The following is a 54,475-nucleotide window of genomic DNA, read 5'->3' as shown; positions in this document are numbered from 1 at the left end:
GGCATTTGGCGCTGCGGCCTGAAGGATGGCCGGGGCCAGGTCTGCGTTGCTGGTGGTTTTCGCCCCCACCAGCAACCAATCACAGGGCGGCATGTCTTCAGCCGCCGCATAGGCCTGCACCGGGTTCAGCGTCAGCGCGCCGTGCACGGCGCTGTTAAGTTGCAGCCCGCGCTCGGCCACCGCGGAAAACTCGCTACGCAACAGAAAATGCACATCGAAGCCGGCCCGCGCCAGCATCACTCCATAGAAACCGCCGATTGCACCGGTCCCGATAATACCGACTGTCGGTTTGGCAACTGCCCCCATCATGGCAACTCCTCTGCTGTTCGACTCAACGCCTGACGTATCGCCCGATTGAGTTCGGTACCGGTCAGGCGCGAATGCAATGCCCCAAAGAATTCACCGTCGCGCACCACAAACAGCGCCGGCAAATGAAAGACCTGATAACGCTCGACCACCCCGCCATTGTTCCCGGCATCGATCCAGCACAGCCGATCGACGGCCAGATCGATTGTCGGTAATTGCTCACGGGCAAAACGGCAACTGGAGCAGCCGACACTGGTAAAAATAACCAGCGAAACGCCGTTCATCGTCAGCAGCCGTTGGTCGGCGTCGAAATCGGTCAGCTGCAATTCGACCACTATACTGGGGGAAACAATGTCAGATGGCCGACACATGGAGTCCGTGTTCATGGGACGTTTTATTCCTCATCCTGACGATGTGCCCGTCGAATTAACGTTATTCACACCCGAGTGTATTTCGCGGCATCAGATGCACACTAGCAGCCTTGGCGGCATGGCTTGCAACTATCACCGCGCGTGGCGTTACGGTACGGCGCTTGAAGTGCGCATGCCGACCCTCAATCCCGATTTGCGCATTCTGGGCTATGTGGCCTGGTGCTTGCGACGCAAGCATGGGTATCTGGTGGGCATTGCCTTTCTCGACGAACAGACGCTGTTCAGTGCCCGGATGGGCGAGCAGGTGTGCCAGATCGAGCGTTATTGCCGCCAGCACGATGCCCACAATGGCCTTCAGGAAGTGCAGGCGCTGGCGCTGGAGTGGGTCCAGGAACATGCCGACGAGTTCTCTCACGACACGGTCCACCGGGCATTTGCACAATCAATGCAGGATTAACGTTCTTTCACAGGCGGGAATTCCTCGAGAATGCCCGCTAAAGCCGCGCTTGCCCATTGTCGAGCCACGGTGTAACGCGCTAAGGTTCGGGTCCCCGACGCGCTTAATTTGCTGTGCTCCGCCGCGCGGGTTCGCTGGCGGCCGGCACCCGTGACCTGACGAGTAAACGATGGCTGATTTACCGATCAACGACCTAAACGTCGCCTCCAACGAGACGCTGATCACCCCCGATCAGCTCAAGCGTGACATCCCCCTGAGCGACGCCGCCCTGCGCACCGTCACCAAGGGCCGTGAAGTCATTCGCAACATTCTTGATGGCACCGACCATCGTCTGTTCGTGGTCATCGGGCCTTGCTCGATCCACGACATCAAGGCCGCCCACGAATACGCCGAGCGCCTGAAAGTACTCGCCGCTGAAGTCTCCGATACCCTGTATCTGGTGATGCGCGTGTATTTCGAGAAGCCACGTACCACCGTCGGCTGGAAAGGTTTGATCAACGACCCCTACCTGGACGACTCGTTCAAGATCCAGGACGGTCTGCACATCGGTCGTCAGTTGCTGCTGGACCTGGCCGAAATGGGCCTGCCGACCGCCACTGAAGCCCTGGACCCGATCTCCCCGCAGTATCTGCAGGACCTGATCAGCTGGTCGGCCATCGGCGCGCGTACCACCGAATCCCAGACCCACCGTGAAATGGCTTCCGGCCTGTCCTCGGCAGTCGGCTTCAAGAACGGCACCGACGGCGGCCTGACCGTGGCGATCAACGCCCTGCAATCGGTTTCCAGCCCGCACCGTTTTCTGGGCATCAACCAGGAAGGTGGCGTGTCGATCGTGACCACCAAGGGCAACGCCTACGGCCACGTCGTGTTGCGCGGTGGCAACGGCAAGCCGAACTACGATTCGGTCAGCGTCGCCCTGTGCGAACAAGCGCTGAACAAAGCGAAGATCAAGCCGAACATCATGGTCGATTGCAGCCACGCCAACTCCAACAAGGACCCGGCCCTGCAACCGCTGGTGATGGAGAACGTCGCCAACCAGATTCTCGAAGGCAACCAGTCGATCATCGGCCTGATGGTCGAAAGCCATTTGAACTGGGGCTGCCAGGCCATTCCGAAAGACCTCGCCGACCTGCAATACGGCGTGTCGATCACCGATGCCTGCATCGACTGGACCGCTACCGAGAACACCTTGCGCAGCATGCATGCCAAGCTCAAGGATGTGCTACCTAAACGCGATCGCACCTGATCGACGCTCGATGTAGATAAAAGCGCAGACAAAAAAACGCCGGGCACTGCCCGGCGTTTTTTTATGTGTTCGTTTAGCTGAAGATCATTGGCTCAGCTTGGCCGCATGCCGCTGGTGACGCTCCATGTAGCGCTCGACGTAGGAGCACGATGGAATGACTGTGTAGCCCATTTCCTCGGCGTATTCCAGCGCCTTCTCGGTCAGTGCCGCGGCAATGCCACGACCGCGCAATGCGTTGGGCACGAACGTGCGGTAGATATCCAGAGTCTGTTTCCCCAGATCCATATAAGTCAGGTAGGCACGATGACCGTCCACATTGGTCTCGAACTGATGACCAGCCTGGTCATGGTGGATGGACAACGCCTCGCTCATCACTACTCCTCGCGGGTCTTGAATTCCGACCCCTACCTTACCGATGTTTTTCCGGCGAAGGAACAACTACGCCACCCCGTGCCTGAATGGACACCGAGAAGAGCTACACCGATCTCGCGCAACCGAGCACGTACAAATAGTAGGCACCATTGGCAGAAATGCTCAAGGTACGCTCGTCATCATGCTTGTTGGCGGGGTGCTGCTCCGGGTCACGCAGGAACGGCTCGCCCAAGGGTCTCCCCGGGGGCGTCAGCCTGAACATTGCCGGATGTTGAGACTTGAGACGAACGCCCGTTCTTAAAGTCACCAGAACATAGAGAAAGATATGAGAGGCATCGCGCAAAATCCGAACAAAAGTGTAGACGAATCCATCTAGACGGACTTTAGCCAAGACCGGAAAAAGAGCGCCGGGCGCGGGGAACTTTTCTTCCCCGGCTCGCTCATCTCGGGCCTCCCAGCTGGATATTTTTTAAACAATGCAGTTAAAAGTTGCTCGAAAAAGAATCAACGCCTACAATTTTTTTTGCTTCTTGCTTTACGTCAGTTTACTTACGACAAGTAATGGGTAGTATGTACGCCGGCTATTTCCTCAATCGGAGGAGACAGCCACTTAATAGAAAGTCCTTGAAGGGGAACACGATGAACAACGTTCTGAAATTCTCTGCTCTGGCTCTGGCCGCAGTTCTGGCTACCGGTTGCAGCAGCGCATCGAAAGAAACCGAAGCACGTCTGACTGCTACTGAAGACGCAGCAGCTCGCGCCCAAGCTCGTGCAGACGAAGCTTACCGTAAAGCTGATGAAGCTCTGGCTGCTGCTCAAAAAGCACAACAGACTGCTGACGAAGCTAACGAGCGTGCTCTGCGCATGCTGGAAAAAGCTAGCCGCAAGTAATAGTCCTTCGGGATTGTTATCAAGCCGACCCATTTTTGGGTCGGCTTTTTTATTGCCCGCCGTTTCGTGCAGGCATGAAAAAACCCGCCGGCACTTCAAGCATCGGCGGGTTCTTTTCAAGGATTATTGCAGCGGATCGAGTGGCGCGCTGGTCACCATCGGGGCGGCATTGCTGGGCACGCCGATTTCCACCGGCAGACCGTCTTCAGCCGCGACGACGTCACGCACCACGTCCCAGTTCATGCGCAGGTTGTTGGTGATGTCCTCACGCTTGAGCATCGCGTTGATGACCGCCGTGTGCTTGTCGACCACCGACGGGTTGCCCTTGTCGTCCAGTGGCGTGTGCGCTTCCAGGTAAACCTTGCCGCCACTCACGCCGAACTTGTACGAATCGTTGATGATGCGCACCGACGTGCCTACCGGCACCATACCGGCCATTTCCAGCACGTTGTTGTTGAACATGCGGAAGCAACCGTGGCTGGTGCGCATGCCGATGCCGAATTTCTTGTTCGAACCGTGGATCAGGTAGCCAGGGGTGCCCAGCGTGAATTTGAACGGCCCCAGCGGGTTATCCGGGCCTGCCGGCACTACGTTGGGCAGTGGATCACCATCGGCGGCGTGTTCGGCCTTGATCGATGCTGGAGGCGTCCAGGTCGGGTTCGGCGTCTTGGCGATAATGCTGGTGTGGGCAATTGGCGAGCCCCAGCCTTCACGACCGATACCCAGCGGGAAGGTGTACACCACGTTCCGGCCTTTCGGGTAGTAGTAGAGGCGGTACTCGGCCAGGTTGATGACGATGCCTTCACGTGGGCCTGGCGGCAGGATGAAGCGGGTCGGCAGCACGATTTCCGTGCCGGCACCCGGCAACCACGGATCGACGCCCGGGTTGGCCGCGACCATTTCCGAGTAGCCCAGGTCGTAGGCGGTGCCAAGGTCGGCGAAGGTATCTTCGTACTTGGCCTTGATCACTTGCACCTGGCCGATGATGTCTTCACCAGGCGGTGGCAGGGGTAACTCCAATGCTGCTACGGGGCCTGCCACACAAAGTGCGGCAAGGGACAGGCAGCGGGTGACGGCAGGAAAGCGCGGCAACATCCGGAAAATCCTTCGCATGATCGACAGAGGTATAAGAACGAGATTGTACACCGCCATCCGTAATTTCGGGGAGCGAGCCGATAGCTAGCTACCTTTGAGGCCTCAAAGCTCGAACCGCAGCTCCGGCCAGATCGGCGAGGTACCGCGCTTTTGCGACTCGAGAATGGCCCGGCACAATGAGCACAGGCGCTGGTCCTGGAACACCCGGCGGTCGACGCTCGACCATCGTGGCTGTGCCGGCAACAGACTGCCGCACAAGGTCCGGTCCGCCGAACCGCCAAGCTCCAGCTGACGAGTCACCAGATGCACCCGCACTTCCTGGCAGGCGAACAGGTCCAGCTGTTCATCAGGCTCGATCAGTTGGTAGGCAAATAGTGACCAGGCGGGACGCGGCATCGGGGGCTCCAAATCGGGGGCGCCACCTTAGCCGAAAGCCCGCGCCTAGAAAAGTGTCATAACAGCGGTTTTAGCGTAGGCCAGACATTTTCCAGCAACTTGTCCTGGGCCCCGGCAGCCGGGTGTATGCCATCGGCCTGCATCAAGTCGGGATGACCGCCCACGCCGTCGAGGAAAAACGGAACCAGAGGGATTTTTTTCTCTTGGGCAACATTGCTGTAGGCCTCGGCGAAGGCCTTGGTGTAACGCGCACCATAATTGGGAGGCAACTGCATGCCCAGCAACAACACCTTGGCACCGCTGGCGCGAGAGCTGTCGATCATCGAAGCAAGATTTTGTTGCAATTGCGTGGGCAGCAACCCGCGCAGTCCGTCATTACCGCCCAACTCGAGGATGACCAGCTCCGGCTTATGCTCTGCAAGCAGCGCCGGCAGCCGCGCCTGGCCTCCGGCACTGGTGTCGCCGCTGATGGATGCATTGACCACTTTATCGTCAAAACCTTCGCGTTTAAGCCGTTGCTCAAGCAAAGACACCCACCCTTGCCGGGTATCCAGTCCGAAACCGGCGCTGATACTATCGCCAACGATCAGGACAGTACCCGCCGCTGCGTTCTGGGCCATGCACATCAAGGCCAGGCCAGCACTCAAAAACCACACACGCATCGGATTCTCCATGGGCGCAAGCATTCTCACCGCGAAGAACCTTAGCAAAGTGGTTCCCAGCGCGGAAGGTGAACTGACCATCCTGCACCAACTCAGCCTGGAACTGAACAAGGGCGATAGCCTGGCCATCGTCGGCGCGTCCGGTTCCGGCAAATCCACCCTGCTGGGGCTGCTCGCCGGCCTCGACCTGCCGAGCAGCGGTGAAGTCACCCTCGCCGGGCAAGGCTTGAGCAATCTCGACGAAGACCAGCGCGCGCGGATCCGCGCAGAACATGTGGGTTTTGTGTTTCAGTCCTTCCAGTTGCTCGACAGCCTCAACGCCCTGGAAAACGTCATGCTGCCGCTGGAACTCGATGGCCGAAAAGATGCCCGCGACCGCGCCACCGAGCTGTTGCAACGGGTCGGCCTGGGCAAGCGCCTGACCCATTCGCCACGCCAGCTCTCCGGCGGTGAACAGCAGCGCGTGGCGATTGCCCGGGCGTTTGCCGCCGAACCCGACGTGCTGTTCGCCGATGAACCTACCGGTAACCTCGACAGCCACACCGGCGAGCGCATCAGCGACCTGTTGTTCGAACTCAACAAGGAGCGCGGCACGACCCTGGTGCTGGTGACTCACGACGAACGCCTGGCACATCGCTGCCGGCGCCTGATCCGCCTTGAAGCCGGCCTGCTGGTCGCCCCTCTGGAGGCTTGATGGCCCATCTGCCGCTGCTGCGCCTCTTCAGTCTCGCCATCCGCCAGTTGCTGCGCGACGCCCGTGCCGGCGAGTTGCGCGTGTTGTTCTTCGCCCTGGTGGTGGCGGTGGCGGCGAGCACTGCCATCGGTTACTTCGGCGCCCGCCTGAACGGCGCGATGATGCTGCGTGCCACCGAATTCCTCGGTGCGGACCTGCTGCTCGAAGGCAGCTCGCCGGCGCGACCCGAACAGATAAAAAGCGGCACCGAGCTGGGTCTGGAACACGCGCAGGTGGTGGAGTTCTCCAGCGTCATCGCCACTGACAGTGGCATCCAGCTGTCCAGCATCAAGGCTGCCGATGATGTCTACCCGCTGCGCGGCGAACTGAAAAGCGCCCCTGCCCCTTTCGCCCCGCAAGAGTCCGGCGGCGGTCCGAAGCCCGGTGAAGCCTGGGTCGAAGCGCGGCTTTTGACCGCGCTGGACCTGAAGATCGGCGACAGCATCGATGTCGGTATGAAAAACCTGACGCTGGCGCGAGTACTGACCTACGAACCCGACCGTGCCGGCAACTTCTACAGCCTGACGCCACGGGTATTGATCAACCTCGACGACCTCGCCGCCACAGGCGTGGTGCAACCCGGCAGCCGGGTCAGTTACCGCGAGCTTTGGCGTGGCAAACCCGAAGCACTGGAAACCTATCGCCAACTGATCAAACCCGGCCTCGCGGCCAATCAGCGCATCCAGGATGCCCGGGATGGCAACCGGCAGATTGGTGGGGCTCTGGGCAAGGCTGAACGTTATCTGAATATGGCCAGTCTGGTGGCGGTGTTGCTGGCCGGCGTGGCAGTGGCGCTGTCGGCGACGCGTTTCGCCATGCGCCGATTCGACGCCAGCGCACTGTTGCGTTGCCTGGGATTGTCGCGCCGGGAAACCATGGTGCTGTTCGGTTTGCAGCTGACTGTGCTCGGCCTGCTTGCCAGCATCAGCGGCGCTGTCATCGGCTGGCTGGCACAGCTGGGGCTGTTTGCCTTGCTGCATGACTTGCTGCCGACCGATGTACCACCTGGCGGCCTGCTCCCGGCCATCGCCGGAATCGGCACCGGGCTGGTGGCATTGGCGGGGTTTGCCTTGCCGCCGTTGGCGGCGCTGGGTCGGGTGCCACCGTTGCGCGTGTTGCGTCGCGACCTGCTACCTATTGCGTCCAGCACCTGGATGGTTTACGGCGCAGCGCTGGGTGCCCTCGGCTTGATCATGTGGCGTTTAAGCCTGGACCTGGTACTGACCTTCGCCCTACTCGGCGGCGGCGTGATTGCTGCGCTGGTACTAGGGGGTTTGCTATTGCTGCTGTTGAAAAGCCTGCGGCGCATGCTCGCCCGGGCCTCGTTGCCGTGGCGCCTCGGCCTTGGCCAATTGCTCCGTCACCCACTGGCAGCCGCCGGGCAAGCCCTGGCGTTCGGCCTGATCCTGCTGTCGATGGCGTTGATTGCATTGCTACGGGGCGAGCTGCTCGACACCTGGCAAAACCAGCTGCCGAAAAACGCCCCCAACTATTTCGCCCTGAACATCCTGCCAGCGGACAAGCAGGCGTTCACCGATCGCCTGATCTCGGTGTCGGCGCAATCGGCACCGTTGTACCCGGTCGTGCCGGGACGACTGATCAGCATCAATGGTGAACCGGTGCAGCAAATCGTCAGCAAGGATTCGGCCGGCGATCGGGCAATCCAGCGCGACCTGAGCCTGACCTGGGCGGCAGACCTGCCGGCGGGCAATAAGATAACCGCAGGCGACTGGTGGCCCGAGCAACCACCGGATGAAATTCCCGGCGTGTCCGTGGAAGGCAAGGTCGCCGAAAGCCTGAAGCTCAAGCTCGGTGATCACATGGTCTTTACCGTCGGCGGGGTCAATCGCGAGGCGAAGGTCACCAGCCTGCGGGAGATCAACTGGGACAACTTCCAGCCGAACTTCTTCATGATCTTCCAGCCGGGCACCTTGAAGGATCTGCCGGCGACCTACCTGACCAGCTTCTATCTGGCGGCGGGTCATGATCAGCAGATCGTCGACCTGTCCCGCAGTTTTCCGGCAGTCACCATCCTGCAAGTCGAAGCGCTGCTGGCGCAGTTGCGCAGCATCCTCGCCCAAGTCACCCTGGCAGTGGAGTACGTGCTGTTGTTTGTGTTGGCCGCGGGAATGGCCGTGTTGTTTTCCGGCTTGCAGGCGACCCTGGATGAGCGTATTCGCCAGGGTGCGCTGCTGCGGGCGCTGGGCTCGGAGCGGCAACTGCTGGTCAAGGCGCGGCGGATCGAGTTCGGCTTGCTCGGCGCTGTCAGCGGCTTGCTGGCCGCGCTGGGTTCGGAAGTCGTGAGCCTGGTGCTGTACCGCTATGCGTTCGATCTGCCTTGGCATCCGCATCCATGGTTGCTGGTACTGCCGCTGATCGGTGCTGTGCTGATCGGCGGCGCCGGTGTGTTCGGCACCCGCCGCGCCTTGAACGCCAGCCCCCTGACAGTCCTGCGTGAGGGTTGATAAACTCAGCCGCTCACTCTCAAAGAAATCGCCATGAGTCGTTATCGCCCTCCCCGCACCGCCGGCACCGCGCTGATCACCCCCGAAGGTGAAGCGCGGATGCGTGCCGAGTTTCATGAACTCTGGCACGTGCGGCGACCGCAAGTGACGCAATCTGTCAGCGAAGCCGCGGCACAGGGCGATCGTTCGGAAAACGCTGAGTACACCTACGGCAAAAAGATGCTGCGCGAGATCGACAGCCGCGTGCGTTTTCTCACCAAACGCCTGGAGGCGCTCAAGGTCGTCAGTGAGAAACCCAGCGATCCGAACAAAGTCTATTTCGGCGCCTGGGTCACCATCGAAGACGAAGATGGCAAAGAATCGCGTTATCGCATCGTCGGGCCGGATGAGCTGGATTTGAAACAGGGCCTGATCAGCATCGACTCGCCGCTGGCCCGCGCCCTGATCGGCAAGGCGCTGGACGCCGAAGTCCGGGTCCAGACACCGACCGGTGAGCAGTGCGTGTACATCGTGGCGATCGAGTATTTATAAGCCGCAGCGCGCTGAGCCTCAGCGACGGGTAATCAGTCCTTGTCGGGCGACACGGGTCAATTGCTTGATGACTTCGTGGGCATCTTCAGCGCTGGGCGACTGAATCACCGCCAGATCAAAGCTGTCGCTGGCAAATCGAGCCAGGGATTCACCGTCTTCGACAAACTGGATCAGGAACGCTGCCGGCCCACCGGTGCGACGCGGCCAGCCATCGAGGTAGCGCAAGAGCGTCGGCTGATGTTGACCGCCAAGCAGGATTTTTGGATTGCGCTGGTTTAGATGTGCCGTGATCGGCGCGGGACGTACAACGGGGTTTAGTGCATTCATCGTGTCGTGTCTCTGCCTCAAAAGTCTGCATGGCAGGTGAGAGGCAACACCGAACCAGCGCTTTAGCGGTATTTCGAAGCCTGTTTCAAGCTTCTATCGGCAACTGAGTGAGTCACCTGGCGCCCCGCAAGTAGCTGTTTAAATCGGCGCATGAGCAGCATCCTAGAGAAGCTGACCGGACAGTGTCAAGAATGACGCAAAACAAAAAAGGCTCCGTAATCGGACTGCCTGAAAGTGCAATCTGCCCCGGATCCTGAAAATCGCGCATAAAAAAATGCCCATATTTTGCGATACGGGCATTTCCTTTAACCGGCCGACAGGTTGATCGAACCAGGCTCTTTCAATGGATCGCTCAGGATCAGTGGCGCTTGTGACCTTTGGCCAGGTTGCTGCCCACGCCGCCGCCCAATGCGCCGCCCAAGCCTGCGCCAATGGTGGAGCCGGTCTTGCCGCCCAGGCTATTACCGATCAGCGAACCGCCAGCGGCGCCCACGCCACCGCCGATCGCAGCGCTGGTACGGTGGCCTTTCTTGGCAGCAACAGCACTGCCCGCCGCGCCTGCTACACCCGCGCCAATCGCTGCCCCGGTGCTGCCGCCCATGCTTTGGCCGACGACATTACCTAGCGCACCACCCAAACCGCCACCGAGGGCGGCAGTGCCGTCGCCAGCCATTGCACCTTGAGCGACCAGAAGACCCAGAACCAAAGCAGGCAGTGTGAAACGCATGACGAAAACCTCAAAAATAGGGATGAAAATCAAAGGGTCGAGATTGAAAGCTTTAGAGGAGACAAAGTCCAGACATGCGCGCACTCAACCTCGGAGTTGGCGACGGTTGGACAGCAATTTTGGAAAAGGTTTTATGACAGGCAAAAAAAAGCCCGCTGGGGAACGGGCAGGGTGTTGCTTTCTAACGGATGAGTTGAGCCTACGTAGGACCTTGTGAAAACTTTGTGAAAAACCAGCCAGGTTAAAATTCGTTCACAAAATCTTCAGGTATTAAAATCAGGGCACAAAAAACCCCGCTCAATGACGGGGTTCGCTTGCTGGTTGATTACTTCCTGACCGGAGCCGTCACCTTGGGGAGAAATTTCCCTTTCAGCACTCGGCAGGCCCTGGTCTTGATCTTGTCGACCTCGGTCTGGTCTTCGCCGAAGCTGGCTACGTATGCAGTCTGTCCACACTTGACGTAATTGTTGATCGGATATTCCGCTCCGTCGTCTTCGATGTACGGATCAGTCATCTCTTCACCCCTCTTCAAAAGCGGAGTCGACACCGGCAAGCCCTATTGCCGAAAAAATATCGACCACCAAGGATTTTGAGACTAGCCGGTCATTACTGGACTTGTAGTTCAGATTACCCGATGCCCGACGAATGGCCCCGCCCCGATCACCTCAGCTTGACCGCCGTTCCGGTCACAAACACCACCACCATTCCACCTTTGCCGGCTGGCATGCTGATCTCGAAATCGAGCCCTACCACCGCATCTGCCTGAAGTGCCCGCGCCCGCTCCTTGATCTCGTCAGTGGCCTGGACACGGGCCTCCCTCAAGGCTTGCTCCAGCGTCTGAGAACGCCCACCGAAAAAATCCCGCATCCCGGCGAATATATCGCGGATGACGTTGATGCCCTGTACCGACTCGGCGCTGACAATGTCCAGGTAGGCGGTGATTTGTCGACCTTCGATAGCGTGGGTCGTGGTTGTGATCATGGGAGGTCCTTGTTGTTCAGAAAGTGAGGCCGCGTGTCACATGCCGGCAAAGTTCCGCATATCAACGCTTTAAGAAATCAGCCCCATAAAAACACAAAACCCCTGGCTTCTTTCGAAACCAGGGGTTTTGTTTACATCGAATTTGGCGGTGAAGGAGAGATTCGAACTCTCGATACAGTTTCCTGTATACACACTTTCCAGGCGTGCTCCTTAAGCCACTCGGACACTTCACCGTATCTCTTCAAACATGTTCTGTCTGTCGAGGCGCGCTAATGTAGTCGAAAGCTTTTCTGATGGCAAACATTTTTTTAGAATTTTCATGTGCTTAACGCGATTAGCTGTTTCAAGCCAGTCGGGGCAATGGCAAACCGGCCAATCTCTGGCGTGGCGCGCGCGTCTATAAAGAGGGCAATGCACCGCTGACGGGGCGGACTACGCTTGGCGGGCGGGGAAAGGGTGACTGGCGGGTCAGTCATAGCGCTTTACCTGGCCTGTGGCGGTGAGTAACTTCAGCCCAACTTTATTGAAAGGAATGGCGTCATGAGTGAGTTGATTTCTTACAATCTCGAAGACGGTATCGCGACCCTGACCCTGAACAATGGCAAGGTCAATGCCATTTCTCCGGACGTGATTGCTGCCTTCAACGCTGCGCTGGATCAGGCGGTGACTGATCGTGCGGTGGTGATCATTACCGGTCAGCCGGGCATTCTCTCGGGCGGTTACGATTTGAAGGTGATGACGTCCGGCCCTAAAGAAGCCGTGGCGCTGGTCACTTCCGGCTCGACGCTGGCCCGCCGCCTGTTGTCGCACCCGTTCCCGGTGATTGTGGCTTGCCCTGGCCATGCCGTGGCCAAGGGCGCGTTTCTACTGCTGTCCGCCGACTATCGCATCGGTGTCGACGGCCCGTTCAGCATCGGCCTGAACGAAGTACAGATCGGCATGACCATGCACCACGCCGGTATCGAGCTGGCCCGTGATCGCCTGCGCAAATCGGCGTTCCACCGTTCGGTGATCAACGGTGAGATGTTCAATCCGCAGACAGCAGTGGATGCCGGTTTCCTTGACGCGGTGGTGTCTGCCGAGGAGCTGCAGGGCGCAGCACTGGCGGCGGCTCGTCAGTTGAAGAAGATCAACATGACCGCACACAAGAACACCAAGCTGAAAGTACGCAAGGAACTGCTGGAAACCCTGGATAACGCAATCATCCAGGATCAGGAGCATTTGGGTTAAGCCCCAACCTGCAGCAACGACAAGCCCGACCGTCGTGTCGGGCTTTTTCGTACACGCAGTGCTGAAAAGCCTACAACCGCTCTAGAACGCGTCTGACCCATCAGTCGGAAACATGTACTTAAACATCGGCTATCTCCCGCTTCTTTAGCGGCAATTGCCGAAAACAGTGCACATCCGTACACTGCGCCACCTTTTGTCCCGGTGGGGCCTGAAAATGCTGTTTGCTTTACGTATGTCATTGATGGGCCTGCACTTTATTGTCGCGGGTGTGCTGGGCGTGATTCTCGGCCTGTGCCGCCCGTTCAATCCGGACAACAGTCGTCTATGTGCCCGCCTCTACGCATGGCCGGCGATGTGCATTCTGCGTTTGCGGGTGAAGGCCGACGTCGGGCCGCTGATGGATAAGCCTGAGAGCTGCGTGATCGTCGCCAATCACCAGTCCAACTACGACCTGTTTGTATTCGGCAACGTAGTGCCCCGCCGTACCGTGTGCATCGGTAAAAAGAGCCTTAAGTGGGTACCGTTGTTCGGCCAGTTGTTCTGGCTGGCCGGTAATGTGCTGATCGACCGTGGCAATGCGCAGAAAGCACGCCAATCGATGTTGACCACCACCCACACCCTGCAAAACGAAGACACCTCGATCTGGGTCTTCCCGGAAGGCACGCGCAATCTGGGCGAAGAATTGTTGCCGTTCAAGAAAGGCGCCTTCCAGATGGCCATCGCAGCCGGAGTTCCAATCGTGCCGGTGTGCGTCAGCAGTTACGTCAAGCACATGCGATTGAACCGCTGGCGCAGTGGGAAAATTCTGATTCGCTCGCTGCCGGCCATTCCTACTGCCGGATTGAGCATGGACGATATGCCCATGCTGATCGCCCAGTGCCGCGAGCAGATGCGCGAATGCATCAACTCGATGGACCGGCAACTGCAAGCCGCTTGAATGAAACCCGCCCTGTGCGGGTTTTCTTTTGCCTGCGCGCTTACACCTGCGAACCCGGCAGATTTCACTGACGCTCCGGCAGCAGACAAGGATAAGCTGAACACCGCCTGCCATTATTACCAATGAACACCTGCTAACAAGAAGTGAATCACCATCATGGGTAGAGTTGTTGCTGCTGCGGTTTACAGCGCTGGTAAGAAAGTCACCAATATCACCCTCGACGAAGGCGCCGCCTGGGCTGCAAAGCCAGGGCACTTTGTCTGGATCGGCCTTGAAGAGCCGAGTGCCGAGGAACTGTACAACTTGCAACGCCAGTTCAACCTGCATGAACTGGCCATCGAAGACGCCCTTGAGAAACACAGTCGACCGAAACTGGAAACCTTCGGCGATGCACTGTTCATCGTCACGTATTCCCCCATTCGGGAAGAAGGCAAACTCAAGTTTATCGAGACCCATATCTTTGCCGGTAACGGTTACATCATTACCGCACGCAACGGTCACTCGGCGTCCTACGCCTATGTCCGACAACGTTGTGAGGCGCGTCCACTGCTGCTTGAGCACGGGGAAGATTTCGTCCTCTATGCCATCCTCGATTTTGTGATCGAAAACTACCAGCCGATGGGCGAAGCGATCCATGCCGAGATCGATGAGCTGGAACGTAACGTCATGTGCGGCTCGCTGAATGAGCGTGACATACAGAAACTTCACAGCCTGCGCCGTGATGTATTGCGCTTGCGTCGATTTGCAGCGCCGATGGTGGAAATCGGCGAAGAACTGCAAAAGCTGAGCTTTCCGTTCATCGACAAGAACATGCGCCCGTATTTCCGCGATGTGCAGATTCATGTCACCCGGCAAATGGAAGATCTGACGACCCTGGCCGATATCGCCAGCCAGACCATCGAGGTCGGCGTGTTGCTGGAGGCGTCACGCCAGAGCGTGGTGCAGCGCAAATTCGCCGCGTGGGCGGCGATCCTGGCGTTCCCGACAGCGGTAGCGGGGATTTACGGGATGAACTTCCAGAACATGCCCGAACTGACCTGGCATTACGGATATTTTGGCGTACTGGGGTTTATTACGGTGGGATGTGTGAGTTTGTGGGCGAGCTTCAAAAAGTCGGGGTGGTTGTAGGAGCGAGCATGCTCGCGAAAAACCCAAGGCGCCGCTGGGCATCTGGTTTCACGCGTTATCGTTCACCACCATCGCGAGCAGAGCTCGCTCCTACAGGCTTCAAACGGCTTCAAACGGCTTCAAACGGCTTCAAACGGCTTCAGGCTTGTGCGCCACAAACCGCATCATCCACTCGGCAACCGTGCTGCCGTGATGTTCATTTTCCAGGCTCGCGACGCCTTTCGTATACACCTGCTCGCCCAGCGCTTGCTGACGAATCTCCAGCAAGGCCCGGGAGTAGTCATGAATGAATTCCGGATGCCCCTGGAAGCACAACACCTGATCATTGATGTGATAAGCGGCAAACGGACAGAAATCGCTGGAGGCGATCACCGTGGCGTTTTCCGGCAATGACGTCACCTGGTCCTGATGGCTGATCAACAGGGTCAACTCTTCGCGCACCGGGTTCATCCACGGCGCCTTGGCGGCGAGTTTGTAATTGTGGGTGCCGACGCCCCAACCCTGGGTCGCCCGTTCGCTCTTGCCGCCCAGCAACAGCGCCAGCAACTGATGGCCGAAACACACGCCCAACAGCTTGTCGCCACGCTCATAGCGGGTCAGCAGATAGTCCTTGAGCGTCTGGATCCACGGGTCGGTGCCGAAGGAATCGGCCTTGCTGCCGGTGACGAGGTAGGCGTCAAAGGTCAGGTCATCACTGGGGTACTCGCCCTGCATCACGTTGTACACAGTGAACTCGGCGGCAATGGGCTGCTGCGAAAACAGGTGTTTGAACATCTGCCCGTAACCCTGATATTGGTCGACCAGTTCCGGACGCAGGATGTCGGTTTCGAGAATGCAGATGCGTAACGACATAAAAAATACCTGACGCGTGATGGGAATAATGCACACCCCAGAGCCTGCCTTGAAACACCGTAACAAGGCAAGCCCCGCGATGTGTCACCGCCCCCTAAAATGCCTCCCCTTTGGCGGCTTTTTCCAGCAGCAGTGCCGGTGGCGCGAAGCGCTCGCCGTATTGACCCGCCAGGTACTGGGCACGGGCGACGAAGTCTTTGACCCCGTACTGATTGATGAACTGCAGCGCACCGCCGGTCCAGGCCGCGAAACCGATGCCGAAAATCGAGCCGACGTTGGCGTCCGCCGTCGAGGTCAGCACACCCTCCTCCACGCAGCGCACGGTTTCAATGGCTTGCACGAACAGCAGGCGATCGCGCACGTCCTTGGGCGAAATTTGCCCGTCGGCCTTTTCAAAGCGGTTTTTCAGCTCCGGCCACAGGTGCTTCTGGCCCCCCGCCGGGTACTCGTAGAAACCACCGCCCGCGGCCTTGCCCGGACGCTTGTATTCATTGAGCAGCAAGTCGATCACGGCAAAGGCCGGATGCTCGGTCAGCGGTTTGCCTTCCGCCTGTAGGTCTTTGGCGGTTTGCTGGCGGATATGGCTCATGAGGCTGAGGGAGACTTCATCGGAAATCGCCAACGGTCCGATGGGCATGCCGGCCTTGCGTGCCTCGGTCTCGATCATCGGCGCACTCACGCCTTCGCCCAGCATCGCAATGCCTTCGTTGGTAAACGTGCCGAACACCCGCGAAGTAAAGAAACCACGGCTGTCGTTGACCACGATCGGCGTTTTCTTGATTTGCAGAACGAAATCGAAGCCGCGAGCCAGGGTTTCGTCGCTGGTGTTGGTGCCCTTGATGATTTCCACCAGCGGCATTTTGTCCACAGGGCTGAAGAAATGCAGGCCGATAAACTTGCTCTGATCCGGTACCGCCGTGGCCAGGCCGCTGATCGGCAGAGTCGAGGTGTTGGAGGCGATCACCGCGTCGGCACCGACGATTTTTTGTGCGGCCAAGGAGACCTTGGCTTTCAACTCACGATCTTCAAACACGGCTTCGATGATCAGATCGCAACCGGCCAGCTCGGCATCGCTTTCAGTGGCATGAATGCGCGCCAGAACGGCTTCGCGTTGCTCGACGCTCATCTGCCCGCGCGCCACCTTCTTGTCCAGCAACGCCGCCGAGTGCGCCTTGCCCTTCTCGGCAGCGGCGAGATTGACGTCCTTGAGTACCACCTCGATGCCTGCCGACGCGCTGACAAACGCAATGCCCGCCCCCATCATCCCGGCACCCAGCACGCCGACTTTCCTGGTGACGCAGGGAGCAAAACCCTGCGGCCGCGAGCCGCCGGCATTGATTTCGTTGAACTGGAACCAGAACGTGCCGATCAGGTTCTTCGAAACCTGACCGGTGGTCAGCTCGGTGAAGTAGCGGGTTTCAATCAGGTGTGCCGTGTCGAAATCCACTTGCGCACCTTCCACGGCGGCGCAGAGGATTTTTTCCGGCGCTGGCATGCAGCCCTGGGTTTTGCTGCGCAGGATCGACGGTGCAATAGCCAGCATCTGTGCGACTTTCGGGTTTGACGGCGTACCACCGGGGATCTGGTAACCCTTCACGTCCCAACGCTGCACCGCCCTCGGGTTGGCGATGATCCAGGCTCGCGCCTTGGCCAGCAATTCGTCGTGATCCGCCGCCAGTTCATCGATCAAACCCGCTTGCAACGCTTGCTGCGGCCGTACTTTTTTACCTTCGAGCAGATACGGCAGGGCTTTTTCCAGCCCGAGCATCCGTACCATGCGCACCACCCCGCCACCGCCGGGCGACAGGCCGAGGGTCACCTCCGGCAAGCCCAGTTGCACCGACGGGTTGTCCAGCGCCACGCGGTGATGGCAGGCCAGGCAGATTTCCCAGCCACCGCCCAGCGCCGCGCCGTTGATCGCCGCGACCACCGGTTTCCCTAGGGTTTCCAGAGTGCGCAATTGCCCCTTGAGGGTCAGCACCATGTCGTAAAAGGCTTTGGCTTCGGGTTTGCCGACCTTGATCAGCTCATTGAGGTCACCGCCGGCGAAGAAGGTTTTTTTCGCCGAGGTGATGATGACACCGGCAATGCCGTCCTTGTCGGCCACCAGGCGGGCCACGCAGCCAGCCATGGCTTCGCGGTACACCGCGTTCATGGTGTTGGCGCTCTGGCCCGGCATGTCGATGGTCAGGACGACAATCTGGTCCTGGCCTTTTTCGTAACGAATGGCTTGGGTCATGGAAGGTTTCCTTGAATTCGGGGCTCAGAGGCGTTCGATGATGGTGGCAATGCCCATGCCACCACCGACACACAGGGTCGCGAGGCCATAGCGAAGACGCCGGGCTTCCAGCTCATCGAGCAAGGTGCCGAGAATCGCGCAACCGGTGGCGCCCAGCGGATGGCCCATGGCAATGGAACCGCCGTTGACATTGACCTTGTCCGGGTCGATGGCCATGTCCTTGATGAACTTCAACACCACCGAGGCAAACGCTTCGTTGACCTCGAACAAGTCGATGTCTTCAATTCGCAGCCCGGCCCTGGCCAGCGCCTTGCGGGTGGCCGGTGCGGGGCCGGTGAGCATGATGGTCGGATCGGTACTGGTCACCGCCGTGGCAACGATCCGCGCCCGTGGCTGCAAGCCCAGCGCCAGACCCTTGGCTTCGGAGCCGATCAGCATCAGCGCCGCGCCGTCGACGATCCCGGAACTGTTGCCCGGGGTGTGGACATGGTTGATGCGCTCGACCTGGCTGTAGACGCGCAGCGCGGTGGCATCGAACCCCATCTGCCCGATCATTTCGAAACTCGGCTTGAGCTTGCCCAGGCCTTCCATGGTCGATTCGGCACGGATGAATTCATCGTGATCGAGCAGGATGATGCCGTTCTGGTCCTGTACCGGCACCAGCGACTTGCTGAATGAGCCATCGGCCCGCGCCCGCGCGGCTTTCTGTTGCGAGTGCAGCGCGTAAGCATCGACGTCCTGGCGGCTGAAGCCTTCGAGCGTGGCAATCAAATCGGCGCTCACGCCTTGCGGGGTGAAGTGGCTGTGCAGATTGGTTTCCGGGTCCAGTGCCCAGGCTCCGCCATCGCTACCCATGGGTACGCGCGACATGGACTCGACGCCGCCGACCACCACCAGGTCTTCGAAACCGGAACGGACTTTCATCGCCCCCAGGTTCACCGCTTCCAGCCCTGAAGCGCAGAATCGATTGATCTGCACCCCAGCGACGCTGACGTCCCAGTCCGCCACCTGGGTTGCGGTCTTTGCGATGTCGGAGCCTTGATCGCCGATAGGCGTCACGCAACCGAGTACCACGTCATCGACCTGACTGGTGTCGAGGGCGGTCCGCTGCTGCAGCGCCCTGAGCAAGCCTGCTGCCAGATTTACCGGTTTGACGCTGTGCAAGGCGCCATCGGCCTTGCCTTTGCCACGGGGCGTGCGTAACGCGTCGAAAATCAAAGCTTGGGTCATGACGTCCTCGAACCGCAGTGCAGTTAGTGAAAAACACAGCTCACACTCTTGGCCCGGCGACCAATGGATTCAATGACCGCAGCGCTCACTGGCATTGACGGTCACGCTCAGACGGACGGTCATCCATGACTGGATGAACCGGTTAAAGAGACGCAGGTGTCTAGCAAAAGGCCGCCCAAGAAGCTGGCAATAGGCCTCATACCTTTTTAATAGCATCGAGTGAGAACTCCATACTAAATGGATCTAAAACAAGCGTGACGCGGCCTCTAAGGTGAAGTTATACGAAGTTGTCGTCGGGTTTTGCCGAGGCACTTGTCCTACAGGAAGTGCAACGTTTGCCGTCATGGATATATGCAGGCAGGCACCAGGAAATAACAAAAAAAAGGCGGTCAGCCATGTTCAAACAATCGAAAGTTCGCCAAGCAGGTCTCATTCTCTTTGCCACGACATTGTTATTGATTTTGCCCAACCTGACCAAGGTGATCGGCTAGTCGTTATTCAAAAAATACGGCACCAGAGTTTTATATCGCCACGATAAAAATGTGACTGGCTCGCTACCCGGGCCAGCGTGGCTGTGCCAACCTTTGTGGCACTTCCACGACATGGACGGCGATCATTTTGAAAACGTTTATCCTGCTTGGGGCGTTGCTGCTCGGCACGCCTCTGCATGCCGCACAGCTGAATCTGGAGCTGGGCGAGTACAGTCGCACCTGGCAGACCGAGGAGTTGCTCAAGCACCCTCAAGTCCTGACCATCAACATCCCCAATGATGTTTCCTACAAACGGGACATGAGCTACCGCGCTGTTCCTTTGGCGGCGTTGTTGACGGACGTTAAACCTGACGATCATTTGCAAGCTGTTGCGTCCGATGGATTTGCCGCGGAATTGTCGGCGGGACCGCTACTCAATACCCAGGGCGCGCGAGCCTGGCTGGCCATCGAAGATCCGGCGAAACCATGGCCGCCGTTGTCAGAAGGCAAACACAGCGCCGGGCCGTTTTACCTGGTCTGGACCGACCCGCGGGCAGGCAATATCAGCCCGGAACAATGGCCGTTCGAACTGGCCAGCATCAAGCGCCTTGCGCCGGTGGCCGAGCGCTTCCCTACCCTGCTGCCTGATCCCGCGTTGAAGGCAGACGACCCGGTCAACAAGGGCTTTGCGCTGTTTCAGAAAAACTGCCTGGCGTGCCATCGATTGAACGGTGCCGGGGACTCGCAGTTCGGGCCGGACCTGAATATTCCGTACAACCCAACCGAGTACTTCGGTGCGGACTTCCTCAAGCGCTACATCCGTGATCCGCAGAGTTTGCGCCAATGGCCCCAGGCGAAAATGCCGGGCTTTTCGGCCGAGGTGTTGCCGGATGAGGACCTGGGGATGCTGGTGGGGTATTTGAAGCATATGGTGGGGCGCAAGGTTAAACCCTGAACTTGTATTACCGGGATTGGCCTCTTCGCGAGCAAGCCCGCTTCCACACTTGTACGGCGCATGAATCAGATTTTGTGTTCACTGAAAGTCTCTGTGGGAGCGGGCTTGCCCGCGAAAGCGATATCACGATCACCCATGCAGTGACAGATAGTCCGCAATCGCGGGCAAGCCCGCTCCCACAGGGTTTTGTGGTGAACTTGTTATTGTTGTTGCACGCAGATCACCGGCGCAGGCGTGGGCGACACGAACACCTTGGCATGCATCTGCTCACACCCGCCGCCTCGACGCATGCCGCGCACCGGGCAGGCATCCAGGTAATCCAGGCCCACCGCCAGTTTCAAATGGCGCTCGGGGCGGGCCAGTTCGTTGGTCACGTCGAAGCTGTACCAGGCGTCATCGAGCCAGGCTTCGGCCCAGGCGTGGCTGGCCAGATGTTCACAATCTTCGCTGTACAGATAACCCGACACATACCGCGCCGGAATGCCCAGGCTGCGGGTACAGGCGAGAAAGGCATGGGTGTGGTCCTGGCACACGCCCGACCGCCCGGCAAAGGCCTTGGCGGCGCTGGTGTCCACTTCGGTAGCGCCCGGCGTATAGGTCATGTGCTGGTTCAGGCCATGCATCAGGTCAATCAGCGCGGTGCGATCGCGGCGTTGCTTGCATTCCTTCTCGGCAAATGCGCGCAATGCCGCGTCAGCTTCAGTCAGGCGGGTGAAACGCAGGAACGGCAACGCCGACTGACTCTCGTGTTCGGCTTCGCGCAGTTCGTCGATGTCGACCTGGCCACGGGCACCGATGATGATCGCCTCGTGAGGCTCGTCCATGGTCAGCACATGCAGGATGTTGCCGAACGGATCGAGTTGCGCACGCACCGGGCGCGGCAAGTCGAGCTGCCAGCTGAGCACGTGCTGCCGCTCGCTGTCGTGGGGGGTCAGTCGCAGATACTGGATGCTCGCCCGCACCTGATCTTCGTAGTGATAGGTGGTCTCGTGGCTAATGGAAAGTCTCATGCAGCCTCCAGGTAGGAACTGTGAATCGCGTTGCCCAACTGGCGCACCAGCGGGATGAACTCGGTCAACCAGGCGTGCAGGCCTTCGTCGAGGATTTCGGTGATGCCGGTGTAGCGCAGGCGCGCGTCCATTTCCGCCGCCAGGCGTTGCGCCGGTCGGCCATTGGCCCCCGGCAACTGGGCAAGGATCTGGTCGATTTCTTCGGTGCAGGCGCGCAACGAGCGCGGCACGTCGGCCCGCAACAACAGCAACTCGGCCACATGCCGGGCGCCGGGAGCGTCACGGTAGATTTCGGTATAGGCCTCGAACGACGACAGGGCCCGCAGCAAGGCACTCCACTGGTAATACGCGTGGGCCGTGCCGTCGCTGACCGCTTCGGCCTGATCGCCGGCCATTTCGTAACGGGCATCGAGCAGGCGCAAGGTGTTGTCAGCGCGTTCAATGAACGTCCCCAGGCGAATGAAGCGGAACGCATCGTTGCGCATGATGGTGCCGTAGGACGCGCCCCGGAACAGGTGGGAACGCTCCTTGATCCACTCACAGAAACGGCTCATGCCGTAGCGACTCAGGCCCTGTTCGGCAATTCCGCGAATTTCCAGCCAGGTCGCGTTGATGTTTTCCCACATGTCGGCGGTGATTCGCCCACGCACCGCGTGGGCACTGGCACGCGCCGCACCCAGGCAGCTGTAGATGCTCGCCGGATTCGCCGCATCCAGGGCGAAAAAATGCAGCAGCCGTTCGGCATGCAACTCGCCGTGGCGTTCGAGGTAATCATCCAGGGTGCCGGTAATCAACAGCGGCATGGCCAGTTCGTGCAAGCCGTTGCCACGACCATCCTGCGGCATCAGTGACAGCGAATAACTGATGTCGAGCATCCGTGCGAGGTTTTCCGCCCGCTCCAGGTAACGCGACATCCAATACAAATCCGAGGCAGTTCTACTTAACATGACAGGCTTCCTTCAATCCTCGACCACCCAGGTGTCCTTGGTTCCGCCACCCTGGGAGGAATTCACCACCAGTGAGCCTTCGCGCAGGGCGACACGGGTCAAGCCGCCGGGCACGACCCGGGTTTCGCGGCCAGACAACACAAACGGACGCAAGTCGATATGGCGCGGCGCGATGCCGTTTTCGACAAAGGTCGGACAGGTCGACAGCGACAGTGTCGGTTGCGCGATGTAGGCATGGGGCTTGGCGATGATCCTTGCGCGGAAGGCTTCGATTTCCGCGGCGGTCGCCGCCGGCCCCACCAGCATCCCGTAACCGCCGGAACCCTGGGTTTCCTTGACCACCAGTTCCGGCAGATTGGCCAGCACATGGGACAGCTCGGACGGATTACGACACTGCCAGGTCGGCACGTTCTTCAGGATCGGCTCTTCGTCCAGATAAAACCGGATCATGTCCGTGACAAACGGGTACACCGATTTGTCATCCGCCACCCCCGTACCAATGGCATTGGCCAGCACCACATTGCCGGACCGATAGGATGACAGCAGCCCCGGCACGCCGAGCATCGACTCCGGATTGAAGGCAAGTGGGTCAAGGAACGCATCGTCGAGGCGGCGATAAATCACATCAACGGCTTTCGGCCCATCGGTGGTGCGCATGAAGACCTTGTCGTCACGCACGAACAGGTCCGCGCCTTCCACCAGCTCCACACCCATCTCTCGCGCCAGAAACGCATGTTCGAAGAACGCACTGTTGAAGCGCCCCGGCGTCAGCACTACAACGCTCGGGTTGTCGATCGGGCTGGAGCTTTTCAGCGTATCGAGCAACAGGTTCGGATAGTGATCGATGGGGGCGATGCGTTGCGCCGCGAACAGCTCGGGGAAAAGACGCATCATCATCTTGCGGTCTTCGAGCATGTAGCTGACACCGCTGGGCGTGCGCAGATTGTCTTCGAGCACGTAGTACGTGCCGTCGCCGTCGCGCACCAGATCGACACCGGAGATATGCGAATAGATATCGCGGTGCAGATCCAGCCCCTGCATCGCCAACTGGTACTGTTCGTTGGCCAGCACTTGCTCGGCCGGAATGATGCCGGCCTTGATGATCCGCTGCTCGTGGTAGAGGTCGGCGAGGAACATGTTCAACGCCTTGACCCGCTGAATGCAGCCCCGCTCGACCACCCGCCATTCACTGGCCGGGATGCTGCGTGGAATGGTGTCGAAGGGAATCAGGCGCTCTGTCCCCTGCTCATCACCGTAGAGCGTGAAAGTAATCCCGGCGCGATGAAATAACAGATCGGCCTCGCGTCGCCGTTGTGCCAGAAGCTCGTCAGGCGTTTCGGCCAGCCAACGGGCAAACTCCCGATAATGCGGGCGGACCTGGCCGCCGGCATCGTACATCTCATCAAAATAGGTGCGGATCATGCCGTACTCCTTGTCACCCGGACGTCCGGACCTTCGCAAGGCCCGTGCCATCGGCATAAACGCTTTGATATCAATCAGTTGGATATTCAATACACAGACACCGCACCAATCCTGTGCGGTAACTGCTCCAACCTGATCGCCCCCGCTTCATTGCAAGGCAATGTTGTTGCCTATCACCAGCATAGCCAGAGTTGATTTCACTGCCCGGTTAACGCTGTGGATAATCCGTGCATCCGCTGAAAAAACTTCACCAGCGTCTGTTTGATGAAGTCTTCAGCCTCACTTATTCGGTTGCTCCGGCAACCCGGTCCGGCATGCTCCGACCGGTTTCCCTCCTTACCGGTCTTCCCTTTTAGCCACCCGCTCAGGTGGCTTTTTTTTGGTTTGTTGAAACGCAGTTTTTATTCTGCGAAAACGAAAACGGCCAACCCGAAGGTCAGCCGTCATCGCTGGTTGCTGCTGTTCATAATGTTATGCGAGTCGCCCTCGTACCTCCTGCTTGACTCCCCAGCCCTCAATGATGCCGCCCAATGGCTCGACTACCGCTTCGAAACCTTGCTCGAAGTCGCCGATGTCATCATAGGTGGCGTACATGACCTTGCTTAACTCCAGCGCCCAGGCACCGTCGTCGCGCACACTGACTTGCGCATTCAGGGATTCCCCACGATGAAAATGACCTGCCGCCCTGCGTGCCCGCTCCTCATCCGGGAAAATGGCGTAGAACTCAATGGGATGGAATCGTGAAAAGTCGAAACCGCCTTCTTTCATGCGGCGCAGCACGCTGCTGCTGATGTCTTCTTGATAGGCTGTGCTCATGAAACGTCCTCCTCAAACCGATGGATAGACTTTCCGTACTCCCTGCGCACGCAACCATGGCTGCGGACGTTTCGGCAACCGATGTGCCGGCGGGAAACAAGCATGTAGCTGACAAGACCAGACCTTAGCGATCCATTCGCTGATCTCGATTGCAGAGTAGCCTCAGGATAGAGCCGCTGCCAAGGCCTGGTTGAGAATGTGACAGGAGTTGTTCAGATTGGCGTGATGCCGAGGATTTCAATGCTGTTCTGGGTTTTTAGGTTTTTGACGCTCGCGTCAGGGGTTCGCCCTTCCAGATCGTTCAAATCCAGCTTGGCGGCGACAGGGAGGAGCCGTTCCTTGATGAGCCTGGCGGCCTGCTCGTGACTCGGGCATTCCTCGCACTCGAAGACTTCGTCGATCGTTTCACCATGATCATCCACGAAAGTGACTTTCCACTTTGACATCGGAGCCTCCTCTATCAAACCCGCGAATGGGCTTACACCTATCTCGACTTTAACTCGAATTGATCGTTCCAATGGATTACATCGCACTCGCCTAAAAACACAAAACCTGTAGAAGCGAGCTTGCTCGCGATGGTCGTTAACGATTAAACGTGTTTACTGGCTAAACACGGCGCTCTCGAGTCCATCGCGAGCAAGCTCGCTCCTACAGAGGGTCTTCAGTCGTTGCTTGGCTTGCCCACTGCTTGCAGCACGTACTGTGGCAAAGCGAAGGCGCCGATGTGTATTTCCGGATTGTAGTAGCGCGTGACGATACCGCTGCCTGCAAAGCGCTGTTGCAGGGTTTCACGGGATAACTTGCGATAAGCGGTATTGGTCGAGCCCCAAGCGAAGGTCATCGAGCCGCCGATGTAGGTCGGTACCGCGGCCTGGTAGAAGTGCCAGTCCGGGAACAGACTGCGCAGGCGACCGGCGGTGGTTTTGACTTCGTCGATCTGCATGAACGGCGTGCCGTTCTGCGTCACCAGGATGCCGCCTTCATTCAGGCAGCGATGGCAGGCCTGGTAGAAGTTTTCCGAGAACAGCACTTCGCCCGGGCCGATCGGGTCGGTGGAGTCGGAAATGATCACATCGAACTTTTCAGTGGTGGTGGCGACGAAACGCATGCCGTCGTCGATCACCAGGTTCAGACGTGGATCGTCATAGGCACCTTTGGAGTGATTCGGCAGGAATTCCTTGCACATATCAACCACAGTGCCGTCGATCTCGACCATGGTGATGTGTTCGACGCTGCGGTGCTTGGAGACTTCACGCAGCATGCCGCCGTCGCCGCCGCCGATGATCAGCACGCGCTTGGCGGTGCCATGAGCGAGGATCGGCACATGGGTGAGCATCTCGTGGTAGATGAACTCGTCGGCTTCGGTGGTCTGGATCACGCCGTCCAGCGCCATGACCCGGCCCATGCGCGGGTTTTCGAAGATGACGAGGTGCTGGTGTTCGGTGCGCACTTCGTGCAGCAGTTTGTCCATGCGAAAACGCTGGCCGTAGCCTTCGTAGAGGGTTTCCAGGTAGTCGCTGGTTGGGGTAGTGCTCATGGGAAGTGCTCCGATGAATGCGGGTGGCAACGGACGGTTACCCGCCCATGATGGCCAATCGATCGCCTCGATTGCCCGGGAAAGGCGCGCATTCTACGTTGCGGAACATGACAGGTCGAACCTCAGTTAATCGGTTTGCAACAATCCCTGTGGGAGCGTGGCTTGCCCGCGATGGATTCGCTTCGGTGTATCTGACAGACCGCGGCGCCTGCATCGCGGGCAAGCCCGCTCCCACAGGTTCGGTGTGATTTACGAGAGTTCGGTCAAATCCGTACATCCCCCCGTGGCCCGGCAATGGCCCAGATGATCAGGCCCAAAACCGGCAGCAACAGGATCAACAGCACCCAGATGATTTTCATCCCGGTGGAGACGCCACTTTTCAGCACGTTGATGATGGCCCAGATGTCCAGGGCGAGAATGATCAGGCCGACCAGGCTGTTGAACGTGGAACCCATGGTGACGCTCCCGAAGAGTGGTATGCCCCCTTAGGATAGCCGGCCCGGCCAAGGGTTCCGTATTATTGAAAGCTTTACCGTCTCAGACGTGGATGGCCACTTTCAAGGCTTCCAGGGCGGGCGCAGCAGCGATGCCAACTTCGGCGCACAACTCGAGTACCCGTGGCACGTCGTTGCCGTAGACCAGTACCACTTGCAGCTCGTCGTCGAGCAACTGACTGAAGTTCATCAGTGTGTAACCACCGTTTTCCTTGTTCAGGCTGCTCATTTGTACCTGGATGCGATTGAGCGCAGTCAGGGCGTCGGTCTTGGCCAGTTGCTTGGGCTTGAGGTTGAACTCGACGCCCGGACCGAAGGAGGCGACGATCTGGGCGAACAGGTCCATGTAAGTGTCTGCCTGGAACAGCACGGTTTCGGGCAGACTGCCGACGACCACCCACTCGCCCAGCGGAATCGGGAAAGTGTCGTCGTAGTTGATGTCCGGATTGGCGCTCAGAAAACCCTGTGGATCCGCGTACGCCTGGGCCGCTTCGTCAGCGACCTTGAGGATTTCGTCTTCACCCATGCACCCGGAGCTGATTTTGCTGATGAGTTCGACGAGTGCGGCTTTCATGGGGCAGATCCTGTAGCGAGGGAGTTTTGAGGGCGCGAAGGATAACGCATTACGCCGTGCAATGACTGTAGGAGCAAGCGTTGCTCCAGGTTTGGGTTTAGCCCAGCAGTTTCTCCAGCTGCGCAACGGTATCAACCGCACCCATGGTTTTCGCCGCATCCAGCGCCGTAATGCCGTTGGCGTCCTTGGCTTTCGGGTCGGCGCCTTTGCTGATCAGGTAGTCGACGATGGCGACGCGATTGAACATCGCCGCCATCATCAACGCCGTACGCCCGTCGAACGACGAACCCTCGACTTGCGCGCCACCTTCAACCAGTGCCGTGACCACCGCCAGGTCACCCTTGAAGGCAGCACCCGCGATCGGACTCTGACCGTTATCGTTGCGGATTTCCGGGTCGGCCTTGTGTTCGAGCAGGACTTTCACGGTGTCCACATGGCCGTGGTACGCGGCCAGCATCAGCAAGGTGTCGCCCTTGTGATTGCGCAGGTTCGGCGGCAGGCCTTTGGTCAGTAGCGCAGCCATCATGGCCGCATCGCCCTCCCGCGCCTTGTTGAATACCTGTTCGGCAAACTCCGCAGCTTCTTCGGGGGTCATCTGGCGGCTTTTGTCTGACATTGAGCACTCCACATTCAATTATTCGCAAAGCCGACAGTTTCCCGAGCAGCCCCGACACTGTCACTTCTTTTTTCTGATGCGCGGCGATAGCCACATTCAATAACGATGCAAGCCACTGTGAATCTCGGCCAGCACCTGTTCGGTGACCTGCACATAAGTGTCGGTTCCCGGCAACCACGCATAGATCGGGTCATCGCCGGTTCGCCCCGGGTCGAATGCCTCGTCCTTGAGCCGGGTCTTCTGATACTTGAACGTCCCGGTGGTTTCCATTTTCACTTTCACCCTCAGGAACAACGGCACTGCATAGGCCGGAAGCTGCTGTCGGATAAACGCCAGCAATTCGCTGAAATCCAGGGTCGCCAGGGATTCGGCGGGCGTGATCGCCGCCATTCCGGCCCGGCCGTTGGTGTTGCGGATTTCCACGCCATAGGCCACGGCTTCGGAAATAAGCGGGTGTTTCAGGAGCATGTTCTCGACTTCGGTGGTCGAGACGTTTTCCCCTTTCCAGCGGTAAGTGTCGCCGAGGCGATCGACAAACTGCGCGTGGCCGAAGCCAATGTTGCGCAGCAGGTCGCCGGTGTTGAAGTAACGGTCGCCCTTCACGAACACATCATGAAGGACGACTTTTTCGGTTTTCCGCGGGTCGGTGTAGCCATCCAGCGGCGCCTTGTCATCGATCTTCGCCAGCAGCAGCCCCTGCTCGCCTTTGCCGACCTTGCGCATGAAGCCATTGGCTTCACGAATCGGCGCACCACTGTCGTGGTCATACGCCGCCAACTCCCAGGACATCAGGGAAAAACCGACGGTGTTGTCGAAATTCAGAATGTTGGTGAAACCGATATTGCCGTCGCTGGCGGCATACAGTTCGCAAATGTGATTCACGCCAAAGCGCGTCTTGAACTCACGCCAGGCACCGGGACGCAGGCCGTTGCCGATCATCTTGATCACGCCGTGCTTGCTGTCGTCGGCACTGGGCGGTTGATCGACCAGATAACGACACAATTCGCCGACATAGCCGATGGTGGTTGCGTGGTACTTGCGTACGTCACTCCAGAACTGACTGGCGCTGAACTTGCGACGGATGGCAAACCCCGAGGCACCGCTGATGGCCGAGCCCCAGCACACGCAAAGGCCGGTGGCGTGATACAGCGGCAAGGTGCAATAGACGACATCTTCAGGGCGCATATCCAGCGCAATCATCCCGAAGCTGGCGGAGCTGCGCATCCAGCGTCCGTGTTTGAACACCCCGGCCTTGGGCAACCCGGTGGTGCCCGAGGTGTAGATATAGAAACAGGGGTCATCGAAGAAAACCTGCTCGCCGCTGGCAGGGTTGGCACTGTCGGCATCGACGCTGGCCGTCATAAGATTGATGAAACCTTCGGGGGCCATTCCAGGATCGCGGTAAGTGTCTTGATCGGCGACAAACCAGGTTCGCCCCGCCGCGATCGCCACCCGCCCGCGCACCGCCAGAAACGCCGGGACAAGCTCCTCGCCGACCACAATGGCGGCCGGTGTCACCAGATTCAGGCTATGGACCAGGGTGTCGCAGGTCTGCGACGTGTTGAGCAAGGCACTGATCGCGCCAACCTTGGCCACCGCCAGTATCGTCACCAGCAGTTCCGGGCGATTCTCGATGAATACCGCCACCACATCGCCCTTGCCGATGCCTTGCTCGATCAGGTGATGGGCAATGCGATTGGCCCACTGATTGACCTGTGCATAAGTCAGCGAAACCTCACCGTGCATCAGTGCAGGGCCACCAGGATTGCGCAGGGTTGCCTGTTCGAAACTCCAGCCCAGGCCACACGGTTGGGTCGGATCCTTGACGTTGGCGAGCTTCATTCCCTTGACCACCCGTGGAAGGACTTTGGCAATGGAAGGCAGCTTGCGGAGCATCATGCCCCAGGTAATCGTGTCGCTTGAGGTGCGGCTCATGGTTGCTCCCGTTCGATCTTTTTATTGTCGGGCGGCGCTGATTGAAGCCCGAAAATACGTCAACGGTTCTTGAGCTGTACACGCGGTTTTTGAAATGTTTTGTATCTGCGATAGCCGTGTTGGAAATCGCGAGCATCAGCACACAAAATGGTTCCATCGAATCGCCGACGACCACGCAAAATGCAGGATGCACGATGGCCATTCTTGCAAATTGCACGAAAGTGAAAATCGGCTAAAAAATTAAACCATTGTTTTTAAAGGACATTCTGTAAAGCCTGGTACTGGCACAATCACTGCAACGCTCTGTGCATGCTTGCCATTCAAGTACTCACGGAGCTGAATAGACATGAGCCTGATCCAGGAAAAATTTTCATCCTTGTTCTCCAACTTCGAAGTCACCACCCAGGCACGACCTGACGGCGGGATTCTGCTGACCCTGAGCGCCGAAGGCAAAGTGTTCAAACGCTCGATTTCCTATCAGCAATTGCACAATGGCGATCAATTGTCGTGGGTCATCAGCGCCATTCGCCGCGACCTTGCTGAACAGGCCAGCGAACTGCCGCAGATTTCCATGCTGCAAAGCCAGCAGCGGTTTGCACTGCCGACTTATCACTCGGCCTAAAAGCGAAGCCCTGTAGGAGCGAAGCTTGCTCGCGAAGGCGGCGTGTCAGGCGGCATAAAATGTCGAATGATCCGCCGCCTTCGCTCCTACAGGGTCATGTGTTGTTTAAAAAGTGGAAGGATCGATTCGGGCAAAACTGTCCACAGTGATATGCCCCACCAGTTCGCCGCCTTCACGGGCCAATCCGCAGGTGGCCATTCCCGCCATACGCGCCGCGTCCAGCTCTTCGACGATGTCCGACAGGAACAGAATCTGCGAGGCCTCGAGCTTGATGGCCTGAGCGATATTGGCGTAGGACTGCGCTTCGCGCTTGGGCCCGGACGTGGTATCGAAGTAACCGCTGAACAGCGGCGTAAGATCCCCCGCCTCCGAACACCCGAAGATCAGGCGCTGGGCCTGGATCGAACCGGATGAATAAACGAACAGTTGATAACCGGCCTGATGCCAGCGTTGCAGCGCTTCAACGGCATCCGGATACACATGCCCCTTGAGTTGCCCGGCCTGATAACCCTGCTCCCAGACCATCCCTTGCAGCGCCTTGAGCGGCGTGGCCTTGCGGTCTTCGGCAATCCAGCCCAGCAGGATTTCGATGACCCGCTCGACGTCGGCATCAGGCTCGTTGCTGTCCCGGCGCACGGCGTCCAGTTGTTCGGTCACGTCGCTACGCGCGGCGTGCTGGCTGACGAACGTCGGTAAATGTTTGGCCGCGTAAGGAAACAGCACGTCGAACACAAAACTCACCGCGCTGGTGGTGCCTTCGATGTCGGTGAGAATCGCTTTGATCGGCATCGATTCAGTCCTCAAGACGCGGGAATTGGCCGGCGATGTTGTCGCCGGTGAAATTGGCCACCCAGCCTTCCGGGTTGTTGAACAGGCGAATCGCCACAAAATGCGGATGCTCGCCCATGTCGAACCAGTGCCTGGTACCGGCAGGCACCGAGATCAGGTCGTTTTTCTCGCACAGCACGGCGTAGACGTAATCGTCGATGTGCAGGGTGAATAAACCGCGACCGGCGACGAAAAAGCGCACTTCGTCTTCACCATGGCGGTGTTCTTCGAGGAACTTGGCGCGCAATTCGGCTTTTTGCGGATGGTCGCTGTTGAGGCTGACCACATCGACCGTGATGTAGCCGCGTTCGGTCATCAGCTTGTCGATTTGCTCCTGGTACGCGGCGATCACTTCTTCCTGAGTCGCGCCAGGCTGGATCTTCGTCGCGGCTTGCCAGCGGTCGAAGCGCACGCCCTGCTCGGCCAGGGTCGAAGCGATGTCTTCGAAATGGGTCAACACCTTGTTGGGAATTTCAGGGCTGGAGACGTGATAAACGGACAGGCTGCTCATGGGGCAATTCCTCGGTTTCGGCCGCGCCGTCCGGTTTGTGGACACCGGTCGGGCGCAGCGCTGCATCAGGCGATGGGCGACTTGTGGATAAGTCTGCCGTTAACGGTTCAACACACTGCGAGTCTTCAACTCGCACTCGAACAAAAACTCGAAGGCCTCGATCTGCCGCAGGGCATCGCTCATCCGCGCGCCCCAGGTGTAGAGGCCGTGGCCGCGAATCAGGTAACCGACGCAATCGGGATGGGCGTCGAGCCAAGGCTGCACCTTGGCGGCGAGTCGCGCAATGTCCTGATCGTTGTCGAAAATCGGCACCCGCACCCGGGATTCGTGGGTCGATACACCGCTGAAGGCCTTTTGCAGTTCGTAGTCTTCGAACTCGATAAAGTCTTGCGGCGTGAGTCGCGACAGCACCGTGGCGTTCACCGAATGAGTGTGCAGCACCGCGCCGATCTCCGGGCGCCAACTGTAGAGCTGCGTGTGCAGCAGGGTTTCGGCGGACGGTTTCTTCCCCGGCTCCAGACTGTTGCCCGCCAGATCGGTGGCGAGTACATCATCGAGGCCCAACTGGCCCTTGTGCTTGCCCGACACCGTCAACAAGGCTTCAGTCGGCGACAGTCGGGTCGAGTAATTGCTGCTGGTAGCCGGCGACCAGCCGCGGCCATACAGAAAACGCCCGGCGTCGATGATTTCCTGGGCGAGGTGTTCACGGGTAAGGCTCATGGCCTGTCCTCTTGCATACGTGTGGCAATGATAACGGCAGCCGCGAGGGCTGCGAGACTGGCAATACTAAAAGTCCATGCCGCGCCGAGGGCGTTCCAGCTGTAGCCGGAATACAACGCGCCCAATGCGCCGCCGGTGCCGGCCAGTGCGGCGTACAACGCCTGGCCCTGCCCTTGCTGGCGCGCGCCGAAGCTACGCTGCACGAAGGAAATGGCAGCGGCGTGAAAGCTGCCGAACGTCGCCGCGTGCAGGATCTGGGCAAACAGCAGCACCCAGAGAAATTCGGCCAGCGAACCGAGCAGCAACCAGCGAAACGCCGCCAGCAGAAAACTCGCCAGCAGCACCCGACGCAACGATAAGCGCGCGAATATCTTGCTCATGGCCATGAACATCAACACCTCCGCCACCACGCCAACGGCCCAGAGCATGCCGATAACGCCACGGCTGTAACCCAATCGCTCAAGGTGCAGGGTCAAAAACGTGTAATACGGTCCGTGGCTCATCTGCATCAGTGCCACGCAAGCGTAAAACGCTAGCACGCCGGGGCTGCGCAATTGCTTGAGGAAACCCTCCCCCGTCGGTCGGTTGCCCTGCGCCGGTTGCGCGTTCGGCACCCACAGGCTGCTGAGAACGATGCCGGCCATGATCAGCACCAGCGCCGCCGGGTAGATGTCGAGGCTGAGCCATTCGAACAAACGCCCAAGCGCAACCACGGTGATGATAAAACCGATGGAGCCCCACAAGCGGATCTGGCTGTAGCGCGATGTCTGGTCTTTAAGGTGTGCCAGGGTGATGACTTCGAATTGCGGCAACACCGCATGCCAGAAGAATGCATGCAAGGCCATGACCATCGCCAGCCAGGCGTAAGTCTTGCTGACGAAAATCAGCGAGAAGGTCAGCAGCGTGCAAACGGCACCGAAGCGCACGATGGCCAGGCGCCGGCCGGTGTAGTCACCGAGCCAGCCCCAGATGTTCGGCGCCACGCAACGCATCAGCATGGGGATCGCCACCAGTTCGCCGATTCGCGCCGGGGTAAATCCCAAGTGATCGAAGTACAGCGCCAGAAACGGCGCTGTCGAACCGAGCAAGGCGAAATAGAACAGATAGAAGCTGGAAAGCCGCCAGTACGGAAGCGCCGCCACCGCCATCAGACTGCAGCGGCTTTCAGGTCAGCCATTAAAGCTGACCCAGCACCGGCGTGCTCACGCGCACATCGGCGTTCTGTCCACGGTGGCGCAACAGGTGATCCATCAGGACGATGGCCATCATCGCTTCGGCGATCGGCGTGGCGCGAATACCGACACACGGGTCGTGACGGCCCTTGGTGATGACCTCCACCGGGTTGCCGTTGATGTCGATGGAACGACCCGGCGTGGTGATGCTGGATGTCGGTTTCAGTGCCAGGTGCGCAACGATTGGCTGACCGGACGAAATGCCGCCGAGGATGCCGCCGGCGTTGTTGCTGAGGAAACCTTCCGGGGTCATCTCATCGCGGTGTTCGGTGCCGCGCTGGGCGACACTGGCGAAACCGGCACCGATTTCCACGCCCTTGACCGCGTTGATGCTCATCAGCGCATGGGCCAGCTCGGCGTCGAGGCGGTCGAAGATCGGCTCGCCGAGGCCCGGCATTACGCCTTCAGCCACCACGGTAATCTTCGCGCCGACCGAATCCTGGTCGCGGCGCAACTGGTCCATGTAGGCCTCTAGTTCCGGCACTTTGTCGGGATCAGGGCTGAAGAACGCGTTCTGCTCCACCGAATCCCAGGTCTTGAACGGGATTTCGATCGGCCCGAGCTGGCTCATGTAGCCACGAATGACGATGCCCTGGGTGGCCAGGTACTTTTTCGCAATGGCGCCAGCGGCCACGCGCATGGCCGTTTCACGGGCCGAGCTGCGACCACCGCCACGGTAATCGCGCTCGCCGTATTTGTGGTGGTAGGTGTAGTCGGCGTGGGCCGGGCGGAACAGGTCCTTGATCGCCGAGTAGTCCTTGGACTTCTGGTCGGTGTTGCGGATCAACAGACCGATGGAGCAACCCGTGGTGCGACCCTCGAACACGCCGGAGAGGATTTCGACTTCGTCGGCTTCCTGGCGCTGGGTGGTGTGGCGGCTGGTGCCGGGCTTGCGGCGGTCCAGGTCACGCTGCAGATCCTCCAGGGAGATCTCCAGGCCCGGCGGGCAGCCATCGACAATGGCGACCAACGCCGGACCATGGCTTTCGCCCGCGGTGGTGACAGTGAACAGCTTGCCGTAGGTATTGCCGGACATGCAGGACGCTCCGTGAAATCGAACCCAAATACGTAATGCGCGCCAGTATACGCAGGCTACCCAAGTAGTTCATCCTCGAACCTTATGGGTGCCTGCGAGTCCAACCGGCATCTTGATGATAATGGCGTGATGATGCTGCGAGTTTTGATCTTGAGCCTTACCCTGATGTCCGGCTTCGCCCAGGCCACAGTCCTGCAACGGCCGATCACCCTGGACACCGGCACCGGCGAGCTGTTCGGCTCGCTGTTGCTGCCAAAATCCGACAAACCGGTACCGGTTGTCCTGATCATTTCCGGCTCCGGTCCTACGGATCGCGACGGAAACAACCCCGACGGCGGACGCAATGACAGCCTCAAACGCCTGGCGTGGGTGCTGGCCAAACACAACATCGCCAGCGTGCGTTACGACAAACGTGGCGTGGCCGCGAGCCTGGCGGCGACCCCGGACGAACGAAACCTGACGCTGGAGGCCTATGTCACCGACGCCGAAGCCTGGGGCCGCAAACTCAAAAACGATCCACGTTTCGGCAAGCTGATCCTGTTGGGGCACAGCGAAGGCGCGTTGATCGCCAGTCTCGCGGCACCGAGCGTTGATGCGGCGGCAGTGATTTCCATGTCCGGCAGCGCCCGGCCGATCGATCAGGTGCTGCGCCAGCAACTGAGCAATCGCCTGCCGCCGCCACTGATGCTGCGCAGCAACGAGCTGCTCGACAGCCTCAAGGCCGGGAAAACTGACGACAACGTGCCGCCGCAATTGCAGGTGATTTTCCGTCCGAGCGTGCAGCCGTACCTCATATCGCTGTTCCGCCAGGACCCGGCTGCGGCCTTCGCCCGCTTGAAAATGCCGGCGCTGATCATTCAGGGCAGCAACGATATCCAGGTCGGCGTCAATGATGCACGCCTGCTCAAGGCGGCCAAACCGGACGCTGAACTGGCGCTGATCGAAGGCATGAACCATGTCATGCGCATCGTGCCCAACGACGTCAAACGCCAGTTGGCCTCCTACAAGGATCCGAATTTGCCGCTGGCGGCGGAACTGGGTTCGCGAATCCTCGGGTTCATTGACGGACTTCGCTCCCGTTAATTTGCTCTCCAGTCTTGTCGAAAACGGCCGATAAGACTTTGTCGCCAGCGCACTGGCTGGCGGCAAGCTGAGCTTGGACAGGATCTCGCCGTTATGACCGATACCCCGACTTCACCCGACACCACCGCTGAAAAAGACGCACCGCCAGCGGTCGAGCTGCCATGGGCGGACGTCCACGTCGAGCACCACAAAATGCTCCGCCTGGCGCCGTTGCAGACTGACCGCAGTACCGGCGGTCGGCCGTTGCGCTTCGTCGAATTCGGCTACGCCGAACGCAACGACAAGCTACGCAGCCTGATGCGCATGAGCATCTCCCTGCCCGGCCAGCGGGTGCGCAAGGAACAGAATCATCTGGACGTGTGGGTCGACCACACTGAAAAACGCGTGCATTTCAGCCCGGACAGCGGCCTGCAGGTCGAACCGCTGAACCGTGGCATCGGTCGTTTCATGGCAGCGCAAGGCATTACCTGGGCGAAAAAGCGCTGGCCCGGCTACACCGTCGACGGTATTGATCTGAACAACAAGGACGCGCTGAACGAAGACACCCGTCTGCGCCGGGATCATTTTTTGCGGGTACACGGTTTCGATGTGGTTTACGCCGACGCCCAGCATTTGAAGGGCAGCGTCAAAGAAGTGCTGGTCGGCGACCTGCTGGGGGACTGGAACACGGAAAAACTGCAAGTCGTGGAAATTCTTGAAGCGGCGCAGATGCTCCAGCAAGCCGAGCAGAATCTCGCCGAGCAGGAAGTCAAACTCAAGAAGCACGAGGAAAAAGTCAGCAAGTACAAACGTGAAGACGCCGGGTTGCGCTTCACCATTACCTGCCTGGTGGCGTTCGCGGTGTTTCAGGCGGGGTTGCTGATCTGGATTGCGACACACCGTTGAAGGCTTGAAACCGCGGCGCGGCCATCGCGGGCAAGCCACGCTCCCACAGGACTTGTGTTTGCCTCATCATTTGGGCACGACACAACACCTGTGGGAGCGGCGGTGCGACGATTCGACTTGCCCGCGATAGGTTTTTAAAGGTCAGACACGGGACGCGAACAGTGCCTGATGATCCCGGCACTGCTCGGCCGACAGCATGAACACGCCATGCCCGCCACGCTCGAAATCCAGCCAGGCGAAGTCGACTTCCGGGTACAACGCCTCGACGTGCACCTGGCTGTTGCCCACCTCGACAATCAACAAGCCCTTCTCGGTCAGGTGATCCGCCGCTTCGGCGAGCATGCGCCGCACCAGGTTCAATCCATCGTCACCGCAGGCCAGGCCCAGTTCCGGTTCGTGCTGGTATTCGTCCGGCATGTCGGCAAAATCTTCGGCGTCAACGTAAGGCGGGTTCGAAACAATCAGGTCGAAGCGCTGCCCCGGAAGACCATCGAAACCGTCACCCTGCACCGTGTAGACCCGCGCGTCGACGCCGTGGCGCTCGATGTTCTGGTTGGCCACTTCCAGTGCTTCGAACGACAGATCGGCCAGCACCACTTCAGCGTTCTGGAACTCGTAGGCGCAGGCGATACCAATGCAACCTGAACCTGTGCACAGGTCGAGGATCCGCGCAGGCTCGGTACCCAACCAAGGGGTAAAACGGTTTTCGATCAACTCGCCAATCGGCGAACGCGGGATCAGCACGCGCTCATCGACGATGAACGACATCCCGCAGAACCAGGCTTCGCCCAGCAGGTAAGCCGTCGGCACCCGCTCTTCAATGCGACGCTTAAGCAACAACTGCAGGTGAACCAGTTCGTCTTCTTCCAGATTGCAGTCGAGGTAGCTGTCGGCGATTTCCCACGGCAAGTGCAAGGCACCCAACACCAGTTGACGGGCTTCGTCCCAGGCATTGTCGGTCCCATGGCCGAAAAACAGATCCTCCCCATGGAAGCGGCTGACGGCCCAACGGATATGGTCACGCAGGGTACGAAGGCGGGAAGTGATCACGACGGCAAACTCCAGAAAAATCGACGGGCGATTCTACCAGTCAAACGTCGCCACGACGACGCAGGAAAAACACCGGAGCAGATGTAGGACTAATCTCTTTTTACAGCTAGGTATTGAACAAATCAGCCCACTTGACAACGCTGCACGCCAGTAACGACGGTGCCTACGATAGTAGCGATTCACAGAAGCGCTCAGCCAGAGGACAATGTCGCAAAAGCCCCACTCCAAGGAGCCCCAGAATGTCCGTTCCACAAACGATGTTTCAACTCAGCGGCCGCGGCTACGCAGCAGCCAAACTGAGTCATGCGACCCTGATCATCATCGATGCCCAGAAAGAATACCTCAGCGGCCCCCTGGCCCTGAGCGGCATGGATGCGGCGGTCGCGAACATCAAGAAATTGGTGACCGCTGCCCGTGCGGCCGGCCGGCCGATCGTGCATGTCAGCCACCTCGGCACTGTCGGTGGGCTGTTTGACCCACGCGGTGAGCGCGGGCAATTCATTCCGGGGCTGGAGCCGCTTGCCGGCGAAATCAAGATTGAAAAAATCCTGCCGAGTGCATTCCATGGCACGGATCTGAAAAAACGCCTGGAAGAGCTGGGTTCGGTGGATCTGGTGGTTTGCGGTTTCATGAGTCATTCCAGTGTCAGCACCACGGTGCGGGCAGCGAAAAACCTGGGTTTCCGTTGTACCCTCGTGGAAGACGCCTGCGCCACCCGCGATCTACCGTACAAAGGCGGCGTCCTGAGCGCCGAAGATGTGCAGCGGACCGAAATGGCGATCATGGCGGACAACTTTGCCGCCGTCGCCCAGACCAACGACCTGGTCTGATTCCAGGGTTGATGAGCGGTCCATGCCGCCGCTCATCCGTAAAAGCCTCTCATTAGCTGCAATTGTCTTAGCCTCAGGAACATCCCGGTCAACTTCCGGTCGAAGGGCCGATACCCATTGAGGAAGGTCGGAATGAAGTTATCCGATGGTTTTGACGCTCGCCGCTTGCGGCCCAAAGGCCAACGCAACTGGCGTTTTCGAATCGGCGCAGCCTTCGCTGCGTTGCTGGCGACGTGCGGTGTGTTGCTCGCCATGGCCGGCGTCGCCAGCTTGTTGGGGCACGCACCTGCCCTGGGCGAGATGAACACCAACCGCGCCGGTGCTGCGGTGATTCTGGCGATAGGTCTGTTCGTGCTGTACCTCGGCGTATGGATGTGGCGTCGCTGCCGGCGCCGCTCACGGCAGTCGCAGGCGCTCAACATGTCCCCGCATCTGATGAAAAAACACGACTGAGTCCAAGGCCGCGGCCGAACGCCGCGCGTTTTGTCGCGCCCCATTCGCTTCGAGTTGGGTAAACTGGCCGCCCTTCGCGGAGGCTGACATGCAAGACGACGATTTTTCCCTATTCAAAAGCGCGACCCAAGGCGTCAAGCCGATCAAGCACGATCGCGCCGAAACCGGCAAACCCAAAGCTGACCGCGCACAGATCGCCAAGCTGCGACAGGCTGCCACCGTGCGCACCGATGCCACCACCGTCGACGGACTGTCCGATCAGTTCGTCATCGATGTCGGCCCTGAAGACGAGCTGATGTGGGCACGTGACGGCGTGCAGGAAAGCCAGATGCGCAAGCTCAAGATCGGACAGATCCCGTTCGAAGGCAGCCTTGACCTGCATGGCATGAGCGTGGAAAAGGCCCGGGAAACCCTCTGGGCGTTTCTGGCCGAAGCCACCAAATTCGAAATCCGCTGCGTGCGCGTCACCCACGGCAAGGCCGTGCGCCTGGACGGCAAGCGACCGATGATCAAAAGTCACGTCAACACCTGGCTGCGCCAGCATCCGCAAGTGCTAGGCTTCACTTCTTGCCAGGCAAAACACGGCGGTGCCGGCGCGGTCTATGTGATGCTCAAACGCACCATGATGGAAGGTCGCGACGAGTAAAGCTGATGCGTCACGCTTGCAGCGTCGTGTCCGCCACCGTACCCTTGCTCTTTGCGTAAAATCCCACAGGTAGTTTCATGTCCCTGGAACAGAATTACACCGCGATTCTCGGCCAATTGGGCGAGGACGTGTCCCGCGAAGGCCTGCTCGACACGCCAAAACGTGCCGCCAAAGCCATGCAGTACCTCTGCCGCGGTTATGAACAGACGCTCGAAGAAGTCACCAACGGTGCCTTGTTCAGCTCCGACAACAGCGAAATGGTGCTGGTCAAGGACATCGAGCTGTACTCGTTGTGCGAACACCACCTGCTGCCGTTCATCGGCAAGGCCCACGTCGCGTACATTCCGAGCGGCAAGGTGCTGGGCTTGTCAAAAGTCGCGCGGATCGTCGATATGTACGCCCGCCGCCTGCAGATCCAGGAAAACCTCAGCCGCCAGATCGCCGATGCGGTCCAGCAGGTCACCGGCGCCCTGGGCGTTGCGGTGGTGATCGAGGCCAAGCACATGTGCATGATGATGCGCGGTGTGGAAAAGCAGAATTCGACGATGATCACCTCGGTGATGCTCGGCGAGTTCCGTGAGAACGCGGCGACCCGCAGCGAATTCCTCAGCCTCATCAAGTAATTGGCAATACGGAAAACCGGCATTCATCGCCGGTTTTTTTTCGCCTGTGAAAAATCAGGTAAGCTGCGCGACTTTCTTCATTTGCCCCGTGAGGCTTACAACGTGTTCGTCAAAGCGCTTCGTGTCGGCCTCGGCCAACTGATCATCTTCATCGACTTCCTCACTCGCCCTGGCAAGAAGCAGCGCCCCGCCGCCGCTCAGGCCCAGGTCGAAGCCGCCGCCAAGGGGCTGACCCTGTATCAATTCCACGCTTGCCCGTTCTGCGTGAAAACCCGCCGCACCCTGCGCCGCCTGAATGTGCCGGTGGTGTTACGCGATGCGAAGAACAACGAGCAGGATCGCCAGACCCTGCTGGAGCAAGGCGGCAAGATCAAGGTGCCGTGCCTGCGCATCGAAGAGAATGGCCAGACCACCTGGATGTATGAGTCCAAGGTGATCATTGATTATCTGGATAAGCGGTTTGCGGCGGTCTGATGGTTTTGCGGTGTCAGCACCGGTCTCATCGCGGGCAAGCCCGCTCCCACAGGTTTTGTGAACGCCACAGTTACTATGGGAGCGAGCCTGCTCGCGAAGAGGCCAGATCAGACACCGCAAACCTCGGAAAAAATAAACCGGCCCAATGGCCGGTTTATTCGTTTCTACCCTCCCCTCACGCCGCTCGCACTGCCTGAGCCTGTCGCAGCACTGCCGCCAAGCGACTGAGCCCTTCATCCAGCCGCGCCGGGTCGATGTGGCTGAAATTCAAACGCAGATGCCCGTGATGATCGTCCGGCTGCGGAAAAAACGGCTCGCCCGGCATGAACGCCACATCATCGGCCAGCGCCGCATTGAGCAACGTCCGGGTATCCAGCGGCTGCTTGAGCGTCAGCCAGAAAAACAGCCCGCCCTCGGGCACGTTCCAGTCCGCCAGATCGGAAAAATGTGTTTCCAGCGCAGCCTGGAACGCATCGCGACGAACCCGGTAAAAGTCGCGTAACTCACCAAGATGCTGCTGGAAAGGCTCACTGCCGATCCATTGCAATGCCTGCCACTGGCCGACGCGATTGGTGTGCAGATCTGCCGACTGCTTGAGCTTGAGCAAGTGCGGGAACAGGTCCGGGCTGGCGATCAGATACCCCACGCGCAAACCCGGCAGCAGCGTTTTCGAGACCGTGCCGGTGTAAATCCAACTGGCTTTTTTCAGGCGCCCGGCAATGGGTTTGGCGCTGCCGCCATCAAAGGTCAACTCACGGTAGGGCTCGTCTTCGATCAAGGTCACGCCGAACTCATCCAGCAATGCGGCGACCGCCTCGCGCTTGGCTTCGCTGTACCGCACCGCCGAAGGATTCTGGAAGGTCGGAATCAGGTAGATGAATGCCGGGCGATGTTTTTCCAGGCGTGAACGCAGTTGCGCCAGGTTCGGACCGTCCGCCTCCAGCGGCACGGTGAGGCAATCGGCGCCAAACAGCTGGAAGATCTGCAGCGCTGCCAGGTAGGTCGGGGCCTCGAGGAGGATCTCGGTGCCTTTGTCGATGTAGAGCTTGGCCGCCAGATCGAGGGTTTGCTGAGAACCGCTGACCACCAGCACCTGACTTGCCTCGCACGGCACACCCAGCGCCCGCGCCTGGGCGGCCAGGGCTTCGCGCAATGCCGGCTCACCCTCGCTCATGCCGTATTGGCCCATGGACACTGGCATGTCGGCCCACTCGACCTTGGGCAACATGGCTTCGGCGGGCAAGCCTCCGGCGAACGACATCACCTGCGGACGCTGGGCCGCGGCGAGGATTTCACGAATCAAAGAACTTTTAAGGCGCGAGACACGTTCGGAAAAAGCCATGGGGATCACCGGTAGCGAGGCCAGAGGAAAATGAGTCAAACTTGTTGACCGAAATTACGACAGCCCGAGCGGATACGTCAACATGATTGACCTTAAAAACCCGATTTCCCAGCAACAGGCCATGGAAGCGTTTTTCTTCGGCTACCAGGCCTTCACCGCCAAAGCCGACGAAATGCTTGAGCGTCGAGGGCTGAGTCGGGTGCACCAACGCATCGTGTTTTTCATCGCCCGCTATCCGAACCTGAGCGTTAAGGAGTTGCTGGCCTTGCTTGGGGTGAGCAAGCAGGCACTGAACATGCCGCTGCGCCAGTTGGTGGAGATGCATCTGGTCAACAGCGTTGCCGCTGAAACCGACAAGCGTAAACGGCTGCTGGAACTGACCGACGATGGTGCGCGTTTTGAACAATCACTACGCCGCGAGCAGGTGAAATTACTTGAGCGGGTGTTTGCCGAAGCTGGAGAGACGGCGGTGAATGGGTGGTTGGCAGTGAACCTGGCGCTTGGGAAAAGTCAGAGTGTTGTTGATTGACTGTTATGCCCTTATCGCCAGCAGGCTGGCGATGAGGCCCTCGAAGGCGATATATCCCGATTGCCAGACTTTTCGTCGACAATATCAAAAACATTATTTGCTTTATTTGTATACAAAAGCATAATCCACTTCGTGCTAGTTTCTGACCAAGCAGTCAAGAAATTCGCAAGTGCCTCAAAGGGCCGCTGCCACCCCCAAGGGTCCGGCCCTGGAAATAAAAACAAAACTCTTGAGGAGTACTCGCTGTGGAAAGCCGCAAATCCGAAGCATCGACGCTGGATCTCTCGCCGCCTTTACGCAATGGCTGGCTGGAGCGCATCTTTAAACTCAGCTTGCATGGCACCACGGTGAAGACCGAGTTGATTGCCGGTCTGACAACCTTCATCACCATGGCTTACATCATCTTCGTCAACCCCAACATCATGGCTGACGCCGGGATCGACCATGGCGCGGCGTTCGTCGCCACCTGTATCGCCGCTGCTCTGGGTTGCCTGTTGATGGGCTTGTACGCCAACTGGCCGGTCGGCCTGGCGCCAGGCATGGGCCTGAACGCTTTCTTCACCTACACCGTGGTCGGCACCATGGGCTACAACTGGGAAACTGCCCTCGGTGCGGTATTCGTGTCCGGTGTGTTGTTCATGATCCTGACCTTCTCGCGCATCCGCGAATGGTTGCTCAATAGCATTCCGGTAAGCCTGCGCTTCGCCATGGGCGCCGGTGTGGGTCTGTTTCTGGGGCTGATCGGCTTGAAAACCGCCGGCATCGTCGTCGATAGCCCGGCAACGCTGATCAAACTCGGTTCCCTGCGCGAGCCTGGCCCGCTGCTGGCCGCCGTGTGTTTCCTGATGATCGCGATCCTCAGCTATCACAAGGTGTTCGGCGCGATCCTCATCAGCATCATCACCGTGACGCTGGCCGGTTGGGGCCTGGGCCTGGTGCACTACGAGGGCATCATGTCGGCACCGCCGAGCCTGGCACCTACATGGATGGCCATGAACGTTGCCGGTGTGTTCAACGTCAGCATGATCAGCGTGGTGCTGGCCTTCCTCTTCGTGCACATGTTCGACACCGCCGGCACCCTGATGGGCGTAGCCCAGCGCGCCAACCTGGTGAACGCTGACGGCAAGATCGAAAACCTCTCTCGCGCCATGAAAGCCGACAGTGCCTCCAGCGTATTCGGCGCGGTGGTCGGTGTTCCTCCGGTAACGAGCTACGTGGAAAGTGCCGCTGGCGTAGCGGCGGGTGGTCGGACTGGTCTTACCGCCGTGACCGTAGGTGTGCTATTTATTGCAGCCATGTTCTTCGCGCCGCTGGCCGGGATGATCCCTGCTTATGCCACTGCCGGCGCGCTGATTTATGTGGCCATGCTGATGATGGGCGGCATGGCGCACATCGAGTGGGACGAAGCGACCGACAGCATTCCGGCGATCGTCACGGCAATCATGATGCCCCTGACCTTTTCGGTGGCCGACGGTATCGCGCTGGGCTTCATCACCTACGTGGCGCTGAAGGCCGGTACTGGCAAATACAAGGAAATCTCCGTGAGCCTGTGGGTGCTCTGCGCGATCTTCATCGCCAAGTTCATCTTCCTGTAAATCTTCGCGGAACGCGCTTGAAACCAGCCTCACCCCGTCGGGTGAGGCTTTTGTGCAAATGGAGGAAAGTGATGAGTCTGGAAACCTGGCTGCTGTTCAGCGGCGCTGCGCTGGTGGTAATCCTGATCCCGGGGCCACTGTCTTTGCTGATGATCAGCAACAGCCTGAATTACGGTTTGCGCCGTTCTTACCCGGCGTTCCTGGGGGGCGTGTTTGCCTCGATCTGCCTGCTGAGTGCTTCGGCACTGGGCCTGGGTGCGCTGCTGCTGGCATCGGAACAGCTGTTCAGCGCGTTGAAAATCGTCGGTGCACTGTACCTGTTCTACCTGGCCTGGCAGAGCTGGCAGCAATCGCGTCAGCCTTCCCACGGCGCCGAAGTGCCTCAGGCAGCGCCGGTGCCGCGCTTTCGCGCACTGTTCGGCCGCGCATTCATGCTGGGGGGCAGCAACCCGAAAGACATCCTGTTCTTCGCGGCTTTCCTGCCGCAGTTCTTGAGCGCCGAGCAACCGTTCCTGCCGCAACTGCTGGTGATGATCGCGACCTGGACCGTGCTGGATCTGCTGTGCAAGTTGTCCTATGGCCTGGGCGCACATGGCGCGGCGCGGTATCTGCGTAGCGGCAAGGGGCAGAGCTGGTTCAATCGGGTGAGTGCCGGGTTGTTCAGCAGTGCTGGCGCAGCCTCTCTGTTGAGCCGCTAACAGCAAAAGCTTCGTGAGCAGGCTCGCACAGTTAACCGCATTCTTCTGTGGGAGCGAGCCTGCTCGCGAAGGCGGCATCACTGGCAGCATTTTTCTCGGGACGAAAAAAAGCCCGCAGTGTGAGCGGGCGAAAGACCAAAGAAGCTATATGCGCAGTCGCTTCCAGGGTGAGGCAGCTGCTTGGGGGATCAGCTGCCGCGGTACGTCGAATAGCTGTAGGGCGAAATCAGCAGCGGCACGTGGTAGTGATCCTGTTCAGCCGAGATGCCGAAACGCAGCACCACCACATCCAGGAAAGCCGGCTCCGGCAGTTGAACACCACGGGCGCGGTAGTAATCGCCCGCATGGAACTGAACCTGATAGACCCCGGTGCGGTAGTCATCACCTTGCAGCAGCGGTGCATCGACACGGCCATCGCTGTTGGTTGTTGCAGTGGCGACCAATTCCAGCTGCGAACCTTCAACGCGGTACAACTCGACCTTGATCGAGCTGCCCGGGCAACCGTGTGCAGCGTCCAAAACGTGTGTAGTCAAACGTCCCATTGATTCTGCGCGCCTGCCTGCATGGAAGCAGTCAGACCTCGCGCCTCCCGAAGTCAGTTGAAAAGGAGACCGCACCGTTTCGGAGCACGAAAAGCTGCGGCGAGCGATTGATTAAGACACTTTTCAAAAAAATTGTACACAATAAAAACGACATTTTTGCGACCCGCTGCGCCATCCGGTGATTTCCCGGCGATTTAACCTCAAAGCGCAAGATTGCTGAACCCCGGAGACATTAGCTGACCAATCAGGCAGATTTCTTGTAGGTCCGTGTCAATCGCACGCAAAGATGACCGTTAGCGAAAAATGCGAAAAATCAGGCTTACAAAGTGAATATAAAGTTGTATACAATCATCCCATCGCTGTGACGCCAGCCTGACTTCCCACTTGCAGGCGCGCTACACAACCCTGACTTTGTATAAGCCACGAATAAGAAGGAAGACTGCAGTGAGCGCTGACTACCCACGCGACCTGACCGGTTACGGCAGTAACCCTCCTCACCCACACTGGCCGGGCAATGCCCGGATCGCCCTGTCCTTCGTACTCAATTACGAAGAGGGTGGCGAGCGCAACATCCTGCACGGTGATAAAGAATCCGAAGCGTTCCTTTCGGAGATGGTCTCGGCGCAACCGCTGCAAGGCGCGCGCAACATGAGCATGGAATCGCTGTACGAGTATGGCAGCCGCGCCGGCGTCTGGCGGATTCTGAAACTGTTCAAGGAATTCGACATTCCGCTGACCATCTTCGCCGTCGCCATGGCCGCCCAGCGTCATCCGGAAGTGATCCGCGCCATGGTCGATGCCGGCCACGAGATCTGCAGCCACGGCTACCGCTGGATCGACTACCAATACATGGACGAAGCCCAGGAACGCGAGCACATGCTCGAAGCGATCCGCATCCTCACCGAAATCACCGGCGAACGTCCGCTGGGTTGGTACACCGGTCGCACCGGCCCGAACACCCGTCGCCTGGTGATGGAAGAAGGTGGTTTCCTCTATGACAGCGACACCTACGACGACGACCTGCCCTATTGGGAACCGAATAACCCGACCGGTAAGCCGCACCTGGTGATCCCCTACACCCTGGACACCAACGACATGCGCTTCACCCAGGTCCAGGGCTTCAACAAGGGCGACGATTTCTTCGAATACCTCAAGGATGCATTCGATGTGCTGTACGCCGAAGGCGCCGATGCACCGAAGATGCTGTCGATCGGCCTGCACTGCCGCCTGATCGGCCGTCCGGCGCGTCTGGCCTCGCTCAAGCGCTTTATCGAATACGCTAAAAGTCATGAACAGGTGTGGTTCAGCCGTCGCGTCGACATCGCACGCCACTGGCAGCAAACCCACCCGTACCAAGGGGCTGCCAAATGAGCACCTTTCAAACCGTCAAACCCTCGACCCTGAGCCGCGACGCCTTCGTCAACGCCTTCGCCGATATCTACGAACATTCGCCATGGGTAGCCGAAAAGGCTTTCGAGCTGGGCCAGGACGCTTCGATCGACGAGATCGAAACCCTGCACCAGCGCATGAGCGACATCCTGTTGAGCGCCGATCACGCCAGTCAGCTGGCACTGATCAACGCCCACCCGGACCTGGCCGGCAAAGCTGCCGTCCAGGGCCAGCTTACCGCGGCCAGCACTGAAGAACAGTCTGGCGCGGGGATTCACCAATGCACGGCCGAAGAGTTTTCTCGCTTCACCGAGCTGAACGACGCCTACAAGGCCAAGTTCAAGTTTCCCTTCATCATGGCGGTAAAAGGCAGCAACCGGCATCAGATCCTCGCAGCGTTCGAAACGCGCATCCACAACCCAGTCGACACCGAGTTCAAGTGCGCGCTGGCGGAGATCAACAAGATCGCCCTGTTCCGATTACTGACCCTATAGCGATCCTGGCCCGAGTTCGCTCATGAACGCCGAACGAACCCAGGGCCCCGAGAGCATCCCAAGCCAACTTATTAAAGGCAGACAAGAAGAATGAAAGCTTACGCCGTACCTTTCGAGAAGTTCGTCAACCTGGCCGACGCCCGCCTGGGCACCAAAATCATCTCGGTCACCGATGACTGGTTCGCAGACGCCAACCGTCTGTTCCAACCGACCCCGGCCGTGTGGAAGGAGGGCGTGTTCGATGACAACGGCAAGTGGATGGATGGCTGGGAGTCGCGCCGCAAGCGCTTCGAAGGCTACGACAGCGCGGTAATCCGCCTGGGCGTGCCGGGCTCGATCAAAGGCGTGGACATCGACACTTCATTCTTCACCGGTAACTTCCCGCCGTCGGCCTCCCTGGAAGCCTGCTTCCTGGCCGAAGGCGAGCCGGACGAAAACACCCAGTGGACTGAAGTGCTGTCCGCCGTCGAGCTGCAAGGCAACAGCCACCACTACCATGAAATCAGCAACGACCAGGCCTTCAGCCACCTGCGCTTCAACATCTACCCGGATGGCGGCGTGGCCCGTCTGCGTGTGTACGGCGTACCGTTCCGCGACTGGTCGGCTGTCGGTGACAACGAGCAGGTTGACCTGGCAGCCGCCCTGAACGGTGGCCGCGCCCTCGCCTGCTCCGACGAACACTTCGGCCGCATGAGCAACATCCTCAACCCGGGCCGTGGCATCAACATGGGCGATGGCTGGGAAACCGCACGTCGTCGCACGCCTGGCAATGACTGGGTGATCGTCGCCCTGGGCCATGCCGGTGAAGTCGAGAAAGTCATCGTCGACACTCTGCACTTCAAGGGCAACTACCCGGACAGCTGCTCGATCCAGGGCGCGTTCGTCAAGGGCGGTACCGACAGCCAGATCGAAACCCAGTCGCTGTTCTGGCGCGAACTGCTGCCAAGCCAGAAACTGGAAATGCACGCCGAACACACCTTCGCCGAGCAGATCAAGGCGCTGGGCCCTATCACTCACATCCGCCTGAACGTGTTCCCGGATGGTGGCGTGAGTCGCCTGCGCGTCCTGGGCAAGGTCGCTAAATAAGCGCTGAACCCAATCGCCAGCAGGCTGGCTCCCACAGGGGAATGCATTCCAAATGTGGGAGCTGGCTTGCCAGCGATGACAATAGAACCAACAACACAGAATTCGGATAAGAAGACCAGCATGCGCACACTGACGATTGAACCGCTGACCAAAGAAGCCTTCGCCCCTTTCGGTGACGTCATCGAAACCGACGGCAGCGATCACTTCATGATCAACAACGGTTCGACCATGCGCTTCCACAAACTGGCGACGGTGGAAACCGCCACGCCAGAGGACAAGGCGATCATCAGCATTTTCCGCGCCGACGCGCAGGACATGCCCCTGACCGTCAGCATGCTGGAGCGTCATCCGCTGGGCAGCCAGGCTTTCATTCCGCTGCTCGGCAACCCCTTTCTGATCGTGGTCGCGCCACTTGGCGATGTACCTGTATCAGGCTTGGTCCGCGCCTTCGTCACCAACGGCAGGCAGGGCATTAATTACCATCGCGGCGTCTGGCACCACCCGGTGCTGACGATCGAAAAGCGGGATGACTTCCTGGTGGTTGATCGCAGTGGCACAGGCAATAACTGCGATGAGCATTTTTTCAAAGAGGATGAGCGTTTGATCCTCGCCCCCCACCAATAAGAGAAGGTCTGATCACTCGACAACAGAGTGACAGGCGAGAGGTAAAGACTGTGGAAGCACATCTGTTGGAATGGCTGAACCTGAGCGTGCGCTGGGTTCATATGATTACCGGTGTGGCCTGGATCGGCGCGTCGTTCTACTTCGTCTGGCTGGAAAACAACCTCAATCGGGTCAACCCGAAAAGCGGTCTGGCCGGTGATTTGTGGGCGATCCACGGCGGCGGCATCTACCACCTGGAAAAATACAAACTGGCCCCACCGACCATGCCGGACAACCTGCACTGGTTCAAATGGGAAGCCTACTTCACCTGGCTGTCGGGGATCGCGCTGCTGTGCGTGGTGTTCTACTCCAACCCGACGCTCTACCTGCTGGCTCCGGGCAGCACCCTGAGCGGTCCTGAAGGCGTGGCCATCGGTCTGGGCTCGCTGTTTATCGGCTGGTTCATCTACTCCTTCCTCTGCGACTCGGCCCTGGGCAAACGCCCTGCTTTGCTGGGTTTCATCCTGTTCGTGCTGATCATCGGCGCCGCCTACGGCTTCAGCAAGGTGTTCAGCGGTCGTGGTGCGTACCTGCACGTCGGCGCGATCATCGGCACCATCATGGTCGGCAACGTGTTCCGCATCATCATGCCGGCCCAGCGCGCACTGGTCGCGGCCATCGCCGAAAACCGCACGCCCGATCCGGCGCTGCCGGCCAAAGGCCTGCTGCGTTCGCGTCACAACAACTACTTCACCCTGCCGGTGTTGTTCATCATGATCAGCAACCACTTCCCGAGCACCTACGGCAGCCAGTACAACTGGTTGATCCTGGCCGGGATCGCGGTGCTGGCGGTGTTGGTGCGTCACTACTTCAACACCCGTCACGACAGCCACAAGTATGCCTGGACCCTGCCGGTGGCAGCGGTGGGCATGATTTGCCTGGCTTATGTCTCCGGTCCGAAGCCGATGTCCAGCGCCCCGGAAGTGGCCAAGGCACCTGCTGCGATCGAGTATCAACCCCTGCCGGAAACAGCAGTGGGCGGTGGTTTGAAACCGGCTGAAGCAAAACCTGCAGAGGCGCCTGCCGCCGCACCGGCGCAAGCGTCCAACGCAGGCCCTGGTTTCGACAAGGTGCACAGCGTGATTCAGGAACGTTGCGCGGTCTGCCACTCGGCCAAACCGACCAGCCCGCTGTTCAGCGCTGCTCCGGGCGGCGTGATGCTCGACACGCCCGAGCAGATCCGCCAGAACGCGGCGCGGATCCAGGCTCAAGCGGTCGCCACCCAGATCATGCCGCTGGGCAACATCACCCAGATGACCCAGCAGGAACGTGACCTGATCGGTGCCTGGATCGTTCAGGGTGCCCCGACCAACTAAGTAAAAAGCTTCGCGAGCAGGCTCGCTCCCACATGGACACCATCAATCCCTGTGGGAGCGGGCTTGCCCGCGAAAGCGTCAGGTCAGTCAATGTGATGTTGAGTCCAATGACCTCTTCGCGAGCAAGCCCGCTCCCACAGGTTTGCTTGATGCAAAAAATCACAAGAATAAAAAAGATCCGAGGTGTTGCATGTCCGAGCTATCCCAAGCGCGCATCCCCGACGCACCCGCCATTCAGCGTTTGCCCCTTTTGCAACTGATCCTGGTTGGCCTGCAACACGTTCTGCTGATGTACGGCGGAGCCATCGCGGTGCCGCTGATCATCGGACAGGCCGCTGGCCTGAGTCGTGAAGAAATCGCCTTCCTGATCAATGCCGACCTGCTGGTCGCCGGCATCGCCACCATTGTTCAATCCTTGGGCATCGGCCCCATGGGCATCCGCATGCCGGTGATGATGGGCGCCAGTTTCGCCGCCGTCGGCAGCATGGTTGCCATGGCCGGCATGCCCGGTATCGGCCTGCAAGGCATCTTCGGCGCCACCATCGCCGCCGGATTCTTCGGCATGCTCATCGCCCCGTTCATGTCCAAGGTCGTACGTTTCTTCCCGCCGCTGGTGACCGGCACGGTCATCACCTCGATCGGTTTGTCGCTGTTCCCCGTCGCCGTGAACTGGGCCGGTGGTGGCGCCGAAGCCGCCCAATTCGGTTCCCCGATCTACCTGACCATTGCCGCGCTGGTGCTGGGCACCATCCTGTTGGTCCATCGCTTCATGCGCGGTTTCTGGGTCAATATTTCCGTGCTGATCGGCATGTGCCTGGGCTATGTGCTCTGCGGTCTGATCGGTATGGTTGACCTCAGTGGCATGGCCCAGGCGCCATGGCTGCAATTCGTGACCCCGCTGCACTTCGGCATGCCGAAGTTCGAACTCGCACCGATTCTTTCGATGTGCCTGGTGGTGGTGATCATTTTCGTCGAGTCCACCGGGATGTTCCTCGCGCTGGGCAAGATCACCGGTCAGGAAGTCTGCCCGCGCATGTTGCGTCGCGGCTTGCTGTGCGATGCCGGCGCCTCGTTCTTCGCTGGCTTCTTCAACACCTTCACCCACTCCTCCTTCGCGCAGAACATCGGCCTGGTGCAGATGACCGGTGTGCGCTGCCGTTCGGTGACCATCGTCGCCGGCGGCTTGCTGATCGTCCTGAGTCTGCTGCCAAAAGCGGCGTTCCTGGTGGCCTCGATTCCGCCTGCGGTACTGGGCGGTGCGGCCATCGCGATGTTCGGCATGGTCGCCGCCACCGGGATCAAGATTCTTCAGGAGGCCGACATCGGTGACCGTCGCAACCAGTTGCTGGTAGCGGTGAGCATCGGCATGGGTTTGATCCCGGTGGTGCGTCCGGAGTTTTTCGCCCATCTGCCCGTGTGGATGAGCCCGATCACCCACAGCGGCATCGCCATGGCCACCCTCAGCGCCCTGACGTTGAACCTGTTGTTCAACATTCTCGGCGGCACCGAACGCGCCGCCGCCAACGACTGTCACGCCCACTGAACTGACAGACAACACACGAAACCTGTGGGAGCGAGCCTGCTCGCGAAAGCGGTCTGACAGTCAACATCTCTGTTGAATGTATCGCCCTCTTCGCGAGCAGGCTCGCCCCCACAGGATCGGGGGCTGCCTGCGCCTTGCAAAAATAAAAACAAGAAGGAGCAACAGATGATTCGTACCCAGAAAACCATGCTGTTGGGTGGCTGTCTTTTGGCTGCCAGCCAGGCCATGGCCGGCGATTTGCTGCTGTGGCAAACCAACAGCCTGAGCTATCTGTACGGCAAGGATTTCGCGATCAACCCGTCGATCCAGCAGACGATCACCTTCGAACACGCCGATCGCTGGAAGTACGGCGACAACTTCCTGTTCGTCGACAGCACCTACTACAACGGCGCGAAAGACCGGAACAAAGGCGTTCACGCCTATTACGGCGAATTCAGCCCGCGCCTCTCCTTCGGCAAAATCCTCGACCGCCGCTTCGAATTCGGCCCGATCAAGGACGTGTTGCTGGCCATGACCTACGAGAATGGCGAAGACGACAGCGAAGCCTATCTGATTGGCCCCGGTTTCGACCTCAAGGTACCGGGCTTCAACTTTTTCACGCTGAACTTCTACTATCGCCAGACCGAAGGCTCGCGCCCTGGCGACGATGTCTGGCAGATCACGCCAGCCTGGTCTTACACCCTGCCACTGGGCAACTCGAGCCTGTTGATCGACGGCTACATCGACTGGGTCGTGGACAACGACCAGAACTCGCGCGGCACCTATCACGCTAACCTGCACTTCAACCCGCAGATCAAATATGACCTGGGCAAAGCCTTCGGCTGGCGTGAGAAGCAGGTGTATGTCGGCGTCGAGTACAGCTACTGGAAAGACAAGTACGGCGTCGAAAACAACACCAACCTCGACACCCATGAAAGCACCACCAGCCTGCTGGTGAAGGTGCACTTCTAAGATGATCCGCAACCGTGCCCCAAACCTGTCGTCGGTGCGCTGTTGCGGAGCACTTGAGAGCGGGCCCTGGAGTCAGTATTCTCCGCGGCCGCCTGAATCCGCTTTAAAAAAAAGCCCGGATTTAATTCCTGACCAGAAAGCCAACTTATCCCGGCACTGGACGGTACCAAGGCATTCCCCAATCACTCTCAATCGACTGTTTTTGAGCAGCCGAGCGGGAGTTTTTTTGTTTTCGATAACCTTGGCGCAGCGTTTGCTGACAGCACTCAAGCTGACCGCATGGATGATTTTTTTTGCCGTTACAGAAAAAGGCGCCACACCAGAGCGTCGACCTTAAAAAAACATGAAACCACTACTTTTTGGGAGCAACCGAATGAAACGCACGTGCACTAGCCTGATGCTGGCGGGATCAATGCTGGCAGGGGGGCAGGCCATGGCCGGCGACTTGCTGCAATGGCAGAACAACAGCCTGACCTATCTGTATGGCAAGGACTTCCAGGTCAACCCGCGCATTCAGCAGACGGTGACCTTCGAACACGCCGATGGCTGGAAATACGGTGACAACTTCTTCTTTATCGACAAGATCTTCTATAACGGCAAGGAAGATGCGTTCGCGGGCGAGAACACCCACTACGGTGAATTCGCCCCGCGCCTGTCGTTCGGCAAGATCTTCGACCAGAAGCTGGAATTCGGCCCGATCAAGGACGTCCTGCTGGCCATGACCTATGAGTTCGGCGAGAACGACACCGAGTCCTACCTGATCGGTCCAGGCTTCGATCTGGCCATCCCCGGTTTCGACTACTTCCAGTTGAACTTCTACAACCGTCATACCGAAGGCAGCCGTCCGGGTGACGATATCTGGCAGATCACTCCGGTCTGGTCCTACACCATCCCGGTGGGCGATTCCGACGTACTTATCGACGGTTTCATGGATTGGGTGGTCGACAACGACTCCAACTCCAAAGGCGAATACCACGCCAACCTGCACTTCAACCCACAGATCAAGTACGACCTGGGCAAGGCGCTGAATCTGGGCGAGAAGCAGTTGTACGTCGGTGTTGAATACGATTACTGGAAAAATAAATACGGTATCGAAGACAGCGAGGGCTTCAAGACCGATCAGAGCGTGACCAGCTTCCTGGTCAAGGTTCACTTCTGATCTGAAAAGCTTCGTCGGAACGCCGCCCGGAGCCGGCTCGCTCCCACAGTTGATCTTTGTCGCACTGAAGATCCTCTGTGGGAGCGAGACTGCTCGCGAATGCCGCGACACCGATCTCAAGCCGATACCACAGGCTCCGCCAACCCCAGAAACCGGCACAACTCTTCCTTCTTGGCCAACGCATCCCGCCGTCCCAGATCAATCAACTCGCTGCAATACCCCG

General features: G+C 59.1%; 60 protein-coding genes, 1 tRNA gene and 1 pseudogene (1 of these 62 cut by a window edge). 30 read left to right on the top strand and 32 right to left on the bottom strand.

The features are described from left to right. Positions 1-309, bottom strand: the start of a protein-coding gene (locus FFS64_RS19515; protein ID WP_137806763.1) for a putative 2-dehydropantoate 2-reductase. Its footprint begins 648 nt before the window's first position; only the first 309 of its 957 coding nucleotides appear in the window; it begins with the start codon at positions 307-309; its stop codon lies beyond the left edge, outside the window. Continuing rightward, on the bottom strand, positions 306-692 hold the full coding sequence (locus FFS64_RS19510; RefSeq protein ID WP_137806762.1) for a co-chaperone YbbN: 387 nt from the start codon (positions 690-692) through the stop codon (positions 306-308). Before FFS64_RS19510 ends, FFS64_RS19515 begins: the two co-directional genes overlap by 4 nt. Here FFS64_RS19510 and FFS64_RS19505 point away from each other — a divergent pair. Then, positions 691-1,134, top strand: coding sequence for a PilZ domain-containing protein (locus FFS64_RS19505; protein ID WP_137806761.1), 444 nt, complete (start codon positions 691-693; stop codon positions 1,132-1,134). The genes FFS64_RS19510 and FFS64_RS19505 overlap by 2 nt on opposite strands. A gap of 169 nt (positions 1,135-1,303) precedes the next feature. Beyond that, positions 1,304-2,380 carry a 3-deoxy-7-phosphoheptulonate synthase gene (locus FFS64_RS19500; protein WP_095196788.1) on the top strand — a complete coding sequence of 359 codons (1,077 nt, stop codon included), beginning with the start codon at positions 1,304-1,306 and terminating at the stop codon, positions 2,378-2,380. An 84-nt stretch (positions 2,381-2,464) separates the two neighbouring features. Here the strand turns inward: FFS64_RS19500 and FFS64_RS19495 are convergent, their stop codons facing one another. After that, positions 2,465-2,752: a GNAT family N-acetyltransferase gene (locus FFS64_RS19495; protein ID WP_008057026.1), complete on the bottom strand. Its 288-nt coding sequence runs from the start codon at positions 2,750-2,752 to the stop codon at positions 2,465-2,467. A gap of 639 nt (positions 2,753-3,391) precedes the next feature. Between FFS64_RS19495 and oprI the strand changes: the two genes are divergently transcribed. Then, a complete protein-coding gene (gene oprI / locus FFS64_RS19490; protein WP_011335311.1) occupies positions 3,392-3,643 on the top strand; it encodes an outer membrane lipoprotei OprI in 252 nt (83 codons plus the stop codon). Between the two features lie 123 nt (positions 3,644-3,766). On the opposite strand, the gene FFS64_RS19485 is transcribed toward oprI, so the two are convergent. The 3 genes from FFS64_RS19485 to FFS64_RS19475 all read right to left on the bottom strand — a co-directional run bounded on the left by FFS64_RS19485 (position 3,767) and on the right by FFS64_RS19475 (position 5,796). Continuing rightward, a complete protein-coding gene (locus FFS64_RS19485) occupies positions 3,767-4,738 on the bottom strand; it encodes a L,D-transpeptidase family protein (RefSeq protein WP_137806760.1) in 972 nt (323 codons plus the stop codon). Positions 4,739-4,840: 102 nt separating this feature from the next. Next, positions 4,841-5,134 carry a hypothetical protein gene (locus FFS64_RS19480; protein WP_003226812.1) on the bottom strand — a complete coding sequence of 98 codons (294 nt, stop codon included), beginning with the start codon at positions 5,132-5,134 and terminating at the stop codon, positions 4,841-4,843. Between the two features lie 56 nt (positions 5,135-5,190). Next, complete coding sequence (locus FFS64_RS19475) at positions 5,191-5,796, bottom strand: arylesterase (RefSeq protein ID WP_137806759.1); 606 nt, start codon at positions 5,794-5,796, stop codon at positions 5,191-5,193. Positions 5,797-5,806: 10 nt separating this feature from the next. Here FFS64_RS19475 and FFS64_RS19470 point away from each other — a divergent pair, with 10 nt between their 5' ends. Genes FFS64_RS19470 through greB form a run of 3 tightly spaced genes read left to right on the top strand, consistent with a single transcriptional unit; the run spans position 5,807 to position 9,525 of the window. Further along, a complete protein-coding gene (locus tag FFS64_RS19470) occupies positions 5,807-6,490 on the top strand; it encodes an ABC transporter ATP-binding protein (protein ID WP_095196791.1) in 684 nt (227 codons plus the stop codon). Next, entirely contained in the window at positions 6,490-8,994 is a 2,505-nt protein-coding gene (locus tag FFS64_RS19465; RefSeq protein WP_137806758.1) for an ABC transporter permease, read from the top strand. Before FFS64_RS19470 ends, FFS64_RS19465 begins: the two co-directional genes overlap by 1 nt. 33 nt (positions 8,995-9,027) lie before the next feature. Then, positions 9,028-9,525, top strand: a complete 498-nt coding sequence (gene greB, locus FFS64_RS19460; RefSeq protein WP_095196793.1) for a transcription elongation factor GreB — start codon at positions 9,028-9,030, stop codon at positions 9,523-9,525. An 18-nt stretch (positions 9,526-9,543) separates the two neighbouring features. On the opposite strand, the gene FFS64_RS19455 is transcribed toward greB, so the two are convergent. The 5 genes from FFS64_RS19455 to FFS64_RS19435 form a co-directional block, all read right to left on the bottom strand. Next, positions 9,544-9,852: a class I SAM-dependent methyltransferase gene (locus tag FFS64_RS19455; protein WP_137806757.1), complete on the bottom strand. Its 309-nt coding sequence runs from the start codon at positions 9,850-9,852 to the stop codon at positions 9,544-9,546. A 358-nt stretch (positions 9,853-10,210) separates the two neighbouring features. Further along, positions 10,211-10,579 carry a bacteriocin gene (locus FFS64_RS19450; protein WP_137806756.1) on the bottom strand — a complete coding sequence of 123 codons (369 nt, stop codon included), beginning with the start codon at positions 10,577-10,579 and terminating at the stop codon, positions 10,211-10,213. A 325-nt stretch (positions 10,580-10,904) separates the two neighbouring features. Further along, the gene (locus FFS64_RS19445) at positions 10,905-11,093 is read right to left on the bottom strand and encodes a hypothetical protein (protein WP_137806755.1); all 189 of its coding nucleotides are present in this window, start codon (positions 11,091-11,093) and stop codon (positions 10,905-10,907) included. A gap of 146 nt (positions 11,094-11,239) precedes the next feature. After that, positions 11,240-11,560: a YbjQ family protein gene (locus FFS64_RS19440; protein WP_137806754.1), complete on the bottom strand. Its 321-nt coding sequence runs from the start codon at positions 11,558-11,560 to the stop codon at positions 11,240-11,242. A 143-nt stretch (positions 11,561-11,703) separates the two neighbouring features. Next, a tRNA-Ser gene (locus FFS64_RS19435) sits at positions 11,704-11,793 on the bottom strand. A 307-nt stretch (positions 11,794-12,100) separates the two neighbouring features. Here FFS64_RS19435 and FFS64_RS19430 point away from each other — a divergent pair. From FFS64_RS19430 to FFS64_RS19420, 3 genes are all read left to right on the top strand, one after another. Then, positions 12,101-12,790: a crotonase/enoyl-CoA hydratase family protein gene (locus FFS64_RS19430; RefSeq protein ID WP_137806753.1), complete on the top strand. Its 690-nt coding sequence runs from the start codon at positions 12,101-12,103 to the stop codon at positions 12,788-12,790. Positions 12,791-13,004: 214 nt separating this feature from the next. After that, complete coding sequence (locus FFS64_RS19425; protein WP_137806752.1) at positions 13,005-13,727, top strand: 1-acyl-sn-glycerol-3-phosphate acyltransferase; 723 nt, start codon at positions 13,005-13,007, stop codon at positions 13,725-13,727. 156 nt (positions 13,728-13,883) lie between these two features. Then, a complete protein-coding gene (locus FFS64_RS19420) occupies positions 13,884-14,855 on the top strand; it encodes a magnesium and cobalt transport protein CorA (protein WP_095196799.1) in 972 nt (323 codons plus the stop codon). A 129-nt stretch (positions 14,856-14,984) separates the two neighbouring features. Here the strand turns inward: FFS64_RS19420 and FFS64_RS19415 are convergent, their stop codons facing one another. From FFS64_RS19415 to FFS64_RS19405, 3 genes are all read right to left on the bottom strand, one after another. Then, a complete protein-coding gene (locus tag FFS64_RS19415) occupies positions 14,985-15,707 on the bottom strand; it encodes an amidotransferase (protein ID WP_137806751.1) in 723 nt (240 codons plus the stop codon). A 94-nt stretch (positions 15,708-15,801) separates the two neighbouring features. After that, entirely contained in the window at positions 15,802-17,946 is a 2,145-nt protein-coding gene (locus FFS64_RS19410; RefSeq protein WP_137806750.1) for a 3-hydroxyacyl-CoA dehydrogenase NAD-binding domain-containing protein, read from the bottom strand. A 24-nt stretch (positions 17,947-17,970) separates the two neighbouring features. Next, positions 17,971-19,176, bottom strand: a complete 1,206-nt coding sequence (locus FFS64_RS19405; RefSeq protein WP_137806749.1) for an acetyl-CoA C-acetyltransferase — start codon at positions 19,174-19,176, stop codon at positions 17,971-17,973. Between the two features lie 602 nt (positions 19,177-19,778). Between FFS64_RS19405 and FFS64_RS19400 the strand changes: the two are divergent. Next, positions 19,779-20,601: pseudogene (locus tag FFS64_RS19400) on the top strand (cytochrome c). A gap of 200 nt (positions 20,602-20,801) precedes the next feature. Here FFS64_RS19400 and FFS64_RS19395 read toward each other — a convergent pair. The 10 genes from FFS64_RS19395 to FFS64_RS19345 all read right to left on the bottom strand — a co-directional run bounded on the left by FFS64_RS19395 (position 20,802) and on the right by FFS64_RS19345 (position 29,952). Beyond that, positions 20,802-21,611 (bottom strand): transglutaminase family protein, encoded by an 810-nt coding sequence (locus FFS64_RS19395; RefSeq protein WP_137806747.1) that lies wholly within the window; start codon positions 21,609-21,611, stop codon positions 20,802-20,804. After that, on the bottom strand, positions 21,608-22,558 hold the full coding sequence (locus tag FFS64_RS19390) for an alpha-E domain-containing protein (RefSeq protein ID WP_077044641.1): 951 nt from the start codon (positions 22,556-22,558) through the stop codon (positions 21,608-21,610). Before FFS64_RS19390 ends, FFS64_RS19395 begins: the two co-directional genes overlap by 4 nt. A gap of 12 nt (positions 22,559-22,570) precedes the next feature. Continuing rightward, on the bottom strand, positions 22,571-23,980 hold the full coding sequence (locus tag FFS64_RS19385) for a circularly permuted type 2 ATP-grasp protein (protein WP_007971899.1): 1,410 nt from the start codon (positions 23,978-23,980) through the stop codon (positions 22,571-22,573). 471 nt (positions 23,981-24,451) lie between these two features. Beyond that, on the bottom strand, positions 24,452-24,796 hold the full coding sequence (locus FFS64_RS19380) for a ribonuclease E inhibitor RraB (protein ID WP_007988090.1): 345 nt from the start codon (positions 24,794-24,796) through the stop codon (positions 24,452-24,454). Positions 24,797-25,008: 212 nt separating this feature from the next. Further along, a complete protein-coding gene (locus tag FFS64_RS19375) occupies positions 25,009-25,242 on the bottom strand; it encodes a hypothetical protein (RefSeq protein ID WP_137806746.1) in 234 nt (77 codons plus the stop codon). A gap of 215 nt (positions 25,243-25,457) precedes the next feature. Next, the gene (speE, locus tag FFS64_RS19370; protein ID WP_137806745.1) at positions 25,458-26,333 is read right to left on the bottom strand and encodes a polyamine aminopropyltransferase; all 876 of its coding nucleotides are present in this window, start codon (positions 26,331-26,333) and stop codon (positions 25,458-25,460) included. 263 nt (positions 26,334-26,596) lie between these two features. After that, positions 26,597-26,788: a PLDc N-terminal domain-containing protein gene (locus tag FFS64_RS19360; RefSeq protein WP_137806743.1), complete on the bottom strand. Its 192-nt coding sequence runs from the start codon at positions 26,786-26,788 to the stop codon at positions 26,597-26,599. Between the two features lie 82 nt (positions 26,789-26,870). Then, positions 26,871-27,401, bottom strand: a complete 531-nt coding sequence (locus tag FFS64_RS19355) for a hypothetical protein (RefSeq protein WP_137806742.1) — start codon at positions 27,399-27,401, stop codon at positions 26,871-26,873. Between the two features lie 97 nt (positions 27,402-27,498). Beyond that, entirely contained in the window at positions 27,499-28,017 is a 519-nt protein-coding gene (locus FFS64_RS19350; RefSeq protein ID WP_137806741.1) for an ankyrin repeat domain-containing protein, read from the bottom strand. A gap of 96 nt (positions 28,018-28,113) precedes the next feature. Next, positions 28,114-29,952 carry a long-chain-acyl-CoA synthetase gene (locus FFS64_RS19345; protein ID WP_137806740.1) on the bottom strand — a complete coding sequence of 613 codons (1,839 nt, stop codon included), beginning with the start codon at positions 29,950-29,952 and terminating at the stop codon, positions 28,114-28,116. A gap of 346 nt (positions 29,953-30,298) precedes the next feature. Here FFS64_RS19345 and FFS64_RS19340 point away from each other — a divergent pair, with 346 nt between their 5' ends. Continuing rightward, the gene (locus FFS64_RS19340; RefSeq protein ID WP_095196811.1) at positions 30,299-30,574 is read left to right on the top strand and encodes a DUF3509 domain-containing protein; all 276 of its coding nucleotides are present in this window, start codon (positions 30,299-30,301) and stop codon (positions 30,572-30,574) included. 105 nt (positions 30,575-30,679) lie between these two features. On the opposite strand, the gene mtnC is transcribed toward FFS64_RS19340, so the two are convergent. From mtnC to aroC, 5 genes are all read right to left on the bottom strand, one after another. Next, positions 30,680-31,363 carry an acireductone synthase gene (gene mtnC / locus FFS64_RS19335; protein WP_137806739.1) on the bottom strand — a complete coding sequence of 228 codons (684 nt, stop codon included), beginning with the start codon at positions 31,361-31,363 and terminating at the stop codon, positions 30,680-30,682. Between the two features lie 4 nt (positions 31,364-31,367). Beyond that, the gene (locus FFS64_RS19330) at positions 31,368-31,913 is read right to left on the bottom strand and encodes an acireductone dioxygenase (RefSeq protein ID WP_137806738.1); all 546 of its coding nucleotides are present in this window, start codon (positions 31,911-31,913) and stop codon (positions 31,368-31,370) included. A 99-nt stretch (positions 31,914-32,012) separates the two neighbouring features. After that, on the bottom strand, positions 32,013-32,633 hold the full coding sequence (locus FFS64_RS19325) for a methylthioribulose 1-phosphate dehydratase (protein WP_137806737.1): 621 nt from the start codon (positions 32,631-32,633) through the stop codon (positions 32,013-32,015). Then, positions 32,630-33,781, bottom strand: coding sequence for an MFS transporter (locus FFS64_RS19320; protein WP_171017105.1), 1,152 nt, complete (start codon positions 33,779-33,781; stop codon positions 32,630-32,632). Before FFS64_RS19320 ends, FFS64_RS19325 begins: the two co-directional genes overlap by 4 nt. Before the next feature lie 28 nt (positions 33,782-33,809). Continuing rightward, complete coding sequence (gene aroC, locus FFS64_RS19315) at positions 33,810-34,901, bottom strand: chorismate synthase (RefSeq protein ID WP_095196815.1); 1,092 nt, start codon at positions 34,899-34,901, stop codon at positions 33,810-33,812. 84 nt (positions 34,902-34,985) lie between these two features. On the opposite strand from aroC, the gene FFS64_RS19310 reads away from it, so the two are divergent. Both FFS64_RS19310 and FFS64_RS19305 read left to right on the top strand, forming a co-directional pair. Continuing rightward, on the top strand, positions 34,986-35,984 hold the full coding sequence (locus tag FFS64_RS19310; protein WP_137806736.1) for an alpha/beta hydrolase: 999 nt from the start codon (positions 34,986-34,988) through the stop codon (positions 35,982-35,984). 93 nt (positions 35,985-36,077) lie between these two features. Further along, positions 36,078-36,869 (top strand): hypothetical protein, encoded by a 792-nt coding sequence (locus tag FFS64_RS19305; RefSeq protein WP_137806735.1) that lies wholly within the window; start codon positions 36,078-36,080, stop codon positions 36,867-36,869. A gap of 141 nt (positions 36,870-37,010) precedes the next feature. On the opposite strand, the gene prmB is transcribed toward FFS64_RS19305, so the two are convergent. Next, positions 37,011-37,919: a 50S ribosomal protein L3 N(5)-glutamine methyltransferase gene (prmB, locus tag FFS64_RS19300; protein ID WP_137806734.1), complete on the bottom strand. Its 909-nt coding sequence runs from the start codon at positions 37,917-37,919 to the stop codon at positions 37,011-37,013. 239 nt (positions 37,920-38,158) lie between these two features. Here prmB and FFS64_RS19295 point away from each other — a divergent pair, with 239 nt between their 5' ends. The 5 genes from FFS64_RS19295 (at position 38,159) to FFS64_RS19275 (ending at position 40,945) form a co-directional block, all read left to right on the top strand. After that, positions 38,159-38,749 (top strand): cysteine hydrolase family protein, encoded by a 591-nt coding sequence (locus FFS64_RS19295; RefSeq protein ID WP_095196819.1) that lies wholly within the window; start codon positions 38,159-38,161, stop codon positions 38,747-38,749. A gap of 132 nt (positions 38,750-38,881) precedes the next feature. After that, entirely contained in the window at positions 38,882-39,202 is a 321-nt protein-coding gene (locus FFS64_RS19290) for a hypothetical protein (RefSeq protein ID WP_095196820.1), read from the top strand. 88 nt (positions 39,203-39,290) lie between these two features. Continuing rightward, on the top strand, positions 39,291-39,848 hold the full coding sequence (locus FFS64_RS19285; protein ID WP_137806733.1) for a Smr/MutS family protein: 558 nt from the start codon (positions 39,291-39,293) through the stop codon (positions 39,846-39,848). A gap of 77 nt (positions 39,849-39,925) precedes the next feature. Then, on the top strand, positions 39,926-40,471 hold the full coding sequence (gene folE, locus FFS64_RS19280; protein ID WP_007988130.1) for a GTP cyclohydrolase I FolE: 546 nt from the start codon (positions 39,926-39,928) through the stop codon (positions 40,469-40,471). 102 nt (positions 40,472-40,573) lie between these two features. Beyond that, positions 40,574-40,945 (top strand): glutathione S-transferase N-terminal domain-containing protein, encoded by a 372-nt coding sequence (locus FFS64_RS19275; protein ID WP_137806732.1) that lies wholly within the window; start codon positions 40,574-40,576, stop codon positions 40,943-40,945. 175 nt (positions 40,946-41,120) lie between these two features. Here FFS64_RS19275 and FFS64_RS19270 read toward each other — a convergent pair whose 3' ends face one another. Beyond that, positions 41,121-42,287 (bottom strand): PLP-dependent aminotransferase family protein, encoded by a 1,167-nt coding sequence (locus FFS64_RS19270; RefSeq protein ID WP_137806731.1) that lies wholly within the window; start codon positions 42,285-42,287, stop codon positions 41,121-41,123. Between the two features lie 82 nt (positions 42,288-42,369). Between FFS64_RS19270 and FFS64_RS19265 the strand changes: the two genes are divergently transcribed. From FFS64_RS19265 to FFS64_RS19255, 3 genes are all read left to right on the top strand, one after another. Beyond that, positions 42,370-42,816 (top strand): MarR family winged helix-turn-helix transcriptional regulator, encoded by a 447-nt coding sequence (locus FFS64_RS19265; RefSeq protein WP_137806730.1) that lies wholly within the window; start codon positions 42,370-42,372, stop codon positions 42,814-42,816. 245 nt (positions 42,817-43,061) lie between these two features. Further along, the gene (locus tag FFS64_RS19260) at positions 43,062-44,411 is read left to right on the top strand and encodes an NCS2 family permease (protein ID WP_095196825.1); all 1,350 of its coding nucleotides are present in this window, start codon (positions 43,062-43,064) and stop codon (positions 44,409-44,411) included. 71 nt (positions 44,412-44,482) lie between these two features. Then, positions 44,483-45,109: a LysE family translocator gene (locus FFS64_RS19255; protein WP_137806729.1), complete on the top strand. Its 627-nt coding sequence runs from the start codon at positions 44,483-44,485 to the stop codon at positions 45,107-45,109. 188 nt (positions 45,110-45,297) lie between these two features. Here the strand turns inward: FFS64_RS19255 and uraH are convergent, their stop codons facing one another. Then, entirely contained in the window at positions 45,298-45,651 is a 354-nt protein-coding gene (gene uraH, locus FFS64_RS19250; RefSeq protein ID WP_095196830.1) for a hydroxyisourate hydrolase, read from the bottom strand. A 444-nt stretch (positions 45,652-46,095) separates the two neighbouring features. On the opposite strand from uraH, the gene puuE reads away from it, so the two are divergent. From puuE to FFS64_RS19200, 9 genes are all read left to right on the top strand, one after another. Next, on the top strand, positions 46,096-47,022 hold the full coding sequence (gene puuE / locus FFS64_RS19245; protein ID WP_137806728.1) for an allantoinase PuuE: 927 nt from the start codon (positions 46,096-46,098) through the stop codon (positions 47,020-47,022). After that, positions 47,019-47,534 carry a 2-oxo-4-hydroxy-4-carboxy-5-ureidoimidazoline decarboxylase gene (uraD, locus tag FFS64_RS19240; protein ID WP_137806727.1) on the top strand — a complete coding sequence of 172 codons (516 nt, stop codon included), beginning with the start codon at positions 47,019-47,021 and terminating at the stop codon, positions 47,532-47,534. The genes puuE and uraD overlap by 4 nt, the downstream gene beginning before the upstream one ends. A 90-nt stretch (positions 47,535-47,624) precedes the next feature. Next, complete coding sequence (alc, locus tag FFS64_RS19235) at positions 47,625-48,620, top strand: allantoicase (RefSeq protein WP_137806726.1); 996 nt, start codon at positions 47,625-47,627, stop codon at positions 48,618-48,620. A 120-nt stretch (positions 48,621-48,740) separates the two neighbouring features. Next, positions 48,741-49,244, top strand: a complete 504-nt coding sequence (locus FFS64_RS19230) for an ureidoglycolate lyase (RefSeq protein ID WP_085716886.1) — start codon at positions 48,741-48,743, stop codon at positions 49,242-49,244. Between the two features lie 50 nt (positions 49,245-49,294). Beyond that, a complete protein-coding gene (locus FFS64_RS19225) occupies positions 49,295-50,599 on the top strand; it encodes a urate hydroxylase PuuD (RefSeq protein WP_095196834.1) in 1,305 nt (434 codons plus the stop codon). A gap of 190 nt (positions 50,600-50,789) precedes the next feature. Further along, positions 50,790-52,142 (top strand): nucleobase:cation symporter-2 family protein, encoded by a 1,353-nt coding sequence (locus FFS64_RS19220; protein WP_137806725.1) that lies wholly within the window; start codon positions 50,790-50,792, stop codon positions 52,140-52,142. A gap of 165 nt (positions 52,143-52,307) precedes the next feature. Then, complete coding sequence (locus FFS64_RS19210) at positions 52,308-53,093, top strand: outer membrane protein OmpK (RefSeq protein WP_137806724.1); 786 nt, start codon at positions 52,308-52,310, stop codon at positions 53,091-53,093. Position 53,094: 1 nt separating this feature from the next. Continuing rightward, positions 53,095-53,430: a hypothetical protein gene (locus FFS64_RS19205; RefSeq protein WP_137806723.1), complete on the top strand. Its 336-nt coding sequence runs from the start codon at positions 53,095-53,097 to the stop codon at positions 53,428-53,430. Positions 53,431-53,466: 36 nt separating this feature from the next. Beyond that, positions 53,467-54,252 (top strand): outer membrane protein OmpK, encoded by a 786-nt coding sequence (locus FFS64_RS19200; RefSeq protein ID WP_095196837.1) that lies wholly within the window; start codon positions 53,467-53,469, stop codon positions 54,250-54,252. Positions 54,253-54,475: the final 223 nt, after the last annotated feature.

This window comes from Pseudomonas sp. G(2018) (genome assembly GCF_005502415.1).
Taxonomy (GTDB): domain Bacteria; phylum Pseudomonadota; class Gammaproteobacteria; order Pseudomonadales; family Pseudomonadaceae; genus Aquipseudomonas.
This window is presented reverse-complemented; position numbering and strand designations above follow the sequence as displayed.

What these genes read in the sequence shown, in the direction of transcription:
- FFS64_RS19345 (WP_137806740.1), bottom strand. Translation starts at nt 29,952, where the DNA reads ATGAGCCGCACCTCAAGCGACACGATTACCTGGGGCATGATGCTCCGC.
- mtnC (WP_137806739.1), bottom strand. Translation starts at nt 31,363, where the DNA reads ATGCCGATCAAAGCGATTCTCACCGACATCGAAGGCACCACCAGCGCG.
- FFS64_RS19265 (WP_137806730.1), top strand. Translation starts at nt 42,370, where the DNA reads ATGATTGACCTTAAAAACCCGATTTCCCAGCAACAGGCCATGGAAGCG.
- FFS64_RS19380 (WP_007988090.1), bottom strand. Translation starts at nt 24,796, where the DNA reads ATGAGCACAGCCTATCAAGAAGACATCAGCAGCAGCGTGCTGCGCCGC.
- greB (WP_095196793.1), top strand. Translation starts at nt 9,028, where the DNA reads ATGAGTCGTTATCGCCCTCCCCGCACCGCCGGCACCGCGCTGATCACC.
- FFS64_RS19450 (WP_137806756.1), bottom strand. Translation starts at nt 10,579, where the DNA reads ATGCGTTTCACACTGCCTGCTTTGGTTCTGGGTCTTCTGGTCGCTCAA.
- FFS64_RS19420 (WP_095196799.1), top strand. Translation starts at nt 13,884, where the DNA reads ATGGGTAGAGTTGTTGCTGCTGCGGTTTACAGCGCTGGTAAGAAAGTC.
- alc (WP_137806726.1), top strand. Translation starts at nt 47,625, where the DNA reads ATGAAAGCTTACGCCGTACCTTTCGAGAAGTTCGTCAACCTGGCCGAC.
- FFS64_RS19385 (WP_007971899.1), bottom strand. Translation starts at nt 23,980, where the DNA reads ATGATCCGCACCTATTTTGATGAGATGTACGATGCCGGCGGCCAGGTC.
- FFS64_RS19390 (WP_077044641.1), bottom strand. Translation starts at nt 22,558, where the DNA reads ATGTTAAGTAGAACTGCCTCGGATTTGTATTGGATGTCGCGTTACCTG.
- FFS64_RS19480 (WP_003226812.1), bottom strand. Translation starts at nt 5,134, where the DNA reads ATGCCGCGTCCCGCCTGGTCACTATTTGCCTACCAACTGATCGAGCCT.
- FFS64_RS19285 (WP_137806733.1), top strand. Translation starts at nt 39,291, where the DNA reads ATGCAAGACGACGATTTTTCCCTATTCAAAAGCGCGACCCAAGGCGTC.
- FFS64_RS19220 (WP_137806725.1), top strand. Translation starts at nt 50,790, where the DNA reads ATGTCCGAGCTATCCCAAGCGCGCATCCCCGACGCACCCGCCATTCAG.
- FFS64_RS19510 (WP_137806762.1), bottom strand. Translation starts at nt 692, where the DNA reads ATGAACACGGACTCCATGTGTCGGCCATCTGACATTGTTTCCCCCAGT.
- FFS64_RS19425 (WP_137806752.1), top strand. Translation starts at nt 13,005, where the DNA reads ATGCTGTTTGCTTTACGTATGTCATTGATGGGCCTGCACTTTATTGTC.
- FFS64_RS19475 (WP_137806759.1), bottom strand. Translation starts at nt 5,796, where the DNA reads ATGCGTGTGTGGTTTTTGAGTGCTGGCCTGGCCTTGATGTGCATGGCC.
- FFS64_RS19445 (WP_137806755.1), bottom strand. Translation starts at nt 11,093, where the DNA reads ATGACTGATCCGTACATCGAAGACGACGGAGCGGAATATCCGATCAAC.
- FFS64_RS19230 (WP_085716886.1), top strand. Translation starts at nt 48,741, where the DNA reads ATGCGCACACTGACGATTGAACCGCTGACCAAAGAAGCCTTCGCCCCT.
- FFS64_RS19205 (WP_137806723.1), top strand. Translation starts at nt 53,095, where the DNA reads ATGATCCGCAACCGTGCCCCAAACCTGTCGTCGGTGCGCTGTTGCGGA.
- FFS64_RS19320 (WP_171017105.1), bottom strand. Translation starts at nt 33,781, where the DNA reads ATGGCGGTGGCGGCGCTTCCGTACTGGCGGCTTTCCAGCTTCTATCTG.
- FFS64_RS19255 (WP_137806729.1), top strand. Translation starts at nt 44,483, where the DNA reads ATGAGTCTGGAAACCTGGCTGCTGTTCAGCGGCGCTGCGCTGGTGGTA.
- FFS64_RS19455 (WP_137806757.1), bottom strand. Translation starts at nt 9,852, where the DNA reads ATGAATGCACTAAACCCCGTTGTACGTCCCGCGCCGATCACGGCACAT.
- FFS64_RS19325 (WP_137806737.1), bottom strand. Translation starts at nt 32,633, where the DNA reads ATGAGCCTTACCCGTGAACACCTCGCCCAGGAAATCATCGACGCCGGG.
- FFS64_RS19465 (WP_137806758.1), top strand. Translation starts at nt 6,490, where the DNA reads ATGGCCCATCTGCCGCTGCTGCGCCTCTTCAGTCTCGCCATCCGCCAG.
- oprI (WP_011335311.1), top strand. Translation starts at nt 3,392, where the DNA reads ATGAACAACGTTCTGAAATTCTCTGCTCTGGCTCTGGCCGCAGTTCTG.
- FFS64_RS19350 (WP_137806741.1), bottom strand. Translation starts at nt 28,017, where the DNA reads ATGTCAGACAAAAGCCGCCAGATGACCCCCGAAGAAGCTGCGGAGTTT.
- FFS64_RS19485 (WP_137806760.1), bottom strand. Translation starts at nt 4,738, where the DNA reads ATGTTGCCGCGCTTTCCTGCCGTCACCCGCTGCCTGTCCCTTGCCGCA.
- FFS64_RS19305 (WP_137806735.1), top strand. Translation starts at nt 36,078, where the DNA reads ATGACCGATACCCCGACTTCACCCGACACCACCGCTGAAAAAGACGCA.
- FFS64_RS19290 (WP_095196820.1), top strand. Translation starts at nt 38,882, where the DNA reads ATGAAGTTATCCGATGGTTTTGACGCTCGCCGCTTGCGGCCCAAAGGC.
- uraD (WP_137806727.1), top strand. Translation starts at nt 47,019, where the DNA reads ATGAGCACCTTTCAAACCGTCAAACCCTCGACCCTGAGCCGCGACGCC.
- FFS64_RS19415 (WP_137806751.1), bottom strand. Translation starts at nt 15,707, where the DNA reads ATGTCGTTACGCATCTGCATTCTCGAAACCGACATCCTGCGTCCGGAA.
- FFS64_RS19295 (WP_095196819.1), top strand. Translation starts at nt 38,159, where the DNA reads ATGTCCGTTCCACAAACGATGTTTCAACTCAGCGGCCGCGGCTACGCA.
- FFS64_RS19505 (WP_137806761.1), top strand. Translation starts at nt 691, where the DNA reads ATGGGACGTTTTATTCCTCATCCTGACGATGTGCCCGTCGAATTAACG.
- FFS64_RS19410 (WP_137806750.1), bottom strand. Translation starts at nt 17,946, where the DNA reads ATGACCCAAGCCATTCGTTACGAAAAAGGCCAGGACCAGATTGTCGTC.
- FFS64_RS19495 (WP_008057026.1), bottom strand. Translation starts at nt 2,752, where the DNA reads ATGAGCGAGGCGTTGTCCATCCACCATGACCAGGCTGGTCATCAGTTC.
- aroC (WP_095196815.1), bottom strand. Translation starts at nt 34,901, where the DNA reads ATGTCCGGCAATACCTACGGCAAGCTGTTCACTGTCACCACCGCGGGC.
- FFS64_RS19355 (WP_137806742.1), bottom strand. Translation starts at nt 27,401, where the DNA reads ATGAAAGCCGCACTCGTCGAACTCATCAGCAAAATCAGCTCCGGGTGC.
- folE (WP_007988130.1), top strand. Translation starts at nt 39,926, where the DNA reads ATGTCCCTGGAACAGAATTACACCGCGATTCTCGGCCAATTGGGCGAG.
- FFS64_RS19440 (WP_137806754.1), bottom strand. Translation starts at nt 11,560, where the DNA reads ATGATCACAACCACGACCCACGCTATCGAAGGTCGACAAATCACCGCC.
- uraH (WP_095196830.1), bottom strand. Translation starts at nt 45,651, where the DNA reads ATGGGACGTTTGACTACACACGTTTTGGACGCTGCACACGGTTGCCCG.
- FFS64_RS19375 (WP_137806746.1), bottom strand. Translation starts at nt 25,242, where the DNA reads ATGTCAAAGTGGAAAGTCACTTTCGTGGATGATCATGGTGAAACGATC.
- FFS64_RS19200 (WP_095196837.1), top strand. Translation starts at nt 53,467, where the DNA reads ATGAAACGCACGTGCACTAGCCTGATGCTGGCGGGATCAATGCTGGCA.
- FFS64_RS19405 (WP_137806749.1), bottom strand. Translation starts at nt 19,176, where the DNA reads ATGACCCAAGCTTTGATTTTCGACGCGTTACGCACGCCCCGTGGCAAA.
- FFS64_RS19470 (WP_095196791.1), top strand. Translation starts at nt 5,807, where the DNA reads ATGGGCGCAAGCATTCTCACCGCGAAGAACCTTAGCAAAGTGGTTCCC.
- FFS64_RS19270 (WP_137806731.1), bottom strand. Translation starts at nt 42,287, where the DNA reads ATGGCTTTTTCCGAACGTGTCTCGCGCCTTAAAAGTTCTTTGATTCGT.
- FFS64_RS19210 (WP_137806724.1), top strand. Translation starts at nt 52,308, where the DNA reads ATGATTCGTACCCAGAAAACCATGCTGTTGGGTGGCTGTCTTTTGGCT.
- FFS64_RS19340 (WP_095196811.1), top strand. Translation starts at nt 30,299, where the DNA reads ATGAGCCTGATCCAGGAAAAATTTTCATCCTTGTTCTCCAACTTCGAA.
- FFS64_RS19430 (WP_137806753.1), top strand. Translation starts at nt 12,101, where the DNA reads ATGAGTGAGTTGATTTCTTACAATCTCGAAGACGGTATCGCGACCCTG.
- FFS64_RS19330 (WP_137806738.1), bottom strand. Translation starts at nt 31,913, where the DNA reads ATGAGCAGCCTGTCCGTTTATCACGTCTCCAGCCCTGAAATTCCCAAC.
- FFS64_RS19395 (WP_137806747.1), bottom strand. Translation starts at nt 21,611, where the DNA reads ATGAGACTTTCCATTAGCCACGAGACCACCTATCACTACGAAGATCAG.
- speE (WP_137806745.1), bottom strand. Translation starts at nt 26,333, where the DNA reads ATGAGCACTACCCCAACCAGCGACTACCTGGAAACCCTCTACGAAGGC.
- FFS64_RS19500 (WP_095196788.1), top strand. Translation starts at nt 1,304, where the DNA reads ATGGCTGATTTACCGATCAACGACCTAAACGTCGCCTCCAACGAGACG.
- FFS64_RS19360 (WP_137806743.1), bottom strand. Translation starts at nt 26,788, where the DNA reads ATGGGTTCCACGTTCAACAGCCTGGTCGGCCTGATCATTCTCGCCCTG.
- FFS64_RS19310 (WP_137806736.1), top strand. Translation starts at nt 34,986, where the DNA reads ATGGGTGCCTGCGAGTCCAACCGGCATCTTGATGATAATGGCGTGATG.